The 57,671-nt window shown below is 48.5% G+C and carries 50 protein-coding genes (2 of these 50 cut by a window edge); 42 read left to right on the forward strand and 8 right to left on the reverse strand.

The window, feature by feature from the left end:
- Both WH37_RS03125 and WH37_RS03130 read left to right on the forward strand, forming a co-directional pair.
- Positions 1 to 1,072, forward strand: the final stretch of a protein-coding gene (locus WH37_RS03125) for a sensor histidine kinase (RefSeq protein ID WP_046229098.1). Its footprint begins 1,325 nt before the window's first position; the window shows 1,072 of its 2,397 coding nt (coding positions 1,326-2,397); its start codon lies off the left edge, out of view; it ends in the stop codon at positions 1,070 to 1,072.
- A complete protein-coding gene (locus WH37_RS03130; RefSeq protein WP_046229099.1) occupies positions 1,050 to 1,706 on the forward strand; it encodes a response regulator transcription factor in 657 nt (218 codons plus the stop codon). The genes WH37_RS03125 and WH37_RS03130 overlap by 23 nt, the downstream gene beginning before the upstream one ends.
- A gap of 290 nt (positions 1,707 to 1,996) precedes the next feature.
- On the opposite strand, the gene WH37_RS03135 is transcribed toward WH37_RS03130, so the two are convergent.
- On the reverse strand, positions 1,997 to 3,931 hold the full coding sequence (locus WH37_RS03135) for an ABC-F family ATP-binding cassette domain-containing protein (RefSeq protein WP_046229190.1): 1,935 nt from the start codon (positions 3,929 to 3,931) through the stop codon (positions 1,997 to 1,999).
- A gap of 146 nt (positions 3,932 to 4,077) precedes the next feature.
- Between WH37_RS03135 and WH37_RS03140 the strand changes: the two genes are divergently transcribed.
- From WH37_RS03140 to WH37_RS03175, 8 genes are all read left to right on the forward strand, one after another.
- A complete protein-coding gene (locus tag WH37_RS03140; protein WP_052736777.1) occupies positions 4,078 to 4,698 on the forward strand; it encodes a 5-formyltetrahydrofolate cyclo-ligase in 621 nt (206 codons plus the stop codon).
- Between the two features lie 25 nt (positions 4,699 to 4,723).
- A complete protein-coding gene (moaC, locus tag WH37_RS03145; RefSeq protein WP_046229100.1) occupies positions 4,724 to 5,218 on the forward strand; it encodes a cyclic pyranopterin monophosphate synthase MoaC in 495 nt (164 codons plus the stop codon).
- A gap of 65 nt (positions 5,219 to 5,283) precedes the next feature.
- Positions 5,284 to 5,778, forward strand: coding sequence for a MogA/MoaB family molybdenum cofactor biosynthesis protein (locus WH37_RS03150; RefSeq protein WP_046229101.1), 495 nt, complete (start codon positions 5,284 to 5,286; stop codon positions 5,776 to 5,778).
- A gap of 56 nt (positions 5,779 to 5,834) precedes the next feature.
- Entirely contained in the window at positions 5,835 to 6,851 is a 1,017-nt protein-coding gene (locus WH37_RS03155; RefSeq protein WP_046229192.1) for a molybdopterin-binding protein, read from the forward strand.
- Positions 6,852 to 6,892: 41 nt separating this feature from the next.
- A complete protein-coding gene (gene tatA / locus WH37_RS03160; protein WP_046229102.1) occupies positions 6,893 to 7,123 on the forward strand; it encodes a twin-arginine translocase TatA/TatE family subunit in 231 nt (76 codons plus the stop codon).
- A 37-nt stretch (positions 7,124 to 7,160) separates the two neighbouring features.
- Entirely contained in the window at positions 7,161 to 7,976 is an 816-nt protein-coding gene (tatC, locus tag WH37_RS03165) for a twin-arginine translocase subunit TatC (protein WP_082110635.1), read from the forward strand.
- 235 nt (positions 7,977 to 8,211) lie between these two features.
- Positions 8,212 to 9,369 (forward strand): YhgE/Pip domain-containing protein, encoded by a 1,158-nt coding sequence (locus WH37_RS03170; protein WP_046229103.1) that lies wholly within the window; start codon positions 8,212 to 8,214, stop codon positions 9,367 to 9,369.
- A 71-nt stretch (positions 9,370 to 9,440) separates the two neighbouring features.
- Positions 9,441 to 10,037 carry a TetR/AcrR family transcriptional regulator gene (locus WH37_RS03175; RefSeq protein ID WP_046229104.1) on the forward strand — a complete coding sequence of 199 codons (597 nt, stop codon included), beginning with the start codon at positions 9,441 to 9,443 and terminating at the stop codon, positions 10,035 to 10,037.
- Between the two features lie 141 nt (positions 10,038 to 10,178).
- Here the strand turns inward: WH37_RS03175 and WH37_RS03180 are convergent, their stop codons facing one another.
- On the reverse strand, positions 10,179 to 10,823 hold the full coding sequence (locus WH37_RS03180; RefSeq protein WP_046229105.1) for a GntR family transcriptional regulator: 645 nt from the start codon (positions 10,821 to 10,823) through the stop codon (positions 10,179 to 10,181).
- A 228-nt stretch (positions 10,824 to 11,051) separates the two neighbouring features.
- Here WH37_RS03180 and WH37_RS03185 point away from each other — a divergent pair, with 228 nt between their 5' ends.
- The 11 genes from WH37_RS03185 to groL all read left to right on the forward strand — a co-directional run bounded on the left by WH37_RS03185 (position 11,052) and on the right by groL (position 26,623).
- A complete protein-coding gene (locus WH37_RS03185; protein WP_046229106.1) occupies positions 11,052 to 12,284 on the forward strand; it encodes an MFS transporter in 1,233 nt (410 codons plus the stop codon).
- Positions 12,285 to 12,505: 221 nt separating this feature from the next.
- Positions 12,506 to 13,426 carry a carbohydrate ABC transporter permease gene (locus WH37_RS03190; protein WP_046229194.1) on the forward strand — a complete coding sequence of 307 codons (921 nt, stop codon included), beginning with the start codon at positions 12,506 to 12,508 and terminating at the stop codon, positions 13,424 to 13,426.
- 30 nt (positions 13,427 to 13,456) lie between these two features.
- Positions 13,457 to 14,296: a carbohydrate ABC transporter permease gene (locus WH37_RS03195; RefSeq protein WP_046229107.1), complete on the forward strand. Its 840-nt coding sequence runs from the start codon at positions 13,457 to 13,459 to the stop codon at positions 14,294 to 14,296.
- Between the two features lie 196 nt (positions 14,297 to 14,492).
- A complete protein-coding gene (locus tag WH37_RS03200; RefSeq protein WP_046229108.1) occupies positions 14,493 to 15,899 on the forward strand; it encodes an ABC transporter substrate-binding protein in 1,407 nt (468 codons plus the stop codon).
- Between the two features lie 208 nt (positions 15,900 to 16,107).
- Entirely contained in the window at positions 16,108 to 17,961 is a 1,854-nt protein-coding gene (locus WH37_RS03205; RefSeq protein WP_046229109.1) for a cache domain-containing sensor histidine kinase, read from the forward strand.
- Positions 17,954 to 19,600 (forward strand): response regulator transcription factor, encoded by a 1,647-nt coding sequence (locus WH37_RS03210; RefSeq protein WP_046229110.1) that lies wholly within the window; start codon positions 17,954 to 17,956, stop codon positions 19,598 to 19,600. The genes WH37_RS03205 and WH37_RS03210 overlap by 8 nt, the downstream gene beginning before the upstream one ends.
- 131 nt (positions 19,601 to 19,731) lie before the next feature.
- Positions 19,732 to 21,750, forward strand: coding sequence for a heparinase II/III family protein (locus tag WH37_RS03215; protein WP_052736778.1), 2,019 nt, complete (start codon positions 19,732 to 19,734; stop codon positions 21,748 to 21,750).
- A 52-nt stretch (positions 21,751 to 21,802) separates the two neighbouring features.
- Positions 21,803 to 22,957 carry a glycoside hydrolase family 88 protein gene (locus WH37_RS03220; RefSeq protein WP_046229111.1) on the forward strand — a complete coding sequence of 385 codons (1,155 nt, stop codon included), beginning with the start codon at positions 21,803 to 21,805 and terminating at the stop codon, positions 22,955 to 22,957.
- Positions 22,958 to 23,022: 65 nt separating this feature from the next.
- Entirely contained in the window at positions 23,023 to 24,213 is a 1,191-nt protein-coding gene (locus WH37_RS03225; protein ID WP_231594099.1) for a DUF2264 domain-containing protein, read from the forward strand.
- A 418-nt stretch (positions 24,214 to 24,631) separates the two neighbouring features.
- Positions 24,632 to 24,913: a co-chaperone GroES gene (gene groES / locus WH37_RS03230; protein ID WP_046229112.1), complete on the forward strand. Its 282-nt coding sequence runs from the start codon at positions 24,632 to 24,634 to the stop codon at positions 24,911 to 24,913.
- A gap of 75 nt (positions 24,914 to 24,988) precedes the next feature.
- Complete coding sequence (groL, locus tag WH37_RS03235; RefSeq protein WP_046229113.1) at positions 24,989 to 26,623, forward strand: chaperonin GroEL; 1,635 nt, start codon at positions 24,989 to 24,991, stop codon at positions 26,621 to 26,623.
- A 255-nt stretch (positions 26,624 to 26,878) separates the two neighbouring features.
- Here the strand turns inward: groL and WH37_RS03240 are convergent, their stop codons facing one another.
- Both WH37_RS03240 and WH37_RS37315 read right to left on the reverse strand, forming a co-directional pair.
- Entirely contained in the window at positions 26,879 to 27,856 is a 978-nt protein-coding gene (locus WH37_RS03240; protein ID WP_046229114.1) for a tRNA dihydrouridine synthase, read from the reverse strand.
- Between the two features lie 574 nt (positions 27,857 to 28,430).
- Entirely contained in the window at positions 28,431 to 28,511 is an 81-nt protein-coding gene (locus WH37_RS37315) for a putative holin-like toxin (RefSeq protein ID WP_414811807.1), read from the reverse strand.
- Positions 28,512 to 28,794: 283 nt separating this feature from the next.
- On the opposite strand from WH37_RS37315, the gene WH37_RS03245 reads away from it, so the two are divergent.
- The 12 genes from WH37_RS03245 (at position 28,795) to WH37_RS03300 (ending at position 41,848) form a co-directional block, all read left to right on the forward strand.
- Positions 28,795 to 30,186: an MATE family efflux transporter gene (locus WH37_RS03245; RefSeq protein WP_046229115.1), complete on the forward strand. Its 1,392-nt coding sequence runs from the start codon at positions 28,795 to 28,797 to the stop codon at positions 30,184 to 30,186.
- A 50-nt stretch (positions 30,187 to 30,236) separates the two neighbouring features.
- Positions 30,237 to 31,022, forward strand: coding sequence for a DeoR/GlpR family DNA-binding transcription regulator (locus WH37_RS03250; protein ID WP_046229116.1), 786 nt, complete (start codon positions 30,237 to 30,239; stop codon positions 31,020 to 31,022).
- Positions 31,023 to 31,314: 292 nt separating this feature from the next.
- On the forward strand, positions 31,315 to 32,292 hold the full coding sequence (locus WH37_RS03255; RefSeq protein WP_156182215.1) for a CehA/McbA family metallohydrolase: 978 nt from the start codon (positions 31,315 to 31,317) through the stop codon (positions 32,290 to 32,292).
- Between the two features lie 2 nt (positions 32,293 to 32,294).
- Positions 32,295 to 33,257, forward strand: a complete 963-nt coding sequence (locus WH37_RS03260; protein WP_046229118.1) for a CehA/McbA family metallohydrolase — start codon at positions 32,295 to 32,297, stop codon at positions 33,255 to 33,257.
- Between the two features lie 8 nt (positions 33,258 to 33,265).
- Complete coding sequence (gene phnW, locus WH37_RS03265) at positions 33,266 to 34,375, forward strand: 2-aminoethylphosphonate--pyruvate transaminase (RefSeq protein WP_046229119.1); 1,110 nt, start codon at positions 33,266 to 33,268, stop codon at positions 34,373 to 34,375.
- On the forward strand, positions 34,365 to 35,186 hold the full coding sequence (gene phnX / locus WH37_RS03270; protein WP_046229120.1) for a phosphonoacetaldehyde hydrolase: 822 nt from the start codon (positions 34,365 to 34,367) through the stop codon (positions 35,184 to 35,186). Before phnW ends, phnX begins: the two co-directional genes overlap by 11 nt.
- Positions 35,167 to 36,525 (forward strand): aspartate aminotransferase family protein, encoded by a 1,359-nt coding sequence (locus WH37_RS03275; protein WP_143088549.1) that lies wholly within the window; start codon positions 35,167 to 35,169, stop codon positions 36,523 to 36,525. Before phnX ends, WH37_RS03275 begins: the two co-directional genes overlap by 20 nt.
- Positions 36,526 to 36,673: 148 nt before the next feature.
- The gene (locus WH37_RS03280; protein WP_046229122.1) at positions 36,674 to 38,053 is read left to right on the forward strand and encodes an extracellular solute-binding protein; all 1,380 of its coding nucleotides are present in this window, start codon (positions 36,674 to 36,676) and stop codon (positions 38,051 to 38,053) included.
- A gap of 82 nt (positions 38,054 to 38,135) precedes the next feature.
- The gene (locus WH37_RS03285) at positions 38,136 to 39,074 is read left to right on the forward strand and encodes a carbohydrate ABC transporter permease (protein ID WP_052736779.1); all 939 of its coding nucleotides are present in this window, start codon (positions 38,136 to 38,138) and stop codon (positions 39,072 to 39,074) included.
- 9 nt (positions 39,075 to 39,083) lie between these two features.
- Positions 39,084 to 39,914, forward strand: coding sequence for a carbohydrate ABC transporter permease (locus WH37_RS03290; protein WP_046229123.1), 831 nt, complete (start codon positions 39,084 to 39,086; stop codon positions 39,912 to 39,914).
- Positions 39,911 to 41,026, forward strand: a complete 1,116-nt coding sequence (locus WH37_RS03295) for an ABC transporter ATP-binding protein (protein WP_046229124.1) — start codon at positions 39,911 to 39,913, stop codon at positions 41,024 to 41,026. The genes WH37_RS03290 and WH37_RS03295 overlap by 4 nt, the downstream gene beginning before the upstream one ends.
- A gap of 18 nt (positions 41,027 to 41,044) precedes the next feature.
- Positions 41,045 to 41,848 (forward strand): histidinol-phosphatase HisJ family protein, encoded by an 804-nt coding sequence (locus WH37_RS03300; RefSeq protein WP_046229125.1) that lies wholly within the window; start codon positions 41,045 to 41,047, stop codon positions 41,846 to 41,848.
- 92 nt (positions 41,849 to 41,940) lie between these two features.
- On the opposite strand, the gene WH37_RS03305 is transcribed toward WH37_RS03300, so the two are convergent.
- Both WH37_RS03305 and WH37_RS37320 read right to left on the reverse strand, forming a co-directional pair.
- Positions 41,941 to 42,993 carry a Gfo/Idh/MocA family protein gene (locus tag WH37_RS03305; protein WP_046229126.1) on the reverse strand — a complete coding sequence of 351 codons (1,053 nt, stop codon included), beginning with the start codon at positions 42,991 to 42,993 and terminating at the stop codon, positions 41,941 to 41,943.
- 296 nt (positions 42,994 to 43,289) lie between these two features.
- Positions 43,290 to 43,427: a putative holin-like toxin gene (locus WH37_RS37320; protein WP_414811805.1), complete on the reverse strand. Its 138-nt coding sequence runs from the start codon at positions 43,425 to 43,427 to the stop codon at positions 43,290 to 43,292.
- 74 nt (positions 43,428 to 43,501) lie between these two features.
- On the opposite strand from WH37_RS37320, the gene WH37_RS03310 reads away from it, so the two are divergent.
- Positions 43,502 to 43,729, forward strand: a complete 228-nt coding sequence (locus WH37_RS03310) for a hypothetical protein (RefSeq protein WP_177218008.1) — start codon at positions 43,502 to 43,504, stop codon at positions 43,727 to 43,729.
- An 89-nt stretch (positions 43,730 to 43,818) separates the two neighbouring features.
- Here the strand turns inward: WH37_RS03310 and WH37_RS03315 are convergent, their stop codons facing one another.
- Positions 43,819 to 44,136, reverse strand: a complete 318-nt coding sequence (locus WH37_RS03315; RefSeq protein ID WP_046229127.1) for a hypothetical protein — start codon at positions 44,134 to 44,136, stop codon at positions 43,819 to 43,821.
- Between the two features lie 342 nt (positions 44,137 to 44,478).
- Here WH37_RS03315 and WH37_RS03320 point away from each other — a divergent pair, with 342 nt between their 5' ends.
- From WH37_RS03320 to WH37_RS03340, 5 genes are all read left to right on the forward strand, one after another.
- Positions 44,479 to 46,083: a response regulator transcription factor gene (locus WH37_RS03320; RefSeq protein ID WP_046229128.1), complete on the forward strand. Its 1,605-nt coding sequence runs from the start codon at positions 44,479 to 44,481 to the stop codon at positions 46,081 to 46,083.
- 21 nt (positions 46,084 to 46,104) lie between these two features.
- Complete coding sequence (locus WH37_RS03325) at positions 46,105 to 47,832, forward strand: sensor histidine kinase (RefSeq protein WP_046229129.1); 1,728 nt, start codon at positions 46,105 to 46,107, stop codon at positions 47,830 to 47,832.
- A gap of 487 nt (positions 47,833 to 48,319) precedes the next feature.
- On the forward strand, positions 48,320 to 50,014 hold the full coding sequence (locus tag WH37_RS03330; protein ID WP_046229130.1) for an ABC transporter substrate-binding protein: 1,695 nt from the start codon (positions 48,320 to 48,322) through the stop codon (positions 50,012 to 50,014).
- Positions 50,015 to 50,064: 50 nt separating this feature from the next.
- Positions 50,065 to 51,012 carry an ABC transporter permease gene (locus tag WH37_RS03335; protein ID WP_046229199.1) on the forward strand — a complete coding sequence of 316 codons (948 nt, stop codon included), beginning with the start codon at positions 50,065 to 50,067 and terminating at the stop codon, positions 51,010 to 51,012.
- 19 nt (positions 51,013 to 51,031) lie between these two features.
- Positions 51,032 to 51,955 carry a carbohydrate ABC transporter permease gene (locus WH37_RS03340; RefSeq protein ID WP_046229131.1) on the forward strand — a complete coding sequence of 308 codons (924 nt, stop codon included), beginning with the start codon at positions 51,032 to 51,034 and terminating at the stop codon, positions 51,953 to 51,955.
- Between the two features lie 285 nt (positions 51,956 to 52,240).
- Here WH37_RS03340 and WH37_RS03345 read toward each other — a convergent pair whose 3' ends face one another.
- Positions 52,241 to 53,479: an MFS transporter gene (locus tag WH37_RS03345; protein ID WP_046229132.1), complete on the reverse strand. Its 1,239-nt coding sequence runs from the start codon at positions 53,477 to 53,479 to the stop codon at positions 52,241 to 52,243.
- Positions 53,480 to 53,718: 239 nt separating this feature from the next.
- Here WH37_RS03345 and WH37_RS03350 point away from each other — a divergent pair, with 239 nt between their 5' ends.
- The 3 genes from WH37_RS03350 to WH37_RS03360 form a co-directional block, all read left to right on the forward strand.
- Complete coding sequence (locus tag WH37_RS03350) at positions 53,719 to 55,146, forward strand: aldehyde dehydrogenase family protein (protein ID WP_046229200.1); 1,428 nt, start codon at positions 53,719 to 53,721, stop codon at positions 55,144 to 55,146.
- A gap of 112 nt (positions 55,147 to 55,258) precedes the next feature.
- Positions 55,259 to 56,377 carry a stalk domain-containing protein gene (locus WH37_RS03355; RefSeq protein WP_046229133.1) on the forward strand — a complete coding sequence of 373 codons (1,119 nt, stop codon included), beginning with the start codon at positions 55,259 to 55,261 and terminating at the stop codon, positions 56,375 to 56,377.
- 213 nt (positions 56,378 to 56,590) lie between these two features.
- Positions 56,591 to 57,671 carry the 5' portion of a homocysteine synthase gene (locus WH37_RS03360; protein ID WP_046229134.1) on the forward strand. Its footprint extends 215 nt past the window's final position, so the window shows 1,081 of its 1,296 coding nt (coding positions 1-1,081); it begins with the start codon at positions 56,591 to 56,593; its stop codon lies off the right edge, out of view.

Genomic DNA, 57,671 nt, shown 5'->3' on the forward strand with positions numbered 1-57,671 from the left:
AGAAATTGGGGCATTGCTTCCGGCTAGCCGAATTGATTTTCTCATTGTAGATCAGATTGAAGCAGTGGTTAACCCGGCAGGAGAGCAGGATGATGAGCAGAGTACAGCTATTTTTCTGCTGCAAGTGTCTGATTCGCTTCAAGTTGGGGAAGTCGTTGAGCTGCCTCATGGTCTGGGACTAATTATTGGCTGTCAGAAGTCAAAGCAGTACATCGTTTGGATTGGCTCCAAAACCAACCATACCCGCTTCAATTCAGATGAGCTTCGTTGGCTCAAGACGCTTGCGAATTATGCAAGTATCGTGTTTGAAAACTTATATCTGATTGAAAGCTTAATCGAGGATTTAGAATCTGAGGTTAAGAAAGAGCAGGCTACAACACCTTGGATTTTAAGATTGTTGTTTTGCCTCTCGGAAAATGAACGGCGGAAGCTTGCAGCCGATCTTCATGATTCTGCGCTTCAAGACCAATTATTGTGGTACCGAAGGCTGGAAGCACTCATGCTGGACCATCCGATTACGGAAAAGCTTGAAGTCGAGCTTGACGAAATCAAGGAAGGACTGCTTGATGTCATCCATCAAATTCGGGAAACCTGCAATGAGTTAAGACCGCCGCTGCTTAAGGAAATGGGTATTGTTGAAGCATTGGAATCGATCATTGAGCATACGCAAATGAGAAACAATTTTGCGGTCGATTTTCGGGCCAAGCCTTTTAACAACCTGCTTAACGAAGAGCAGATTACAGCGATTTACCGCATTGTCCAGGAGTTGCTTCGTAATGCTGATAAGCATGCGCGTGCCAATCTGGTTACACTAGAGTTGGAGCAGCGAACAAACATGGTTTATTTTCACTATAAGGATGATGGGGTCGGCATGGATGTCGATTACATGGAGGCTTCTTTCGAGCATATGGGTTTATCCGGTATTAAAGAAAGAGTCGCTAGCCTTGAAGGTGAAATAACATTCCGGTCGAAACGTGGAAAAGGTCTTGAGGTCATTATTATATTGCCGCAAAATATGACGACCGGCCGATCGGAAAGGGGTTTGCTGCGTGATTCGTATCTTATTAGTTGATGACCATCCATCTGTCGGAGAAGGCACCAAAACGATGATTGAACAAGACCCTGAAATGAAGGTGACGGTTGTATTATCGGCTATGGAAGCGCTGGATGCGATTAGCAATGAAGGATTTGACATTATTTTATGTGACTTGAACATGCCAGGCATAAGCGGTCTTGAGCTTGCAAAACGTTTGATTCAGCAGGATCCGGACCGCAAAGTGCTCATATATACTGGGTATGAAATTAGCACGCACTATAATTTATTGATAGAATGCGGCGTTTCCGGCTTTATCTCTAAGACGGTCTCGCGCGAACAGCTGCATAACGCCATTCGATGCGCTATGCGAGGGGAAGCGGTTATTCCGATTTCACTACTCAAGCAGCTGCGACGCAATGAAGTCAAAATTACGCGTGCTGAGAAAGTAATTGAAGAAGTATCGATTAAAGAACGCGATCAGGACATTTTGCAGCAGGTCGCGTACGGCAATAGCAACAAAGATATTGCCATTAAGCTGCACATGAGTCAGCGTACTGTAGAGTACCATTTAACCCGGATTTTTGAAAAGCTTAACGTTAGGTCCCGATCGGAAGCGATCGCTGAGGCTAAACGGCTCGGCATCATCCGGCTTGAGCAATTTGTCCCTTGAGTTTTACCGTCGCTGCCTATATATTCGATAGGCAAATGACATTTCTATATTGGGATAGCTGCCGCACTATTTGCGAGCTGCAGTCACTTGTATCCCCCCAGTAATACCCTAACATTGGTTTCCCTCTCAATGCTTGCGCTTTTATAGCGCAAGCATCTTTTTATATTTTTTAAATGACCAGATTCACCAGCACTTTTTAATATAAAAAAAGAACACTAACGAATTCGTCTAGCTTGTGAATCGTTAATGTTCTGCAATGTTATTTTATAAAGGAAGTGATGCAGCGGATACTATTCACTAAGCGTTTCCCACTGCTCGTAGGCTTCGCTTAAAGCGGTACGCTTCTGGTCGATTTGCGACTGGATTTCCTGGATGCGCATATAATCGTTGAAAATAGCAGGGTCAGTCAGCTGCAGCTCGAGATCCGCAATGGCCTGTTCCAGCTCGGCAATATCGGCTTCTACCTGCTCCAGCTTACGCTGACGACTGCGTTCCTCACGCTTTGCCTGCTTATCCAGCGCGTAATCGCTAACGTTGTCGGAAGACACAGCTGCTTTACTGCTTGAAGCAGCCCGCTTAGCCGCTTCCTCGAGCCGTGCTTCTTCGAGTTCATGCTTTTTCTCTATCATTTCGTCATAATTTCCTAGGAAATGTTCGGTGCCCGCAGGTGTCAGTTCGACAATGCGCTCAGCCATTTTATTAAGGAAATAACGGTCATGAGAAATAAAGAGCAGCGTACCCTCATAATCAAGCAGAGCGGATTCCAGCACTTCCTTGCTGTATAAATCCAAATGGTTGGTAGGCTCGTCCAAAATGAGCACATTGGCTTGAGCCAGCATGAGTTTGGCTAGCGACACACGAGCTTTCTCGCCGCCGCTGAGCGCCGAAATGCGTTTAAGCACATCTTCGCCGCTAAATAGAAAGCTGCCAAGAACAGTCCGAATACGGGATTCCTCCATATGGGGGTAGAGCCCCCAAACTTCTTCCAGTACGGTATTCGACTGATTAAGTCCAGTATGCTCTTGGTCATAATATCCCAGCTTGACGTTGGAGCCCCAGGCGACGCTGCCGCTTGACGGCTGGCGCTGTCCGACAATCGTTTTGAGCAATGTCGATTTGCCAATACCGTTAGGTCCAATAAGAGCCACCGTCTCGCCACGCTGCAAGCGGAAGGAGACATGCTGGAACAAAGGCTTGTTTTTCTCGTCAAACAGCACGGATAAATCCGATACCTGCAGAACATCTTTGCCGGTTTGGCGCTCAATTTGGAACGTGAAATTTGCTTTCTTTAAATCGCCCAGCGGTTTGTCAAGCACGTCCATTTTGTCCAGCGCTTTACGGCGGCTTTGAGCGCGTTTCGTAGTAGAGGCGCGGACAATATTACGCTGAATGAACTGCTCCATCTTGGCGATTTCGTCCTGCTGCTTCTCAAACTGCTTTAAATCGCTTTCGTATTCTGCGGCCTTCAGGTCAATATAGCGGCTGTAGTTGCCAGTATAACGTTTAGCGGAATGCCGTTCGATTTCGACAATCGTCTGCACAAGAGCATCGAGGAAATATCGGTCATGAGAAACGACAAGAATAGCGCCGGAATAGCTGCGTAAATAGCCCTCAAGCCAAGTGAGCGTCGGAATATCCAAATAGTTGGTCGGCTCATCGAGCATGAGTAAATCAGGAGCTTGAAGCAAAATACGGGCCAGTGCCAGTCTTGTTTTTTGACCGCCGCTCAATGTATGGATAGGTGTATCTGGCGGAAATGTGCCGAAGCCCATGCCGTGAAGAACGCTGTTGATGCGCGTATTGATTTCAAAGCCGCCTTGCTCGCGAAACCAGTCGGAGCGGCGAGAATAGCGATCGAGCACCTCTTCATATCGCTTCGGCTGTTCATGCAGCTCTGGATCAGCAATTTGCTGCTCCAGATCACGCAGCTCCTGCTCGGCCTCCAGCAAATGAGCGAATACGGCGCGCATTTCGGCTTCAATAGTGCGGTCGGATTGCAGGCCGCTGTTTTGAGCCAAATAGCCGAGCCGAGTTTCTTTGGCTTTGTGGATGGCGCCGGAGTCGAAAGACAGCTCTCCTGCAATGATTTTTAAGAGCGTGGATTTGCCGGCGCCATTGACGCCAACGAGTCCGATGCGCTCGCGTTCTAGCACCTGCATCGTAATATTTGATAATATGGGATCTACACCGTAGCTTTTACTTATATTAGAAACTTGAAGCAGCATGAAAAATACCTCCAACGAATAATTGCTTAGCTTTCGCTTGCTTGCTGTTTCATTATATATTACCACAAATGCAAGCCGCCATTGGCGAAAGTTGCATAACAATGGTAAACTGAACATAATTGAAATTGAGGTAATGGAAAGGCAGAATGGCGATTATGACGGACAATGAAAAATCGCAAATAAAGGCGGAAAAACAGCGTGTTCGAGCGGATGCTACTAAAGCCCGCGATCGCTTGTCCAAGCTGGATCGGACATCATGGTCTGGGCTTGCCTGCAGCGCGTTAAGCGCATGGCTGGAAGAGCATCAGGAGCAGCGCGAAATCATGTGTTATGTTCCGTTTCGCTCCGAGCTGGATTTGTGGCCGCTAATGGAATGGTCGTGGTCAACAGGACGTGAGGTAATCGTGCCTCGTTGTCACCCGCTCGACCGCTCGATGACGCTGTACCGGCTGCAATCGCCAGCGGATTTGATGGAGGGCGCATATGGGATCCGTGAGCCTGACCCGGCCAAATGCGAGGAGCTTCCGCAGGAGCATGTGCCAGGCATCATCATCGTCCCAGGCATTCGGTTTGACCGCAAAGGCGGACGAATGGGATATGGCGGAGGCTATTATGACCGATTTGCGGAGCGGGCAGGCGAGGCTGGGAAGCGCGTGATATGGATAGGCGCAGCTTTCGAGGCGCAGGTTGCAGAGCAGGTTCCGATGCAGGAGCATGATTTGAAGATGAACGGCATCGTGACGGAGTCCGGGATTCATTTTATATAAGAAGCAGTGAGGGGGAGATTGTGCTGTGGGGTTGACGCATTTTAACGAGCAGGGCAGAGCCAAAATGGTGGATGTAAGTGATAAGGACGTTACGTCTCGTAGCGCTACAGCACAGACGACCGTTACGATGCACAGCGAGACGCTGGCACGGATTAAAGCGGGGACGATAGGCAAAGGCGATGTGCTGGCTGTGTCGCAGGTTGCAGCCATTATGGCGGCAAAAAAAACATCGGATGTCATTCCAATGTGTCATCCGCTCCCTTTGACCGGCGTGGATGTGCGCTTTGACGACAATGGCGCAGATGAGCTATACATACAGGCAACCGTGAAAACAACGGGTAAAACAGGGGTCGAAATGGAGGCGCTGACGGCGGTTTCGATCGCTGCGCTTACCGTTTACGACATGTGCAAAGCAATCCAGAAGGATATGGTGATTGGCCCGACACATCTTGTTTCAAAGACCGGTGGCAAAAACGGCGATTACCAGTTTCAAGCGGAAGCAGACTCGAGAGAAAAATAAAGCACGGCGGCTGTTTCCAGCGATGGAATCACCCATGATCGGACAAGGGATGGGAGGAACGGTAAATGCAGTGGAAAGTGGCTATTTTGACAGCTAGTGATAAAGGCTCGCGCGGTGAACGTGAAGATACAAGCGCTCAAGTCATCAGGGAACTGGTAGAGGAGGAGCTTGGCGGCGTTATTGTCGATTATCGCATCGTTCCGGATGAGCAGGATGAAATTATGGCAGCCATCATTGAGATGACGGAATATTATCAGGCGGATTTATTGCTGACAACGGGGGGAACAGGACTTGCGATCCGTGATGTGACGCCTGATGCTACGTTGCGCGTGGTCGATCGGGTTATTCCAGGGCTTGCAGAAGCGATGAGATTTGGCGCCATTCAAAAGACGAGAAGCGCGATGCTGTCCAGAGGCGTATGCGGCATCCGTGGCAAGTCGCTGATTGTGAATTTGCCTGGCAGTCCGAAAGGCGTCCATGAAAGCTTAATGGCGATTATGGATCAGCTGCCTCAAGCGCTTGAGATTATTTCCGGTACACAGGGAGAGGACGTACTATGAGCAGCTCCGGGCAACATAAGCAGCAAGAGCAAGCAGTCACAGCGGCTGAGCCAAGCATGGAAAGCAAGACGGTGCTAAAGGAAATATCCGTCTATGATGCCATTGGCTTGCGGCTGGCTCATGACCTGACCCGCATTGTGCCGGGCGAGTTTAAAGGCCGAATTTTCAAAAAAGGCCATATTATAACCGAAGCCGATATTCCGAATCTGCTCGATATTGGCAAGGAGCATATTTACATTATGGAGCTTGCCGCTGGCGAGCTGCATGAGGATGATGCTGCGAACAGGATGGCAAAGGCGCTTTGCGGAGACGGCATCTGGCTAAGCGAGCCGCATGAAGGCAAAGTAAGCATGAAATCCGAGCTGCTGGGGCTCGTCGAGGTTGACGAAGCATTGGTGCATGCAATCAATTCGCTCGGCGAGATTGCGCTTGCGACGGTAAAGACGAATAGCGTAGTGAAGAAGGACGGGCAGCTCGCGGCTACTCGCGCCATTCCGCTCGTCGTGTCAGAGTCTAAGGTAGAGGAAGTGGAGCGTCTGGCAGCTGAGTATCGCTCGGCACATGAGGGCGCTGCTCCGCTTCGTGTAAAGCCGTTTCGCAAGCTGCGAGTCGGTCTGCTGACGACGGGCGGAGAAGTATATGGCGGGAGGATCGAGGATAAATTCGGTCCCGCTGTCCGCAGCAAGCTGGAAGCCTTCGGCTCAGAGGTAATCGAGCAGCGTTTTGCGCCTGACGACAAGCAAGTGATTGTTAATGAAATTAACTATTTGCTTAGGCAAGATTATGATATGATATTGGTGACAGGCGGAATGTCTGTTGATCCTGACGACCGCACACCGGGCGCAATTAAAGCGTCGGGTGCACACATCGTTAGCTATGGAACGCCGATGCTGCCTGGCTCCATGCTGTTAATGGGCTATTTGAACGAAGTGCCGATATTGGGCTTACCGGGATGCGTCATGCATGACCCGTTTACTTCATTCGATGTCCTGCTGGCACGCATACTCGCTGGGCATCAAATCGTGAAGGAAGATATTACGCAGCTCGGTTATGGCGGTTTGTACGGATGCTGAGTCTGGGTAGACATCCAAGTGTGAGAAGGAGGTAGACGATTATGCCATCTATTGGTGCAACGGGAATTATTTTGCTGGTGCTAGTGGCCCTGCTGTTATTTGGTCCTAACAAGCTGCCTGAATTGGGTAGAGCTTTCGGTCGGACGCTCAAGGAGTTTAAAGCGGGTGCAAGAGATGTAATGGATGATGAGCCAAAGGACAAAGAGGAGAAACGGATCGACGTTTCCAAATCAGACAATACTGAGTCGAATAACAAGCGGCTGCCGGATTAATCGGGCCCGCTTTTTTTCTGGAAGGAGATTGTGACAGATGGGAATCAGGCAAGACGAAGCTACCGAACAACCCTTTAATCGCGAACGGCTGCGTGAGGAAGGCCTGATGCCGCTGCTGGAGCATATCGGAGAGCTTCGCAAACGGATTTTTTATATGCTGCTTGTCATTTTGGTAGGCCTTATTGCCGGTTTGTTTGTGGCAAAGCCTGCTTATGATTTCATTATGAGCCTTGAGCCAGCGCGCTCTCTGCCGATGCACACGTTCTCCTTGTGGGACGGCGTCGGCGTCTATATGAAATTCGCGCTCGTCATTGCGCTTATTATTACGATTCCGTTTACGGCGTATCAGCTATGGGCATTCGTTAAACCAGCTTTGCATGTGAAGGAGCAGCGGGCAACGCTTAAATATATCCCATTCGCTTTATTGATGTTTTTGGTGGGACTGTCGTTTTCTTATTTTGTCGTCTTTCCACTCGCGTTTCATTTCACCAGAAATGTATCGGACAGTTTGGATTTGGTAGAGACGTTCGGAATTATTCAATATTTCACCTTTATGTTTAATATATTGATTCCGATTTCGCTATTATTTGAGCTGCCGCTGGTCATTATGTTTTTGACCGCAATCCGGATTTTGAATCCGATTCGTTTGCGCAAAATGCGCCGTATATCTTATTTTATTATGATTTTTATTGGGGTTGTAGTGACGCCGCCCGATTTTGTATCGGATGCGCTCGTTGCCATCCCGTTAATTGGATTATATGAAATGAGCGTTTTCCTATCTGCTGCAATATACCGCAAGCAGCTTGCTGCAGACAAACTGCGGGAAGAGGAAATGAACGAAGAAGCGTCATAGCTCCGTGCGTGACTAACGTTTTAAAAATCCCTGTATCGTTGCTTTCATGGCAGCGGGTACAGGGATTTTTCTGATTTAATAGGCTGAAGCCCAACTTTATAAGCTAGCTGGATATCATTATTTTCATGTTGACAATTTTCGAAGCAAAATATAATATTAAAACAGTTGTTTAAATCGATTGTTTAAAACATTTGTTTAAACCGAATAAATAGACATAGACAGGATGGGATTGGCGATGAAAAACACGATTCAAGCTTTTATGAAGCGCCCAACAACAATTGTTGGTATTGTTACGGCGCTTATGTTTCAAATTGTATTTTCAGTTATATGGATGACAGGTTATAATGGAGTGACCGATCGTATTGATAAATTGCATATTGCAGTAGTCAATGAGGATCAACAGTTCGGCACGCAAATCGCAGATTCTTTGGTCAGCCATTTGCCATTCCAAATGTCGCAGCCGTCCAGTCTTGAGGATGCGAAGCAGCAGCTTAACGCACGTGAGCTGCAAATGATTATTTATTTCCCTGCTGATTTTTCGCAAAAGGCGACGGCGGCAGATGGCAAAGCGGATATTGGGTATTTTATTAATGAATCCAACCCTGCTTTAATTAAGAGCATTATGAGCAATGTTGCCGCAGAGGTAACGAAAGAAGCCAATGCACAGGCGATAGAGCAAGGTGTAGCGGGTACGCTTGGCAAGGCAGGTGTTCCATTGGAGCAGGCAGCGATTGCTGGTCAAAGCTTAGCGGAACGTATTACTGCGAACATTGAATCGACTAACCCGGTCAAAGGCATGAGCAATCAAATGGTTCCAATGATGATGGTGCTTGCTTCTTATGTTGGCGCGATGATCATGGGGATGAACCTGGAGCAATCGTCGATGATGGTCAGTGCTGGGGCAAGCCGCTGGCAGCGTTTTGCAGCTCGCAGCATCATTACAGTTGGTGCGGCAATTGGCGTATCTCTTGTAGGCTCTTCTTTGCTCGCTGCATTTAATGGACAAATGGAGCAGGGCTTCTTGAAGCTATGGCTGTTCCAGCTCATGTTCGTGCTTGCTTTTATGTTTGTCTCCCAAATGTTCTTATATGTATTTGGCATGGCTGGCATGCTGTTCAATATTATTGCGCTGTCCGCGCAGCTCGTTTCATCGGGTGCGATTGTGCCGCGTGAGCTGCTCCCGGATTTTTATGTAAAGCTTGGAGAGGCGCTTCCTGCAACTTATGCGGTTGAAGGGTTGATGAATGTGCTGTTCGGTGGCACGGGCATTGGTAGCGAGGTTGTGGGGCTGGCCATTATTGCGATCATCGGTTTTGTGATCAGCATGACAGCGGTTGGCTTGAAGAAGCAGGCTGTGCCGAAGCCGGGGCAAATGGCAATGAAGTCGAATTAATTCGTTTCCGTACTTTCTGATCAGCCCCGAGTGATTGCGTCAAATAAAGTGGTTGCCGTTAGGAGGCTGAGATGAAAGCTGCGGATATCGATGTGAAAATGAGAATTTTGCTGGCAGCGAAAAAGCTGTTTGCCGCTCAAGGCTTTGACAGGACATCCGTCCGGCAAATTTGTGAGGAAGCGTGCGCGAATGTGGCGCTAATCTCTTATTATTTTGGCGGAAAAGATAATTTGTTTTTTGCACTGTTTGAAGCTTTTTTTCCTAGCAGGGGCATCGCTTCTATCGCTCAGGATATGGAACCGCTTGAAGGCATGAAGCTCGTTATTCGGGAGCTGCTCACCTTTCGTTATCAGGATGCTGAGCTATCTTATATTATTCAATGCGAGTTTGCGCTGCACACTCCGCGTATTGAAATGATTCAGGAGCGTGTCCTCCCGCTATGGCATCTAATATATCAATGGCTGCTGAAGGGGCGTGAGCAGGGAGTATTTGAATTTGGTTCCATTCATACGGCTTTTACGGCGGTTAGCTCAACCCTACTTTTTCCGAAAGGAAATATCCACATGCTGGTGTTTATGGGCAAGGACACGACCACGCTGGAGGAGCAGATTGCTGACACGACGGCCTTTATTTTAAAAGCGTTAAAACCGTCGAAGCAAGCCGAATAAGATCAACCCTAAACACGAGAAAACCAACTTCAACTCCGTTATGGCAAGCGGGGAGTGAGGTTGGTTTTCTTTTTCGCCTAAAAGGACGATTGAACACGACTGAACCTTAATAAAGCTGATGAGCAAATTCCGGATTGTTTCCTAAATATGGATGCTTACATTTTTTTTCATCATCAGTGAAGCGGCTTCCGCATCGCGGGCTTCCAGCGCATCAATGATCGCCTGATGCTCCTTGACACCTACCTGGGCAATCGAAGCAGGCTGTTTAATAAATAAATACTTATAGCGGCGAAGGTGCATTTGCAGCGAGGAGGTGAACGATTGAATATAGGCATTATCCGCCAGCTCCAAAATGACATTATGGAATTCCTCGTCATATTCGAGCGCTTCATAAGGCTTGTTCTCCTGAATGCATTTCGCAAACTGGGCGTTCAGCTCATTAAGGCGGGCAATATGCTCCGGCTGAATATGCGGCACCGCAAGCTCGGCCGCGAGCGCATGCAGCGCAACAAGCGGCGCATAAAGCTTAGGCATATCCTCTTCCTCAATCATCGTCACACGCGTTTCCTTGCTGGGCATCATTTGCACAAGTCCTTGTACTTCAAGCAATTGCAGCGCTTCGCGAATCGGCGTCCGGCTGACGCCAAGTGCATCTGCTAGCTCGGCATCAATCAGCTTCTCTCCAGGCTGAAGCGTGCCTTCTATAATCCATTTCTGGAGCTGGGCTAAAGCCCGGTCCTTCGCAGATATTCTTAGCGGCGAGGAATAATTAGTCGGTATGGGCATTACATCACCTTCTTCAAAAAAATTCGAGCGGCAGCTCTTAAACGGCGTTTTGGGCTACTTCCTATCATATATCGAAGCAGCAAGAGGGCGCAAATGGATTAAAATAAGCTCGGTTTAGACAAAAAGCAACCGTGAAAATATATCTTGCTATATCATACATAATCAGAATATAATATGCAATATATCGCATAACAAACGTCGATTTTTACTTCGAAAAAGGAGATCCTGATGTCAACCAATCAAGCTGCTATTCGGCCAGCCAATGTGGCGGCCACCACTTTTTTTCCGATTTTGTTTGCTGCAAGCTCCGTACATTTGCTCAATGATACGATTCAAGCGATTGTGCCTGCGCTGTATCCGGTGCTTAAAGATTCTTTTTCATTAACCTTTTCGCAAATTGGCTTTATTTCTTTAATCATTAATTTGACGGCAGCGATTTTACAGCCGCTTATTGGCATTTTTACCGATAAACGGCCGATTCCAAGGCTGCTGCCAATTGGCGTTCTTTTCACCCTTGCGGGTGTGCTGGTGCTGTCCTTCTCGGCGTATTATTGGATGATCCTCGCTGCGGTTATGCTGATTGGGGTAGGGTCAGCGATATTTCATCCGGAATCGGCGCGGGTTGCCTATTTGGCAGGCGGGGCGCGCAAAGGACTGGCGCAATCGATTTTTCAGTTTGGCGGAAATATTGGACAAGCACTTGCTCCAATTATGACGGCGATGTTGTTCGTGCATACGGGGCAAAAGGGGGTCGTCTGGTTTTCCCTGCTGCTCGTTATCGGATTCATGCTGCAAAGCTACGTCGCCAGTTGGTATACGAAGCACTTGAAGGCTGAGAAGGAGCGCAAGGGGACCGCGCAAAATCATCCGTTCGCAAGAAGCGGTCTCTCCAAGGGAAGAGTCGCGGTTGCGGTTACGATTATTATGATTTTGGTATTTTCTAAATACGTTTATATTTCAGCAATAACGAGCTATTATTCTTTTTACGCAATCGAAAAATTCGGGGTATCGACGAGCCAGGCGCAAATGATCCTGTTCGTCTTTCTGGTTGCAAACGTCATTGGCCTGCTGTTCGGCGGCATGCTTGCTGACAAATTCAGCCGTCGTGCGCTGATTTGGTTTTCGATTTTGGGCACGGCACCCTTTTCACTCGCTTTGCCGTATGCGAATTTAACGTTTTCCGTCATCTTGATCTTTTTTGCAGGGCTGATTTTGGCTTCAGCTTTCTCGATCATTATGGTGTATACGAACGAGCTGCTGCCAGGGAAGGTCGGGCTCGTATCAGGCATTTTCTTCGGCCTTGCTTTCGGGCTTGGCGGAGCGGGGTCGGCGATTCTCGGCAATCTTGCTGATGCGACAAGCATCGTATTCGTTATCCAGTGCTGCTCGTATTTGCCGCTGCTGGGGCTATTCACCGTATTTCTCCCATCTGACAAAAAGAGTGAGCCGCTGCAAGCGTAAGCGGAAAAATGAAAGAGCGATGATTGGCGCCGTAAGGTGCTGGTCATCGCTTTTTTGCTTGCCAACTGCTTAAGCTTGTCTGCGATAAAGTCAAAATAATGATATAGGTTGGCAAAATACCGTCACAGCGCGAGCGGCATTTTTTTTATGATAAAGGTATCCATAATAGATCGAGGTGAAAGCTCATGAATCCGCTACAAGAAACCACGGCGAAGCCAAAAATGTCAGACAAACAGAAGCTGACCGCGAAACGGTCAAGCGGCGCGATCCAGCGAAAAGAAACGCTCGCGGGTTTTCTGTTCGTAGGCCCGATGCTCATTGGAGTGACGGTGCTGACGCTGCTGCCGATACTCGCAACCTTCGCGCTATCGCTGGCGGACTGGAATTTTATCGCGGGCTTTGACGGCCTGAAATGGGTCGGCTTCGATAATTTTGAGCGGCTGGCGAAAGATGCGGCATTTCTGAAATCGCTGAAAAATAATGCTTACTTTCTGCTGACCGTTCCCGCCTATTTGGCAGTTTCCATGTTTCTCGCGATTATGATCGACAAGCATGTGTATTTGAAAAGCTACTTTAAGGTTGCGTATTTCATGCCGTATATTTCCAGTATTGTAGCGGTAGCTATCGTCTGGCAGGTACTTTTCCACCCGTCAGCGGGACCAGTTAACCAGCTGCTCTTGGCGCTTGGCATTGAAAATCCGCCGAAGTGGATTGCTGATCCCAAATATGCGCTTCCGTCGCTCATGATGATTACCGTCTGGACGGCTATCGGCTTTAATATGATCGTGTATATTGCAGGACTGCAATCGATTCCGCGGGATTTGTATGAGGCGGCCGATATTGATGGAGCAAACGCTTGGGTGAAATTCAAAAGCATTACGTTCCCACAGCTGTCGTCGACATCCTTCTTCCTGCTCGTAACGGGCATTATTTCGACGTTCAAGGTGTTTGATTTAATTGCGATTTTGACCAAGGGAGGGCCGCTTTCCTCGACCAGCATGATCGTCTGGTATTTATACGATACGGCGTTCGTCAATTTGAAAATCGGCTACGCCTCATCGATGGCGGTCGTCCTGTTCGCCTGTGTGCTGCTCATCACCCTGCTGCAATGGGCCTCGCAGAAGAAGTGGGTGAATTATTAATAGCATTTTTATAAGGGAGGCAAGAAGAGAATGAACCAAAAAACGATAAGTACGGTTCGTAAATCGATTTTTACGGTGCTAATGATGGGCATGAGCATTTTGTTTTTGCTGCCCTTCGTTTGGATGTTGTCCACTTCCTTCAAAATCGAGGCGGACGTGTTCACCTATCCGATCCAGTGGATACCGAAAACATGGCATGTCATCGAAAATTACAAGGAAGTGTGGAATGGACAATTTCCGTTCTATAAATACTATTGGAATTCCATTAAAATTACAGTAATCACGACGATACTTTCGTGCATCGTATCTGCGCTTGCTGCTTATGGCTTCTCCAAAATCCAGTTTGCAGCAGGAAAATATTTGTTTATTATCGTACTCGCCACCTATATGATCCCGCATCAGGCGATTTTGGTGCCGCAGTTTATTTTGTACCGCTCGATTGGTTTTTTCGACAGCCATTTGGGACTCATTATGCTCAGCAGCTTCAGCGTGCTCGGTACCTTCATGCTGCGCCAGTTTTTTATGGGCGTCCATAATGAATATATTGAATCGGCGAAAATCGACGGGGCGGGCCATGGCCGGATATTTATGCAAATTGCGTTTCCGCTCGTTCGTCCCGCCGTTGCGACGTATGCGATTTTGCGCTTCATTTGGACATGGAATGACTATCAGAATCCGCTGATCTTCCTGCGCACAGACAGCTTGTACACGATTCAATTGGCGATGCAAAAGTTTACGACCATTAACGGCGAGTTTTATTCGCTCATTATGGCGGCCGCCGTATCGTCCATCGTTCCGCTGCTGATCATTTTCGTCATTGGACAAAAAAGCGTTATCGAAGGCATTGCGCTGGGCGGGGTAAAGGGGTAGTCCGGTCAGTCGTAAGACGTGCACGCAGCGGCTCCTGCCCCAAGCAGGCTCCTCGGGGAAGTCAAAATAGTCGTAAATGTAGTCAATATTGTAGTATAGGAGCGGGCAGCCGCATTGCTACAATAACGATAGAAAGCGCATACAAACATATTTCAGACAGCTATCGTTATTTTTTATTTTCAAGAGGAGGGTTTGCATGTTTAGAAAAATGAAATGGTTATCGCTTATGCTGATGTCGATTATGATGGTGGCGGCGGGCTGCTCATCAGGCGGTAATGCAGAAAGCGGCGGGGCAGCGGCTTCGCCAGCAGCGAGCAGCAGCACGGAAAGCCCGGCGCAGGCGGCGGCTGATGAAGAGGTTGCGATTAAGCTGCATACGTTCGGCAACGAGGCGAGCTATAATTGGAAGCAGACGATTGCGGCATTTGAGGAAAAGTTTCCGAACATCAAGGTAGATGTCGTCGTATTGAGCGAGAAGGGCGATACGCAGGAGGCGATCCAGAAGCTGGATCTTGCCGCTTCCTCCAATGAACAAATGGATGTCATTATGTTCAGCGATCCAGCTGGCTATGCGCAGCGCGTTGGTCTTGGCATGGTTGCTCCGCTCGATGATTATATTGCCAAGGATGGCTTCAAGGTGAATGAAGAATACAAGGTGGATACGATGCTGGACGGCAAATATTATGCGCTGCCAGGCAAGTTTAATCCTTGGTATGTGCTGCTGAACAAGACGCAGCTGACCGCTGCCGGACTAGAGGTGCCAACTGAATGGACATGGGATGACTTTATGAGTTATGCGAAGACGCTAACGACAGGCGATGGCGTATCGAAGCATTACGGTACGTATTTCCATGGTCCGCAAAATGGCGGCTGGATGGAATTCTTGAAGCTGGCGCTGGCGAATCAGCCGGATAATACCGAGTTTTTGAAGGCGGATGGCACTTCCAATCTGGATAATCCGCTCATGCGCAAAACGCTGGAGCTCCGCGTGCAGATGGAGAAGCAGGATAAATCGGCATCGCCATACACCGATATGATTTCGCAGAAGCTGCATTACCGCAACCAGTTTTTCAATCAGGCAGTCAGCATGGTCATGATTGGCAGCTGGATGAACACGGAGCTTGGCGGAACCGAGCAATTCCCGCTTAACTTTGAGGTGGCGGTCGCTCCGATTCCGAAAAACGCAGCCGCAGACGAAGGCGGCTACACGATGGTGACGACGGATTATGTGTCGGTTGCGAATGCCTCCAAGCATAAGGATGCAGCGTACCAGTTTGTTCGTTGGTATACGACCGAGGGGCAGATCGCTCAAGGTAAAAATGTTCCGTCATGGAATGGCATTGACGATTCCCAGCTGGAAACGATTATTGATACGATTTTGAGCGGTACGGCAAATCCGGAGAAGGTTGACAAGCAGTCGCTGCTGTCGGTGCTGAAAAACGCGAAATCATCCAAAATTATTCCGCCTGTTACGTATCAAGCGGAAATTTATAAAGTCATCAATGAGGAGTACGAGAAGCTGATTTTTGATCAGCAGGACATTGATCAAACGATTGCCGCTTTGCAGGAGCGTGTGCAGCAGGTGATTGATTCGAACAAGTAGCTGGAGTGTGGCGGAAGAAAGTCTGCTGCGCAAAAGTTTTACTTTTTCACCACATGGATGAAAGGAAAAGGGAGAAGTGCAGAGCTATTGCTGCACTTCTTTTTGCCTGAAACCAGAAAAAATAAAGAGAGCAAAGAAAATAAAAGAAGAACGCAAAGGCAGCTCGTTTCAGTTACACTTGAAAGAACTACGAAAAAGGGGTGGAGTTATGTCTAGTCAATGGCTGTCGCTGCTGCGGCTGAGGTCGTTTCGCCATCGGTTGATGGTTGCGGCCATCGTCTGCTTGCTCCTCCCCGCTTTAATTACGCTCGCCGTCTACAATATGCTGACGAAGGATGCGATGAAGCAGGAGGCGGTCACGCAATCGCAGCAAAAGCTGGAGCTGGTGGATGGCTATGTATCCAATCTGTTTAATTATATGTTTTATATCGCCAATAACGTGCAGCTGGACTCCGAAATGAACCGGATTATGAAAGCGATTGCTTCAGGCAAAACCTACGAAGGCGCAAGCGCGGAATATGACCGCTACCTCGACCGCATGAAGATTATGAATAAAATTGAAAATATGACCGTCGTCGGTGATAAGGCCTATGTGACGATTTTGCTGAAGGACGGGACGAATTTCGCCAATTATTCGATTGATGAATACAATCCCGGCTTGTTTCGCGAGGAGCCTTGGTTCGCGCAATTAAGTGGGCTGTCCGGGCTGCAATCGTTTTGGCCGGGAGCTACGCCGACGGTGTTTGACAGTGATAAAGTCCGCAGCCCCTATCAGCTCTCCATTGCCCGGGCATTGCGCGGTGACAGTGTAAATCCCTACGGCTACGTCATTGTGACGATACTGGAAAACAAGGTGAGCGATATTTTTCGGAAAATCGAGCTGGAGCAGGAAACGATGCTGCTCAGCAGCGAGGACCAAATTTTATCCCACCCCGACGCAAAGCGTGTGGGCGAAATTTTTCCTTACGCAACGCTTGCGAGCGATCAGGCGGACCCGCATATTTTGCAAATTGAAAAAGAGGATTATTTAATGGCGTGGCATACAAATTCGCTTACGGGCTGGAAGCTGGTGTCGCTTACTCCGTATGACCGAGCTGTTTTTAAGCTGAATGTCATTTTCAAACGCGTCTTTATGTTCCAGCTCGTATCTTTCTGCTTATTTATGGTGCTGCTGCTTTATTTGCTGGGCAAATTTACAAGGCCGCTCGTTCGTCTGGGGCGGGTAGCAGAGACGGTGCAGCGCGGCAATTTGGAGGTGCGCTCGGGCATTCGGGGGGAGGATGAGATCGGCTATTTGGGTCAATCCTTCGATTTAATGCTCGATAAGGTGAAGGAGACGATTGGCGAAATAACGAAGACGCAGGTGCGAAAGCGCAAGGCTGAGCTTGCGATGCTCCAGGCGCAAATTAACCCGCATTTTCTGTTTAATGTGCTGAATTCGATACGGATGAAGGTGCTGCGCAAAGGAGATTCGGAAAGCGCGGAAATGATCAGCTCGCTGTCGAAGCTGCTGCGGATGACCATTAGCCAGGATAAAGGCGTCATCCCGCTTCATGAGGAGGTAGATCTCGCAATTGATTATGTGAGGCTGATGAATATGCGGCAAAAGGAGAAGGCGGAGCTCACGCTTGACCTGTCACCTCTGAGCTTAACTGCACTCGTCCCGCGCTTTTGCTTACAGCCGATTATTGAAAATGCGCTCATTCACGGTCTCAGCCAGCAGGCCGGCTTAATGATGATTAGTGCGAGCGAAGCAGAAGGCGGCTATCAAATAACGGTAAGCGATAGCGGTCAAGGCATTGAGAAGGGAAAGCTCGAACGGCTGCGACATAAGCTGGGCGCAGGCTCCTTAGAAAAGCTTGAGCAGGGAGCTGTAGGCGAGGAAGAGGGAGATGCAGGCGCCTTGCCAGGCAAGTTTTCGGGCATCGGACTTGTAAATGTCTATGAACGGATGGGCATAACCTACGGCGAACGCTTCCAGATGACGATAGACAGCGATATCGGGCAGGGCACAGTCATTACGCTGTACATTCCGAAGCAGGTGGTGGATTCTGATGGTTAAGGTGATGCTGGTTGATGATGATTATCCGGTGCTGGATCTGCTGGCTTTTGCCATTGAGTGGGAGGAGCTGGGCTTTCAGCTGCTAGGCATGCATGAGAACGGCGAGGTTGCGCTGGCAGCGGCGCTGGAGGAAATGCCAGATATTCTGATTACAGATATCGGGATGCCCCGTATGGACGGGCTGGAGCTGATACGCAGGCTGAAGGAGCGAAAACCGGAGCTGCGGGTAGCGGTGCTGTCCTGCCACGATGAGTTCCGTTATGCGCAGCAGGCGCTCAAGCTGCAAGTGCAGGATTATTTGCTCAAGGATACGCTAGATCCTTCGGATATTCGAAAGCTGCTGCTGCAATTTCAGGCGGAGCTGAATGAGACGAAAGATTTGCATATGGAGCAGCTCCGCAAGGAGCATATGGTCGATCGCAATAAGGCGCTGCTGAAGGAGCAGTTTATTAGGGCGACGCTTCATCAGCCGATGCTGGATCCAGTCAAATGGCAGCAGGAGCTGGGGGCATTCGGCCTGCCATTCGGAGCTGGCGAGCTTGTCATTCCCGTGCTCGGCATCATCGACGATTATCCGCGGGCACTGCAGCGTTTTCGCTCCGAAGAGGTGCTGCGTTTTGTAGTGGACAATGTCACCCGCGAGGTGATGGCAAGCAGGGAGATGAGCCGCCCCGCTGCCCATTTTGTGTACAGCCCGCAGAAGTCCTTCATCATGCAGGTATGCCCGCACGGGCTGAAAATAAACGGCTTCGACGAGGTGAGGCTGCTGCTCGCGGAAGTGCAGCGGACGCTCAAAAGCTCGCTTAAGCTGACGATGTCTTTTCTGATCGGCGATAGCGCAGGCGATCCTTTGCGCTTGCGGGAATCGCTGGCGGAGCTGCTTTCCGGAGCGGGGGCGCGCTTTTATCGCGCGCCTGGCTCTATTGTGAAGGCGTGCGCCGGGCAGGCGGCGCAGCTAAACAAGGCAGGCAGCGATAATCCGCTGCTGGAAGGGTTTGGCGAGGCGGCGGAGCTGCTGCGGGAGGCGCTGCTGGGCCATAAGCGCAAGGCGGCAGAGGAGCTGGTGCGCCAGTGGCTGTCGCTCGCGGAGCAGCGGAGGCTGCCGCCCGAGCAGGTGAAGGATTGGGTGTTTAAGCTGCTGCTGGATGTAAAGCTCAAGCTTCAATTGATGCAGCATACCCGCTCAGCCAGCTCGATTGACGTCAGCCATCATGAGGTGTGGGAGCTTGGCAGCCTTGCCGAGCTGCAAGCGTGGCTGATTGCCCACTGCTTGTCAGCGATAATCGCCTCCGAAAACGGCGTCAGCGGCAGCAAGCGAGCCGAGGTCATCGACGCTTGCGAATACGTTTCGCAGCATTTGGACAAAAAAATCAGCCTCGACGAGGTGGCCGACCAGCTGTTTATGAATCCCAGCTATTTCAGCCGCCTGTTCAAGAAGGAAATGGGCGAGACCTTTATCGAATATGTAATACGGATGAAAATGCATCGGGCCAAAGAGCTGCTTGATCAAACCGGCTCGCCCGTCGGCAAAATATGTGAAACGCTGGGCTATGATAACCAGAGCTATTTTATAAAGCTGTTTAAGTCGTGTACAGGTGTGACGCCTGTTGAATATCGGAGAGGGCAAAAGCGATTATAAGCGATGCCAAGGCGGTTAGAAGTCTGTTATTTAAAGTTGAGATGGAAGTTGGCTTAAAGATATCGGTAATGGGTAGGCAACGGAGCATTAAACTAAAATTGCAGCAAGCATGGTGGGGAGGAGCGGGACATATGGAGCGGCAACAGCAGCAGCAGCAACAGCAGCAACAGCAACAGCAACAGCAACAGCAGCAAACACCGCTGGAAAAGCGCTTTGCGGAGCGTTTCTCGGGACAGCTGTATTTGCCGGTAGAGCGCCGAAGAGGGCTGGCGCTGCTGGTGAATGGAGAGCCGCTGCCTGCGGGACAGCAAGGCGATGCATGGTATGGCAAGCTGCGCGAAGCTGAGGTGCAGCGTCCCTTAGTCGAGGAGATTCGCGCCGAGGCACAGCGCCAATTGGCGAGCGTTGAGCCGGAGCTGAGCGAAGCCTTGTTTCGGATGTACAAGGAGACGGGGGAGCGGCTGCCGTACGAGCGGGTTTATTTTCAAAAAAGGCGGCGTTTGAATTCTTTCGCACTTATGGCGTTGATTGAGCCGGAGGAGCCGCAATATATGGAAGCGCTGCAGGCTGCGCTTTGGTCGATCTGCGAGGAGCGGACGTGGTGCCTGCCCGCGCATCTCGGTGGGGCTGAGCAACAGACGCCCATTGATTTATTTGCTGCGGAGACGGGCTTCGCCTTGAGTGAAATAAGCGTGCTGCTAGGCTTGCGGCTGCCAGAGGAGCTGCACCTGCGTATTCGTGAAGAAGTGGAAAAGCGGCTGTTTCAGCCATTTTTGACCGAAGGGCCTTATTTTTGGGAGAGCGCGGAGCATAATTGGGCGGCGGTATGTGCCGGGTCGATTGGCGTGGCCGCGCTGCATTTAATGGACGATCGCGAACGGCTGGAAGCCGTGATTTCCCGTGTACTAGCTGCGATGGATTGTTATTTGGACGGCTATGGCGAGGACGGAGCATGTGCGGAAGGATATTCGTATTGGCAATATGGCTTTGGCTTTTATGTGTATTTTGCACAGCTGCTTAAAGCGGCAACTAAAGGAGCCATTGATTTATTTCGCAGCGCAAAAGTGCAGGAAATCGCAATGTTTCAGCAGAAATGCTTTACGGGTGGACGCAGCATTGTGAATTTTTCCGATGCACCTTCTGAAAGCGGTATCTTCATGGGGCTGAGCTGCTATTTGCATCAGGAGTTTCCGTCTGTGGCCCTGCCGCATGCCAGCTTGCGCGACGCTTATACGGGGGATCACTGCGCAAGGTGGGCGCCTGCGGTGCGGAATTTGTTTTGGTGGGTGGACGGAGCGGGACGAGGCTCAGGGTACGAGTCGGAGCAAGGGGCCCGGCAAGAGGGACTGCAAGGAGGAGGGGCAAGCACTGCGGGCCAGATTGTGAAGTATGATGCAGCAGCTCTATGGCCTACGGAGTCGCATTATTTGGCGAATGTGCAGTGGCTGCTGTCCCGTCATGCCGCTGCGGATGGCGCGACGTACAGCTTTGCCGCCAAAGGCGGACATAACGATGAGCCGCACAATCATAATGATGTCGGGCAGTTTGTGCTTCATGCGGACGGAGAAGCCTATTTGGCGGATTTGGGCAGCGGGGAGTATACGGCGGATTATTTTGGTCCGCAGCGGTATGCGATCTGGTGCAACGGCTCGCACGGACATTCCGTGCCGATCATTGGCGGCGCGCGCCAGCGGGGCGGCGCGGACGCGCGCGCTGTGGTTGTGCAGGCGGCGACCGGCGCGGAGCTTGACGTGCTGGAGCTGGACATACAGGCCGCGTACGGCGAGGAAGCGGGCCTTGCAGTGCTGGGGCGGCGCTTCGAGTGGAACAAGAAGGGCGCGCTGCCTGTGCTGACGATTCGGAACCGGTATCGGTTCCGGGAGGAAGTAGGAGGCGGGCGCGAGATTATCGAGCGCTACGTTGCAGGGCAGATGCCGGAGGCCGGGGAGGCTGACGGTGTCGTGGTATTGCAGGGACGCAAGAGGCTGACGATTGCGTTCGATGCGAAGCGGTGGAAGCCAGTGGTGACGCAGCGGAGCGATATCGATCATTTTGGGCGTGAGCGGCAATGGTACACGCTGGATTTTCATCATTTGGAAGCGGGAACTGCGACGGTGGAAACCGATTTTGTTTTTCGTTTTGAGCCATAGGGTGGAATAGCTGAAAATAAATTAAAGCGGCAAAGAAAAGGAGAGCGAAGCAATGGCAGTGCAGGAGAAGGCGCAGGAGCAGCATAATTGGGTGAATGAAGCTTGGGACAAGGTGAATCAGAAGATCGGGCGCACTAGCGGCCGAATCGGCTCGCGATTTCCACATGCAAGCGTGAACGGGGTTTATGTGCTGGAGCCGGCGCATTGGTGGACGGCGGGATTTTGGCCAGGGCTGCTATGGCTGCTCTATCAGGATGAGAATTCGCGTACGGAGCGCTACAAGGAGCTTGCCGAAGCCTGTGAGCTTAAGCTCGACGAAGTCATCATGGGCTATGACAGGCTTGACCATGATATCGGCTTCATGTGGACACTTACTAGTGTGGCACGCTATAAGCTGCTGGGGGCGGAAGATTCGCGGCGACGGGCGCTGCTTGCGGCGAACCTGCTAAGCGGCCGCTTCAATATTCAAGGCCGCTACATTCGGGCATGGAATCCTTGGCGGGAAGGCGAGCGCAATGACGGGCTGGCTATTATCGACTGCATGATGAATTTGCCGCTGCTCTACTGGGCTTCGTGCTCGACGGAGGACCCGCGCTACAAGCATTTGGCGATGGCGCATGCCGATACGGTGCTGGAGCATTTTATTCGACCCGATGGCTCGGTTTATCATATTGTAGAGTTTGATCCGCAAAGCGGCGAAGTAGCTGCGAAGCATGGCGGGCAAGGATTTGCAGCCGAATCGGCATGGTCGCGTGGCGCATCCTGGGCGATTTACGGCATGGCACTCAGCTACGCCCATAGCGGTGAGCAGCGGTATTTAGATGCGGCGAAGCGCACGGCCCATTTTTTCCTGGCGAATTTGCCTGAAGATTCCGTGCCGCATTGGGATTTCCGGATACCGGAAGGCGTGGAGCCATACCGCGATTCATCGGCGGGCGCTTGCGCGGCTTGCGGTTTGCTGGCGATTGCGGATGCGGTGCCAGAGGTGGAGCGTGACTTGTATCGCAGCGCGGGGGAGCGGATTTTAAAATCGCTGTATGAGAACTATGGCGCATGGGCGGACGACGCACAGGAGGAAGGGCTGGTTCTGCATGGCACGAGCCATTACCCGGAACGCAAAAATCTCGATGTCCCGCTCATCTACGGCGATTATTTCTTTACGGAGGGCTTGTCCAAGCTGCGCGGCTATAAGAGCTTCTGGTCGTAAGGCGAGTGTTAGGTTGAACGTTATCCAATTATCATAGATAGGGAAAAGAAAGGGGCGAACGGCAGTTGATTGGGGAAAAAGGTACAGATTCAGGCGAGAGAGTGCTGTTAGCGGAGGATCGAAAGTATTGGGTGAGCGAGCTATGCCGTATTGCCGAGCCTGTGCTGCGTCTGCTAGCGGCTCGTGAGTTGAAAAAAACGATGCCCGTGCAGTCTGCTGCGGGACAGGATCGCTCCGATGTGACCCATCTGGAGGCGCTGGGCCGCCTATTATGTGGAATAGCGCCCTGGCTTGCAGGCAGCGGCGGGGCAGACGAAGAGGAAGAGCGGCTTCGCCAGCAATATGCGGAGCTGTCTCGAGCCGCGATTGCCGCTGGCTGTGATCCGCAGTCGCCTGATTATATGAATTTCGCGGAAGGCTTTCAGCCGATCGTCGATACGGCTTTTCTGGCACAGGCCATTTTGCGTGCGCCAACGGAGCTTTGGGACAAGCTGGATACCGAGGTGCAGAAGCACGTTGTTCAGGCCTTCAAACTAACACGCTCGCGCAAGCCTTTCGCCATGAACTGGCTGCTTTTCTCTGCAATTATTGAAGCGGCCTTGTATCGCATGGGGGAAAGCGATTGGGACCCGATGCGCATTGATTATGCGCTCAAGCAGCATGAGCAGTGGTATGTCGGAGATGGGGCCTATGGCGATGGGCCATCGTTCCACTTCGACTATTACAACAGCTTTGTTATCCAGCCCATGCTCGTTGACATCATAGCGGCCGTTCAAGGCTGCTATGAAGATTGGGATGCGATGCAGGCGAGCATCAAAGAGAGAGCGAAGCGCTGGGCGGAGGTGCAGGAGCGGCTCATTTCGCCGGAAGGCACATTTCCGCCGCTGGGCCGCTCGCTAGCTTACCGCTGCGGCGCAATGCAAAGCTTGGCGCAAAGCGCACTGCTGGACGAGCTGCCGGTCAGCGTATCTCCGGCACAGGCGCGCTGCGCATTGACCGCGGTTATTCGGCGCAGCTTGTCTGTGCCCGGCACATTTACAGAGGACGGCTGGCTGACCATCGGCTTTTGCGGCAGCCAGCCAGATATTGGCGAGCATTATATTTCCACAGGCAGCCTGTATTTATGCGCGGCTGTGTTTCTCCCGCTAGGCCTTGCCGCTGAGCATCCCTTTTGGAGCGGCGAGCCTGAGGATTGGACAGCGCGCAAAGCGTGGTCAGGGGCCGCTTTTTCAATGGATCAGGCACTGAAAGGGTAGCAGTCATAATAGGCTGCGAGAGTATGAGCAAGAGTATCAGCTACCAGCAGCAAGAATAGGCGAAGAAGCGGGGCCATACAGTACAGATGCGCCTTCTCTAATTTTTGCTGCTTTTTCTGACCCGCAAATCTAAGAAATGATAAGTTCCAGCCCAGTCTCAAACTTCCACAGAAGGCCGTTTACCATGGAGCAAGCTCGGCAACAATGGATGAGGGGCTGCGCTCGCGCTGCATTAGTTGAAGCAGAAGGCTTCATAAAGCGGTCTTTTTGCCAATGGTATGTAAATTTCCTGCAAAAATCATCCCCAAGCACTTGAAATTAATAACGAAAAAAAGTATGATAAACATGATTGTTAGCACTTCATGCTCATGAGTGCTAACAAAAATAAGCGACAAATTTTTAAAGGAGGCTATTTTCAATGATCAGACCTTTGGGTGAACGTGTATTAGTAGAAGCGATCGCGAAAGAAGAAACGACTGCAAGCGGTATCGTTTTGCCAGATTCGGCTAAGGAAAAACCGCAAGAAGGTAAAGTGGTGGCTGTTGGCAGCGGCGCGCTGAAAGACGGAGTTCGCGTAGCGCTTGAAGTTAAAGAAGGCGATCGCGTCCTTTTCTCCAAATATGCGGGAACAGAAGTCAAATACGACGGCAAAGAGTATTTGATTATGAAAGAAAGCGACATTCACGCGATCTTTGAATAGGCTATCACATACAGCTTGACTGGACTTAAACGTTAAGCATACTTATATGAATATATTTTCGGGAGGTAAATGATAATGGCAAAGGATATTAAATTTAGCGAAGACGCTCGCCGCGCAATGCTGCGTGGTGTTGATGCACTTGCAAATGCTGTAAAAGTTACACTCGGACCTAAAGGCCGCAACGTCGTGCTGGAGAAAAAATTCGGCAGCCCGTTGATCACGAACGATGGTGTATCCATCGCGAAAGAAATCGAGCTGGAAGATGCATTCGAGAACATGGGTGCACAGCTTGTTAAAGAAGTAGCAACAAAAACAAATGATGTTGCCGGTGACGGTACAACAACAGCTACCGTTTTGGCTCAAGCGATGATTCGCGAAGGTCTGAAAAACGTAACAGCTGGCGCTAACCCAATGGTTATCCGCAAAGGTATTGAAAAAGCGGTTAAAGCTGCAGTTGAAGAGCTGCAAAACATCGCTAAACCAATCGAAGGCAAACAATCCATCGCTCAAGTTGCGGCTATTTCTTCCGCTGACGATGAAGTTGGCCAACTGATTGCAGAAGCTATGGAAAAAGTGGGCAACGACGGCGTTATTACCGTTGAAGAGTCGAAAGGCTTTGTAACGGAGCTTGAAGTGGTTGAAGGTATGCAATTCGACCGTGGATACATCTCTCACTACATGGTTACTGACACAGACAAAATGGAAGCTGTTCTGGATAACCCATATATCCTGATCACTGACAAAAAAATTACAAACATTCAGGAAATTCTTCCTGTGCTTGAGAAAGTCGTTCAATCCGGCAAACAGCTTCTGATCATTGCAGAAGATGTTGAAGGCGAAGCGAACGCAACTCTGGTTGTGAACAAACTGCGCGGCACATTCACTTGCGTAGCTGTTAAAGCACCAGGCTTCGGCGACCGTCGTAAAGCGATGCTGCAAGATATCGCGGCACTTACTGGTGGTCAAGTGATCACTGAGGAACTGGGCCTTGAGCTGAAATCGACTACGGTTGAGCAACTGGGTTCCGCTCGTCAAGTGCGCGTAACAAAAGAAAACACAATCGTGGTTGACGGCAGCGGCGACGCTTCTGACATCGCGGCTCGTGTAAGCCAAATCCGTACGCAGCTGGAAGAAACAACTTCCGACTTCGACCGTGAGAAACTGCAAGAGCGTCTGGCTAAATTGTCCGGCGGCGTAGCAGTAATCAAAGTCGGCGCTGCTACTGAAACAGAACTTAAAGAGCGCAAGCTTCGCATCGAAGATGCCTTGAACTCGACTCGCGCAGCGGTTGAAGAAGGTATCGTATCCGGTGGTGGTACAGCTCTAATTAATGTATATAAAGCAGTTGCTGCTGTTAATGCAGAAGGCGACGAGCAAACAGGCGTTAACATCGTTCTTCGTTCCCTTGAAGAGCCGCTTCGCACAATTGCTGCGAACGCTGGCCAAGAAGGTTCGGTTATCGTTGAGCGCTTGAAAAACGAACCAATCGGCATTGGTTACAACGCTGCTTCCGGCACATGGGTTAACATGTTCGAAGCGGGTATCGTTGACCCTGCTAAAGTTACACGCTCCGCATTGCAAAACGCAGCTTCCGTTGCAGCTATGTTCCTGACAACTGAAGCGGTTGTTGCTGACAAACCAGAACCAAAAGGCGCTGGCGGCGGCATGCCTGACATGGGCGGAATGGGTGGAATGGGCGGCATGATGTAATGAAATCATTATCGAAGTAATTCGATGATGAGCGACCGCGCTTAAGCGGTATATTTCATCGCCGATGGAGCAGAAAAGCGCTCCATGCGGTAATCAGGCTGTGAAGTCTGTAGCATCAAAAGTTTCCTTGAGCGGAAACACCGTTTGACCACATAATGCAAAAATAAGAGACCTTTCATGAGTTCATTGAACTTTTGAGAGGTCTCTCATTATTTTAGCAGCAAGTTTTTTTAATCATGCACAGGTGGACATAATTCAATCTAATTCTTGATCTAAAACCGTTTTTACTAAACGACGTACTTCATCTGTTGACGTGGTATCCATTAATTGGTTTCTTAGTTCGCCTGCGCCTCTAAATCCACGAACATAGATTTTGAAAAAGCGCAGAAGTGGTTTAAATGATCGTGGCAGAATTTCTTTCGAATATTTATCGTGAAGATCCAACTGTAAAAGAAGTAAATGGAGAAAATCCTGCGCGCTATGTTCTTTAGGTTCTTTTTCAAAAGCAAATGGATTGGTGAAAATGCCGCGGCCAATCATAACGCCATCGACGCCGTATTGTTCTACTAATTTTAATCCTGTTGCGCGGTCAGGAATATCTCCATTAATCGTTAACAACGTATTTGGAGCAATTTCATCGCGTAATTTTTTTATTTCAGGGATTAGTTCCCAGTGCGCAGCTACTTTACTCATCTCTTTTTTTGTACGAAGGTGAATGGAAAGATTCGCAATATCTTGTTTCAATATATGTCCTAACCAATCGCGCCACTCGTCAATATTAGAGTAACCCAATCTTGTTTTAACACTAACCGGCAATCCACCTGCTTTTGCTGCTTGAATAATTTCTGCTGCAACTTCAGGATGCTGTATTAATCCAGCACCTTTTCCATTGGAAGCGACGTTTTGAACGGGGCATCCCATGTTTAAATCGATACCACGAAAACCAAGTTTTTTCATATCCATACTCATCTGTTCAAAAAATGCAGGTTTATTGCCCCAAATATGAGCGACAATTGGTTGCTCATCTTCTGTGAACGTTAACCGACCACGTACACTGTCTTTTCCTATAGGGTGACAATAACTTTCTGTATTTGTGAATTCAGTGAAAAATACGTCGGGTTTTGCAGCTTCACTAATGACGTGACGAAATACAACATCTGTGACATCTTCCATTGGTGCTAATATGAAAAATGGCTTTGGCAGATTAAGCCAAAAATTTTGTTCGTTACTCATATTATCTCCTCTTGTTGCAATATATAAAAACGATATAAGCTATAGCAAAGTCCTTTATCCATCATACATAATATCATTTTTTTTCGTATGATGCACAGAATCGTTTGTGTGAGCGTGAACACATCATATTGACTTGGAAATATAGGACTGATTTTTAATGGGATTCGGATAGAAAACCTATGATAAGACCTAAAATACACAAAAACTCATCTAATATCATGGGCGGAATGATGTAATACAGGCAAAAGCCTGTAGCATCAAGGATTCCTCTGTGGAAGAACGCCGTTTGACCACATCGTTTTGTAAGTACACCTTAGAGTTCACTGGAATATTTCAGTAGACTCTAAGGTGTTTTTTATATAGTTTGAGGTAATCATACATGGTGGAATAAAAAGTAAAGTGGATAATTTACTTATCCACTCGACAGTGTTATATTATAAGCAACAGAAGCATATAATGCAGAAAGGAGCCGTGCGCTAACACGACTCCCCCTGCAACAGCTGCTTTTAAGGGCAGTAGGCTTTAATTAGGTGTTACGACCGAAATAGACCGCATTCCTTGACCAGGGGGCGGTCTATTTTCGTTTCTCGGACAGTAGCGCTACGATAAGCAAACCAAAAGTAAGCATGATCATGAGTGCTTCAAATACTGTCACAAGGCATCACCTCCCTTCTGGGAGACTAGCAACTCAGACTACTTTCTAAATCAAGGAGGTAGTCTTTTTTTTATGATTGGTCGGTTTTAACGATAAAAGTTAAAGTATTTGTAAAAGCTGTTTTCTCTTGCGATCTTGCATTGATTAATCGACAAACAATAGGTATGATAAGTGAGGCAACATAAAAGCAATTGAAACAACATGAAAGCTACGGTTTTTTAATCGAAACGAAGTGAAAAACATGCGTGGTATCGTACAATTTGAATGTGGATGAGGGATAGGCTTGGGGAAGCGTACGATTAGAAAGTCTGAGTTTACTCGCGAGATGAAAGGATTGGTCGTTCCATCTGTGCTGTCCATGCTTGTTGCTAATTCATTCTCGCTAGTTAACATGCTAATGGTGACCAGCTTGGGAGATGAAGCAGTCGCTATAACTGCCGCAGCGGGCAGAATCAGCTTTATTTTATCGATGATCCTTACCGCCGTCTATGGGATGACCTCTTATATGACCCAGTACTACGGAAAACAGCAGTATACGCTTTTGCGGGCGACATTCGGCTTTATGCTGCTGACGGGCATCGGCATTAGTCTTCTGGCATTTGCTGTTGTGTCGATTTGGAAGGAGCCGATTCTCTCTCTATTTATTAAGGACGCTGAACTAATGCCGCTTGGTATTCAATATGTGACGATAATGGCCTTTGTTTTTCTAATTAGTGCGATTAGAGATGCTTATGCACAAGCGCTTGGATCCATAGGGAAGGTTAAAATCACTTTGTATGTCGGTCTATGTGCGATGGCAGTCAATATTACACTGGACTATGGGCTGATCTACGGCAGGCTGGGCTTGCCCAAGCTTGGTGTTGCAGGAGCTGCATGGGGAACGTTAATCGCTTCTGGAGCGAGTCTGCTGGTTTTGTTAGTTTTTATTTATAGTAAATCGTATTATGTTAATATTCGAATCCGCGAGCTATTTAGCTTGCCTCTGCTGGTGCGCAAACAGGTATTGAAAACGATAACGCCGCTAGTGTTCCACGAAGGAATGTGGTCGATTGGCAATATGCTGTATGCCGTAGCTTTTGGAGCATTGGGCATCGCGGCATTGACTACATTTCAGCTGGGGAATACGCTGCAGGGATATTTTATGATGGGGATTCACGGATTTGCTTATGCAGCAAAGGTTATGATTGGACAAAAGCTGGGACAGGACAAGCCGGAGCAGGCGATGGATTATGCGCGCAGATTTACTCGCATTTCGGTCATTGCTGGTATAATCATTAGTGTTGTCATTATTATGATTTCGCCGTTTGCAGCCTTGATTTTTCCTCACCTAAGTGAGGAGGTTCATGCATCATTAGGGAATGTCCTGCTGCTGCAGGCTTTGGCAATGACCGCATTTTTCTTGAATAATGTGTGGATTGTCGGTATGTTTAGAGCAGGCGGAGATAATTTGTTTACGATGAGCATGATTTTAATTACAACATGGGCCATTGCATTGCCAGCGGTATTTGTTGGCGTGTACGTGCTCCATCTGCCGCTAGAGTGGGTTTATGCCTTATTTTTATGTGAAGAGGTTAGCAAAGCTTTGATTGGGTATAAACGTTATCGTTCCCAGAAATGGATGCGGAATTTAGCTGGGTCTAGCCCGGAAGCGCCATCAGCAGCGGCATCTATGTAGGGCACTCTGGGTGCGTGAGAATAGTAAAGAAGTAGAATGGAGGGTTTGTGATGTCTCTCGCAGGCGAAGAAAGAAAGCTAAGCATTATGAACTTGCTGAATGAGCATGGGAAGGTCATTGCAGGCGACCTGGCGCGCATGTTCGAGGTTACAACGGAAACGATTCGCAGAGATCTCGATGAGCTGGAGAAGGAAAATAAGCTTAAGAAGGTGTATGGAGGCGCAATCAAGCTGAAGGTAGAAATAGAACCTACATTGTTTGAAAGAGCCTGCATTAATCAAGAGGCGAAGGAGAAAATTGGTTATCTTGCTTTTACATTAATCGACGACCATGACGTTATCTTTATAGATGAAGGCACGACACCGCTGCAAATTATCCCTTTTTTATCGCAAAAGAAGGAGGTTACCGTATTAACGAGCTCAATATCCGCCATGATGGCCTTGATCGAGCTCAAAAAAAGAGAGCAATTCGATGGGCGGATTATTATGCTTGGCGGCGAAGTGGATGTGAAGCATTCCCGTGTAACGGGTGCTATTGCGGAAGCTAATATGTCGGATATTTTTGTGAATAAAGCATTTGCAACCGTGGATGCCTTATCGATCGAACATGGATTTACGAGCTATGACTACGAGAAGGCAACGTTGACTCGCAAATGGATTCAGCAGTCGGAAACGTCGATCATTTTGGCGGATTCATCGAAATGGAACAAGCGGTCTATGGTGAAAATATGCGATTTTGAAAATGTCGATATCGTTATTTCGGAGCTGGAGCCTCCGGCAGAATGGAAGACGCAGCTGGAAGAGACGAATACAAGATGGATGATGCCAACTGAATAGCAAAGCATGAATAAAGCATGATGAATAAAGCATGATGAGTAAAGCTTGATGACTAAATCAGATGATCGAATCAGTCGTAAAAGCCAGTAGAGAAGCACTCCTTCTCTGCTGGCTTTTTTTGATGTTGTTTGTTGTTGTGTCAAAATTGTAATCCCTATGTTAAATCTTTCGAAACGCATTGTATTGGTCATTTTTTAGCAGTAGAATGTTTAAAACAACATAAATAAAAATAAAAGCAATAAAAAGCAATTTGTTGTTAAGCGAACAAATAACTAGGGAAACAGGAGTGAGGATGATGAAAGACGCTGTGTACTTGGACAAAAGCAAGAAGAAGTATAAAGGAAATTTGCATACGCATACGACATGGTCAGATGGATCGCAGGAGGCGCCGGAAGTTGTGGCTGCTTTCAAGGCTAAAGGCTATGACTTCATCAGCATAACAGATCATGATGTTTACGCTCGAACGGCTGATTATGACACCGATTCCTTCATCGTGCTGCCAGGCATGGAAAGAGGCGGCTTGAATTTAGTGCCGGATGAAGACCCAGGCTACCACTTTGGCGTGCTAGACGATCCGACGATGCGATCGGAGAAAGAGAGATTTCATCATTTGCAATCATTCGAGGTTCCCATTCCTTGGGAGGGGCCACAATCTCCACAGAAGCTGATTGATGAAATGAAGGCGCATGGAAATCTTGTCATTTTCAATCACCCCGAATGGCATTTGACACGCTTTGAGGATATGGTGCAGTACGATGGATTTTTTGCGGTCGAAATTTATAATCACGCAACGGAATGGACGCCGAGCTCTTCTTATGGGGCCGCCTACTGGGATCATGCGCTTCAAAATGGCAAGCGCGTGTTTGGTATCGCTGCTGATGACTCGCACGAGCATGACCCAAACAGCAAAATTGCTGAGTATGGGGGCGGCTGGGTTTCTGTCGAGGCGGAGGAGCTTACGCAGCAAGGTATTATCGCGGCACTGAAGAACGGACAATTTTACTCCAGCTCGGGTCCTGAAATTTTTGATTATCGTGTGGAGGATGGGTTTGTTCATGTGGAGTGCTCGCCCTGCCAGTATATTATGTTTAAAGCATTTCCGCTGCGCGGACCATTTCTCGTGGAACGCGAGACGGGCGAGCTGATGACCTCTGGAAGTATGAAGATTAAGCAGGGCATGGCATATATTCGGGTGGAGTGTGTGGATGAGAATGGCAGAATAGCGTGGTCTAATCCGATCTTTGTGGCAGATTTGGCGGAGGGGGAATAGCCATGAGAGATGCTGTTATTTTAGAGGCTGGGCGTCAAAAGTATAAAGGCAACATTCATGCGCACTCCGTTCGCAGTGATGGCGAATATACGGTAGAGCAGATGATAGAGGCTTATCGCTCCAAAGGCTATCATTTTATGTGCTTAAGCGACCATGAGATTTATTTTCACAGCGATGCGTATGACACTGAGGATTTTATTATGCTGGACGGCTATGAAATGGCATGTGAGATGGAACGTGAAACGACCGGTCAACAGTATCACCTGCATGGGCTTTTGGATCGCTCGCTGCAGGCGGAGAAGCCCTTTCAGCACGATGAGGAGCATGCGAAGCCGGATTATGAGAGCTTGGATACGATTCAGCAATTGATTGATGAGATGAGAAGCAAAGGCAATCTCGTCATTATGAATCATCCAGAATGGTCTAAAAATCGAGAAGAGGATTTGCTTAAGCTTGAGGGCTATGCAGCGATTGAAATCTATAACCACCAATCCGAAATTCAAGAGGCGGTAGGTTACGGCATATGCTACTGGGACTATGTCCTAAAGCGAGGCAAGCAAGTAAATGCCATTGCCGCAGACGATGCCCACGGTGGTCCGACCGATATGGCGGTATCCGAATTTTATGGCGGCTGGATTGTTGTAGAGGCCGAGCAACTAGAGCAGCAGGCGATTATTGATGCGATGAAAGCAGGCCAATATTATAGCTCCAATGGCCCGACGATTTATGATCTTCGTATTGAGAACGATAGGCTTAAGGTGAGCTGCTCTCCTGTGCAAAGCATTCGTTTTATTACCTTTCCGCACAATGGCTTGGCTGAAATGGACCCCACTGGTGAATATATCACGGAAGCTGAATATGTCATTCGGAATGACGAGCAATATGTGCGAGTGGAATGCGTAGATGCATTGGGCAAAATAGCGTGGAGCAATCCGATCTATCCCAAATCCGAGTTGCAAGTATAGGAGGAGCTATGAGCAATCCATATTTATTATTGACACCGGGTCCCTTATCAACAACCGCAACGGTCAAAGAGGCGATGCAAAAGGATTGGTGTACGTGGGATCATGAATATAAAGCCATTGTCGAACAAATTCGTCAGCAACTGTTAGAGGTTGGCTGCACATCTAAGGAGCACTATACGCCCCTGTTCATGCAGGGCAGCGGCACCTTCGGTGTTGAAGCGACGCTTGGCTCTGTCATCCCGAGTGACGGCAAGTTGCTCATTTTGCAAAACGGCGCTTATGGGAAGCGTATCGAGGACATAGCAAAGGTGCTCCATATTCCACATCTATCCCTTGTATTTGAAGCTAATGCGCAGGTAGATCCTCTAGTCGTTGAAAGGAAGCTTGCTGAGGATTCATCGATTACACATGTCGCTATGGTCCATTGTGAGACGACGACAGGCATTTTGAATCCGCTTGAGGCGGTAATGGAGGTCATTAAGCGAAATAATCGAATCGCAATCATCGATGCGATGAGCAGCTTTGGCGGCATTCCGATTGCTGTGGAGGAGCTGCAAATCGACTTTATCATTAGCAGCGCGAATAAATGCATCCAAGGTGTTCCAGGCTTCAGCTTTATCCTTTGCAAAAGGGATGAGCTTATGAAATGCAAAGGGAGAGCGCGCTCGTTATCGCTTGATTTGTACGACCAGTGGGAGACGATGGAGAAGGACTCCGGCAAATGGCGCTTTACTTCGCCAACGCATGTTGTGCACGCCTTTGCGCAGGCGCTAAAGGAGCTGGCTGAAGAAGGCGGCGTGGAAGCACGTCATGCGCGATATTGTACCAACCAGCAAATCGTCGTGGAAGGGCTGACGCAAGCTGGCTTTACGGCTTACTTGCCGAGAGAGCTGCAGTCCCCGATTATTACAACCTTTTTGTATCCAACGCATATTCCTTTTGAATTTGAGCATTTTTATAACTTTTTGAAGCTGGCTGGCCTGGTCATTTACCCTGGCAAATTAACAGATGCCCATGTATTTCGAATCGGGAATATCGGGGACGTGCATGCAAACGATATGGAGCGGTTAAGCGAGCAAATATTACGTTATGTTGGAGAGATCAAATATGAGAATTGAAGGCGTTATTTTAGATTGGGCAGGGACGACCATTGATTATGGCTGCTTTGCGCCGGTACAGGTGTTTATTGATGTTTTTGAGGAAATAGGCATTCCAGTAACGATGGAAGAGGTCCGCGCTCCTATGGGACAGCTGAAGCGGGATCATATTCAATCGCTGCTGCAAATGCCAAGAATAGAAGCTGCTTTTCAAGCAAAATTTGGCCGCAGCTATACGGAGACGGATATGAATGAGCTGCATGATCGGTTTGAGCCCCGACTGCTGGCTATTCTCTCGCAATACGGAAAGCCAAATCCATATGTTGTAGAGACCGTACGGCAGTTGAGACAGCAAGGCTTAAAAATCGGAGCGACTACAGGTTATACTTCCACCATGCTTTCCATCGTGGCGAAAGCGGCTAAGGAATACGGCTACGAACCTGATCATTGGGTAACGCCTGATCTTGTTATGGACAAAGGCAGACCTTATCCTTATATGATTTATGAGAACATGAAGCAGCTTGGCCTGCGCCATCATGCGCAAGTTGTTAAGGTTGGAGATACGATTTCTGATATTCAAGAAGCGAATAGTGCTGGAGTGTGGGCGATTGGCATTGTGAAAGGCAGCTCCATGCTTGGCCTTACGGAGGCTGAGGCGCAGCAGCTGTCGCCAGAGGAAGAACGCCATATCATCGCTGCTGTAAGCAAAAGCTATATGGAAGCAGGAGCCCATGCTGTTATTGAGGACATGTCCCAGCTGCCTGCGATGATTGAGCAAATCAATGAACGATTGATGAATGGGGAGCTGCCTTATGCCAAACCGCATCAATAGCCGCATAGAAGGAGATATCAATGGAACGGATGCCCGTCAAGCTTGGCAGGATGAGCATCTAAGCGAAGTGACGCTTGCTGTACTCGAACAGGACAGCAAGCTTTTTCTTCATCAGTCTATGTCTACGCCATGCTTAAATGCCATCGTAAATGCAGAGGGCATTTACATTGAGGATCAGGATGGACGCAAAGTGATCGATTTTCATGGAAACAGCGTTCATCAGGTAGGCTACAAAAATGAGTATGTGATGAATGCCATCATTAAGCAGATGCACCAGCTGCCTTTTCTGCCGCGTCGATATACGAGCCAGATTGCTATTAAGCTGGCACAGAAGCTGGCCCAGCTTGCGCCGGGAGATTTGAACAAGGTGCTGTTTACGCCAGGCGGCACCAGTGCGATTGGAATTGCGCTGAAGCTTGCGCGCAGGGCAACCGGCAAGCACAAAACGATTTCCACCTGGGATTCCTTTCATGGCGCAAGCTTGGATGCAATATCGATTGGCGGCGAAGCCGTATTCAGAAGCGGGATTGGGCCGCTAATGCCCGGAACGGAGCATATGATGCCCTATAACAGCTATCGTTCGATCTTTGGTGAAGGAGAAGCTGCCGCCGCCAAAAATCTGGACTACTTATGCTATATGCTGGAACGAGAAGATGACGTGTGCGCGGTCATTCTTGAGCCGATTCGCAGCACGGATGTACAGATTCCTACCGTTGCCTATATGCAGCGGCTTCGTCAAATCTGCGACGATTATGGCGTGCTGCTCATACTGGATGAAATACCGACGGCATTAGGACGTACGGGCAAAATGTTCGTTCACGAGCATTATGATATTGTTCCGGATATCGTCGTTATTGGCAAAGGTTTAGGTGGCGGGATTTTTCCGATGGCAGGCATTATTGCGAGAGAGCATTTAGATATTGCGGGCGATATTTCACTCGGTCATTATACGCATGAGAAAAGCGCTGTAGGCTGTGCGGCAGCTTTGGCTACAATCGAATACATCGAACAGGAAAATCTGCTTGCGCATGCGCAAAGCATGGAGCAATGGCTGATGTTTCATCTTCAGGAGCTGCAGAGGAAGTATGCCGTAATAGGCGATGTTCGGGTTAAAGGCATGCTGGCGGCAATAGAGCTCGTATCTGATCGTGAGACGAAAGAGAAGGAAGTGGCAGGCGCTGAAAAGGTTCTCTATGAATGCTTGTCCCGCGGACTAAGCTTCAAGGTGTCTGGCGGAAATGTCATTACGCTTGTTCCGCCATTAATTACAACCGTTAAACAAATGGAAGAAGCCATCGCGATTTTGGATCAGGCGCTTGAGCAAGTGTTCACAAAATAAAACAGATCAATCGCCACAAAAACAACATCATTGCAATTAAAAAAATAAAAAAACAATTTATTAATGTGTAATTGACACAGTTTTTACAATTCTCCTTTATAGTTTAGTTAAGCCAGTGATAACTGGACAACGAGGAGGGTTTAAAAGCATGAAGAGGCTTGCACTTGGATTAGTTAGTGTAATTGCTAGTATTGCATTGTTAGCTGGATGTGGTACAGGCTCAAATTCTGGAGCCGCAACAAATGACGGCACAGAGACTTCTAGCAATGGGGAGAAAATGAAAGAGGTCGTGATCTCCGTTCGCGAGAACACATGGGGAGCACGGAAGGACAATTTTGTAGAAGCAGAAAAGCGTTTGAACGAACAATTGAAGTCGGAAAATGTGCAGGTGAAAATAGATTGGTGGCCAGGCGTTGGCGATGATGAGCTGATTTTGCAGGCGCAAGCGAATAAAGTAGCAGATGTATTTATTAACTCCAGCGTGGATATTGGCTGGCAGCTGAACGCAGGACTCATCCGTGATGTGGACTGGGTAGGAACATCAGATGTGTTCAAAAATATGCCAGAATCCTATAACAACATTATGAAATACGAAGACCACTATTATGGCGTCATTCAAGATATGGATGCTTCTCCCGTATTCATTAGCCGCAAAGCGCTGGAAGGCTTGGGCTGGACAGCAACGCAAATTGATGAGCTGAAGGCTCGCGTTGATGCTGGAACCTTCACATTCGGTGAGCTTGTGGAACTTGCAGATGCGGCTGTTAAGCAAAAGCTGGTTAAAGTTGGCTTTGGAGTTGAGGATACCCGATTTGAAGGCTGGAATTATACATTTGGCAACTTCAATTATAGTGCGGAACAGAACAAGATGGTACTGTCGAAAAATACGCAGAAGGTTTATGAGTTTTGGCATGACGCGAAGCAGCGCGGTGTAGTTACAGAGGGAATTGCTGAGATTGATACGGACAAGGCTGCCGAGCTGTTCATTAAAGGCGAATTGTTTGCTGAATTTGCCCGTACTGAATTTTATCAAGTTATGCGTACACAGCTTGGCATGGAAGAGGACTTGGCTGGCTATGAAGCATGGTTTAAGGAAAATGCGATCTGGATTCCGGTTCCGTCGGTTGAGCAGGGAGGAAAACCTGTATCCTACAGCAATCCTGCGATGATCTATGTAGGGCCTACTGTGGATGATGAGAAGATGCCTTATGTTCAAAGGTTGATTGAGCATGTGCTGGATGCGGACCTGCAGGTTAACCATACGCTTAAGAGCGGCAAGCTGCCTGTAACAGCGGCAGCGCAGGAGGATGCTCGCTTCCAAGAAATGAGCTTCTACAAAGATCATGCTTATTTAATCGAGTTTACGAAAACTCGCCCAGCCCAAATGGATTATGCGGTCTATATGAAATCTTTTACGCTGGGAATTGATGCGATTTTGACGAAAGGCCAAACAGCAGCAGAGGCCTTTGAGCTATTCCAAAAGGATGTAAAGCAAAACGTGCCAGCGGACAGTCTCATTGTAGAATAACGATGATACAAAAGAAGGTGCTCTGATTACAAGAGCACCTTTCCATATATTTTGCTTATAGGAAGCAGGTGCAGATCTCATTATGGAGATCCCAGTAACTTCAGCCAAGACAGCTTACAAGAAGCCTTTTGCCAAGAAAGTGTACCCGTATTTGTTCATTATGCCCTTTGCTCTTCTGGTGCTGGTCTTTTTTATTCTTCCGGCTCTAGCGACCATTATTATGTCCTTCACGGATTTGAATGCATCGATGAAAATCAACTTTGTTGGTTTCGATAATTTCAAGCGAATATTTTCCGATTACAGCATGCCTCAAATTTTATGGAACACCGTTATATTTGCCGTTATTACGCTCGTGTTCTCTTTGTTTTTTGGTTTGTTTATATCGATCGCAACCCAGTACTTCTTAAAGGGCAAATTGACAGCAGTCATTTATCGTGTCCTCTGGTTAATTCCGAGCATCATTCCTGCAGTTGTATATGTAACGTTCTGGAAATATTTATTTGATCCCACGGAGGGTGGGCTAGTCAATAAAGTTCTGCTCTTATTCCAGCCAGACAGCGATCCCATCTCATGGTTTACGAAAATCGCTATGGCTGTTGTGATCATTGCTACGATTGTATCTACAACTTCAGGAGGCATGATTCTATTATCTGCTGCAATTAGCTCCATACCTGAAGATTTGTATAAGGCTGCGAAAGTAGATGGAGCAAGTGAAAAATCGGTCATCACTAAAATCATCCTTCCTTCCTTAAAATGGCCGTTAATGTATATTACGATATCCGATCTTATCGGCTTTGTGTCCTCCTATTTCTTCATCCTGCTGCTGACAAATGGCGGACCTATGCGAGACACGACGACGTTATCTCTATATGCGTACCAGCAGGCCTTTAATTTAAAATATTATGGCTATGGCGCCGCTCTTTCGCTTATGGTTGTGCTGATCTCGCTTATTTTGACATTATGGCTGCTGAGGCTGTTTGATTTCGATGAAATGATAAAGCCATCACGGATTGAAGATTAGGAGGCAAATATGTCGACAACGATACTAAAAAAGCTGCTCGTGCACACGTATTTGCTGCTGTTCACCCTGCCTATTATCGGCATGATTGTATGGTATTTTCTTGCAGCTACCTTTAATGGCACGACGGGCCAATTTTCGCTTGAGAACTTCAATTTTGTTAAGGAGCCTATCGAGTATGCGGGCGTTCATCTGCCGGCGATTTGGCCTATTGTTCTAAATACATTAGTCTATTCGTTTCTTATTGTATTGATTGAAATCGGCATTGCTGTGCCTGCCGCATATGCCTTCTCTCGGCTCGATTTCAAAGGAAAGCTGGCCGCAATGAAATTTCTGTTCCTTATGCGCTCCTTTCCAGGCATTACGCTCATTATCGCTACATTTTTTATATTGGTTCAAATGAATCTAGTGAATACGTACTTAGGCGTTATCCTCGTTGCTATAACGGGCTCCTTGCCAGGCAGAGTGTATATTATGAAAGGTTTCTTCGATGAGGTGCCGTGGGATTTGGAATGGGCGGCGATGGTAGATGGATGCTCGAGATTTCGAGCGCTCATGAAGGTGCTCGTTCCCTATGTATTGCCGGGCATCGGGGCAATTGCCGTTTTCTCCTTCTTAGGCGCCTACGGTGAATGGTTTCTGTTCAAGCTGTTTATATTCGATGACAACATGCTGACGCTCGCCGGCTATCTGTCCCGGCTGGTAACGAAGGAAAATGTCATTATGAACTATGGATTGATTACAGCGATTGGTTTGTTTTATACGATTCCGCTAATCGTGTTCTATATCTTTACCCAGAAAATATTCCTGAAGGTTAATTTGGGAGGAGCAAAGCAGGTATGATTTCTCTTGTAAATATTGTGAAAAACTATGATGGCAAGCAAAACGGAGGCCGTGCAGTTGACGGATTGAATCTCGAAATTGCAAAGGGTGAATTTGTTGCGCTGCTAGGCCCTTCAGGCTGCGGAAAAACGACTACACTAATGATGCTGGCGGGGCTGCTGAAGCCAACCTCTGGCGAAATTTATTTTAAGGATAAGCTTGTTAATCATGTGGAGCCGAAGGATCGAAATATCGGAATGGTGTTTCAGTCCTATGCGCTGTATCCTCATTTGACGGTTCGTGACAACATTGCGTTTCCGCTTCGCGAGCGAAAAATGGCTAAGAAGGACGCATACGAGCGTGCTTTGCAGACGAGTAAAATATTGCAAATCGATCATCTGCTCGATCGCAAGCCGTCACAGCTGTCAGGCGGTCAGCAGCAGCGTGTCGCCATGGCGCGCGCGTTGTCCAAGGACCCGGAAATTTTACTGCTGGATGAGCCGATGTCCAATTTGGATGCGCGATTAAAATTGGATGTACGGGATGAAATTCGGAAAATCCAACGCAAATTAGGAGTAACGACTATTATAGTCACGCATGACCAAGAGGAAGCTTTGGCCATCTCTGATCGGGTAGCGATTCTTAACGGCGGAAAAATTCAGCAATACGCGCCTCCCAGTGAGCTGTTCAATCATCCGTATAACCTGTTCGTTGCAAGCTTTTTAGGCAATCCGCCTATGAACTTGATTGATGGAATAGTGGAGCAAAGAGAGGACCGGCAGTGGGTAAAGACGAAGCTGTTCGAGCTGGAAATTCCTCAGCCGCGCAGGCTGGAGGCGCAGCATATAGGGAAAACGGTCAAGCTGGGCATACGCCCTCATGATCTGTTCATTTCAGAGCAGCCAGGCGAAGCATCGATTAGGCTGGAAATTGATCTTATTGAGCATCTAGGCAGTGGGCAACTAGTTAAAATGACGGATCGGGCTGGACAGTCCGATATGATGATTCGTCTGCTGACCGATAACGAGAAGCGGTTAAAGGAGCGCGAGACGGTCGCAATCGGCATAAGGCCGGATAAAATCCATCTGTTCGATATGACAGATGAAGGGCGCAATCTTCTGCAGTTTCAATAGGATGAGAAGGAGTAAAGGATGACAATACCTAATCTTTTAATCGATCAGCACGTGCATTCCTCCTATTCGCCTGATTCGAGCTCAACGCTGGAGGAGCTCGTGCGATATGCGCTTGCGCTGGGGAAGCCGGCTGTCGTTACGACAGACCATTTAGAGTATGATTGCAAATATTTCAAACAGAATGTTCTCATTGATTGGAAGAGCTACAAGAAAGAAGCGGAAGAGCTGTCGCGGCGTTATAAGATCGACATTCGCAAAGGCATTGAGGTCGGCTATCGAAGCGATTATAAAGATATCATAAACGAATATTTGACTCAGCAAGAGTTTGACGTCATTTTGCTGTCCGCGCATAACGACGGCAGCCTAGACTTTTCCGAAAAGGCCTATCATGATCAACCTATTCAGCAAAGGCTTAAGCATTATTTTAGGCAAGTAAGAGAGTCTGTCGACCAGATGGACAATTTCGATATCGTTGCCCATTTGGATTATGTGACGAGATATACGACCTATCCGGTTGAGGAAGAAGATATCGCAGCTTGCAAGCCTATTTTGTACGATATTTTAAAGCTAATCCTCGAAAAGCAAAAGGTGCTGGAGCTGAATACAACCGGACTCTATCGACAAGGCTGGATTCATCCGCATCCGTATATTCTCGACATGTATGTGGATTTAGGCGGCAGAGCGGTATCCATTGGCTCAGATGCCCATCAGGTGGGGCATATCGAGCAAGGCTTTGCAGAAGCGATAGAGCTGCTGCATAGCAAGGGCATTCGAGAGGTTGTGCAATTTAAGGGAAGAGTGCCATATTCGGTGTCTATCTAGTCCTGACAACCACTGTCCATGTTAATGGCAGTGGTTGTTGTTAGGATGAACAGAAGAAAATGGTGGATTGCCTTGCATTTTCCTCAAGCTGACTACATCACGTTTACCGCATTGCCGGTTGCAATCGATTCATCTATAGCAAGGGATAGACGAACATCTAGTAAAGCCTCGGATAGCGAATAAAAGCTTTCCCCACTTGCTGCATATACCGTCATGCGAGTCAAAATTTCGGCAATAGCAATTTCCTCATCGGATAGCTGGGCAGGATGGTACGGATTGCGATAAAGGCATTCTGATCCTGCCCGCAATTCCCGAAGAGAAAGTGGAGCGAGGCTTCCTTCCAAGCCGTCTTGTATTCTTTTAATCGTTATGTCTTCATAGTTATTGGCACCTAAGCTTCGGGTCACCTCATTATCCCGGATTTCTCCCTTCGAGCCTCGTATTAGAATGCGATTGTGTCGTATTGGCGAAAAATATTGAGAACGTGCGAAGTCAAGAACGGCACTCTTTCCGTCCCGGAAAGTTAAAATGGAAATATCCTGAATTTCGGTCTCCAGCCGATCTTGCGCGGCTCGTCCTCGATGGGGCACTTCTTGGATCGGAAGCTCAAAACGTCGCGAAACAATTTGGCAATTGGAATCTGTAACAGAAAGCCACTGTCTAATTAAACTGATTCCATGATAGCCATGTCCCGCCGATACCTGAACGTGGCGCACTTCTCCTAGACTCCCGGATTGAATCAGGGCTGTTCTGGCTTGATGATGCGGCTGCAAAAGGTATTGCTCGGCGATTTGGATACGAGCGCCTGATTGGATGAGCGAGGAAACCAGCTGATAGCCTTCATCATTGAATGCCGGAGGCGTTTCGGCCAGTAGAGGAATGTCCAATAACGCCGCTTCCTTCAGAACGTGGGGCATGGAGGCTTTCGAGACGGCCGCAACAAGAAATTCGCAATGTTTTGCCAGCTCCTGCGGTGTTGAATAAAGGGTCACGCCCCATTGATCAGCAGCATGCTGATATTTAGCCGAATCTCTAACCACGATACCGATTATTTTAAATAAATGCGGCAATTGCTTTGCAATTCGCAAATAGGCTTCCGCTCTCCAGCCAAATCCGATGATGCCGAAAGGTACAGGTTTTAGCATAATTTCTCTCCTTTAGAATAGGCCATAAATTCAATAAACGGACAAGGTGGGAATGCCCGCAGTTGTCCATTGCTTTTTGAATTGTATTCTTCCGATAGCTATAAGATCAAGTGTCACTAGTGGACGTTCGTTTACTTATCCAAGTTACAGTGTTATATTACAAGCAACGGAAACATATAATGCAGAAAGGAGCCGTGCGCTAACACGACTCCCTTGCAACAGCTGCTTTTAAGGGCAGTAGGCTTTAATCAGGCGTTACGACCGAAATAGACCGCATTCCTTGACCTGGGGACGGTCTATTTTCGTTTTTCGGACAGTAGCGCTACGATAAGCAAACCAAAAGTAAGCATAATCATGATTGCTTCAAATACTGTCACAAGGCATAAAACAATACCTATAAGTTTAATAAGAATAGTAATATTTAAATATAACACAGTGTGTAATTAGAAATCAACTAGAAAAGCTTGTTTTTTTATCCTTTTTAGATTATAGTTAGGGAGGAAAATAAATGATGAATTTGAAAGTGGAGGTGAAAACAATGACAACAAACATGATGATGATGATGTGTATGGAAGAAATGATGTGCAAAATGAAATGCATGAAAATGATGATGGATTCCATGGACAGCAAAGAAATGATGGACAGCGACATGATGATGTCCAAGATGCAAGAGTGCGACGAAATGATGACGGGTATGATGGCTATGATGCGCGACAAAAAGGAAATGATGGCCTAAGCCTCACAGGTCCAGTCCTTATATAAGTTAGCGGCATAGCAGACAACTGCTTGCCTTTTTTATTTTTAGCTCAAATATTCGTCTAATCGCTAGGCTTGCTTGATTTGTTTTGCTAGATTAACTCTTCTAAGCTTCAGGCTCCACAGCTGTTCCTCTATATTTAAATCCCCTTTAAATGCGCTATTGCGCAGCTGCTCATAAATGACCAGCATTTGTCGAAGTACCTCATCATACTGACGCCACAACTGCTCTTTAACCACTTCTTCCGAAGGATAGCTCGGTACATTCATTTCCTTCAAAGCAGCTACAAGCTCAGCTTGCCATTCCTGATCCCCGATTTGTATGGCATAATTGATTAAATCCAAATGGTCATTGATCCAAATTTGAGTGTGCGCTTCTACTGTCATGTCCGTTATCTCCCCGCTTTAGTTATATACCAAGTATTATACTCGGTTTGATTGGTTAATCAACCTTTTTTCAAAAATAATTTATGGAGCAGGAACCATCAACAGCTCCGCACAGCCGCCACGACAACTCCGGCTAAACTCCTTTAATCCGCTAAGTAAATGCTAAACTTTTTTGGGGTCAAAAAGCGCAATCCTCGCTCTTATAATTAATTGTAAGCGATTACGATTAATCCATACGAACCAACCGCCTGCAATTTTCCAGTTATTTTATACTTTGAGGAAGGAATACCAAGCGAAGCTTGCGAAATATAGAGGTTCATTAGAAAAGGGGGAGGAAGCCGAATGTACAAGGTGCTGCTTGTGGATGATGAAATATTTGTCCGCAGGGGACTGATGAATTTAATGGATTGGAAAGCATTAGGCTACGAAATATGCGGTGAGGCAGAAAATGGAGCGGAAGCGCTGAAGCAGATCGAGCGGCTTAAGCCGGATGTGGTTATGGCGGATATTCGGATGCCGATGCTCGATGGTCTGGAATTGATTCGGGCAGTGGCGGAAAAGCAGCAGGAAAGCCCGGCCTTCATTATCGTAAGCGGCTTTCACGATTTTCATTACGCCCAGCAGGCGCTGCGTTACGGGGTCCATGACTATATATTGAAGCCGATCGATGAGGGCGAGCTTGCGGCAACACTGAAGAAGCTGACCGGAACGCTCGCTCTCAAGCGTATTGCAAGCCTGACGGGCGACAAGCTGGCTGCTGACTCTATTTTTGAAACGTTGGTGAAAGGGAGCTTTAAGGAAGAGGACATTCGAGCATTATGCTCGGCCCTTGAGCTTGAGGAGGCTGGCATGTACGTTTATGTGCTGGCGGAGCTGCATCTAGGTGCGGCTGAGGAACGGGCTGCTGGAGCCAAAGGCGTGACAGCAAAGGAAGTTGCAACCGCTTGCCAGGCGGCTGTTCGCCATGTCCAATCGCTGGGCAAGGAGCGGGAACCGCAAGGCGTTCTCACCTATGAGCAGCAGAAGGGGCTGTATGGCTGCCTGCTGCATATGAACAGCTTGCTATCGGGCGATTCCGATGAGCATTATATTTTTCGCCGCTTGCACAGCACCTTGGAAGAGCAGTTGAGGCTTCCGGTCACTTTGTATGTGGGAGATAAAGTCGAGCGGCTGCAGCATATCAAAGAGTCTTACCGTGCGGCGAATGAAGCGTTAGCCTATAAATTTGCCGAAGCGGACCAAGCTATTGTGCATGCGAGCCGTGTACAGGGAACGCCGCTGTATTATTTTGATATGGAGGCAGGGCTGTACAGCAGACTGATTGAGAAGGTGGAGGAAAATAAACCGGAGCAATATGCCGCTGACATCGACCTGCTGTTTCAGGCGTTTCGCGAGAAACGTTTTGCTCCCGATGCTGTATCGAATGCGATGGTGCGGTTCGTCATCGGCATCATAAATATTATTCGCAAAATGAACGGGGATGAAAAGCGGCTGGCGCAGCTTCCCGCCATGATGAATTGGCAGCAGCAGGGCACACGCTTGTCCGATTTGAAGCAGCTGTTTCTCGCTTTTACGAACGAGGCATCTGCCTACATCGCTTTGCTTCGCAGCGAGCAATCCAAAGGCGGAATTGAGAAGGTCAAAAAATACATTGAAGCCAACTATAACGAAAATATTAGCCTGAAGGGGCTGGCTGGCAAGTTTTATATAAACTCTGTCTATTTGGGGCAGCTGTTCCGCAAAACCTATGGCGTCTATTTCAATGAATATTTGCTGAGCATTCGGGTCAGGGAAGCGAAGAAGCTGCTGCGGCAAACCGATATGCGCATGTATGAGGTGGCGGAGAAGGTAGGCTTCCAGAACGCGGACTATTTTGTGACCCAGTTTGAGAAGCTGGAGAAGGTCACTCCAACCGACTATCGCAACGGCCTGTTTGGCAAATCATAAACGGATGGAGGCGGCAGGTGGATGCACCTATTAAATCATTTGAAATTGCGGGATAAGCTGCTCCTTATGTACATATGCTCCGTGTTTATTCCGATCGTACTGACGAACGTCATCTTTTACAATGTGACCACAAACAACATCAAAAACCAGAAGACGCGCGATGCGGACATGGTTTTGGAGCAATTGCAGCGGGAGGTGCGATCCGTCATTGATGAGGCGGCGGGCATCTCCTATTTATATTATATCGATCCGCTGCTGAACGAGCATTTGGACCACACGTACACGTCAAAGCTGGAATATGTGGAAGCGTTTACGGATGTGAAAAGCGTATTTATGAAGTCGGCGCAAGCCTACTCTACGATTAGCTCGACAGTCATTTATACGGATAATCCGACGGTGCTTGCCTCCGGGCAGATTTTGCCGCTTGATGATACGGCTGTCGAAGCCGACTGGTATGCCCAGTTCAATCAGACGAGCGCTTCTTATCCCGTTCTCATTCATAGCGGAGATACGATCAGTCTTATTCAGCGTTTGAATAATGTCGGAGACGGGAGATACAACAGCCTGATCAAAAGCGATTTGAATATGGCGACCTTCAGGCAGCTGTTTGCCGGAATAGGTTTTGAAGGGAGCATGTATTTCGTCAACGCTAATGGGACGATTCATTATACGAATGAGGCGGGGGTGGACTGGGAGGCTGGGACGCTGCGGCTGGAGCAGATGACGATGCCTGAAAAATCAATTGCTTTCGATAAGCCGTATACGAACAACAATTATTTAAACGGCTGGCGGCTGTATGGCGTCATGGACGAGAAGGTGATTTTGCAGGAGGTACGCAAGTCAGGCACCTTCATTTTATTTTTGGCTTGCATAAACATTGTCGTCCCGTCGTTGATTATTGCCGCCATTTCACGATCCATCCATGTCAGGCTGGTTCGTATTTTAAGACATATGAAAAAGGTGAAAAACCAGCATTTCGAGACGATTCCTTTCGAGGAATCACGCGATGAGATCGGGCAATTGACGGGCGAATTCAACCGAATGACGATGCGGATTGATAATTTAATTAACGACGTCTATATGGCGGATATTCAGAAAAAGGATTTGGAAATCCGCCAGCGACAAGCGCAGCTCCATGCCCTTCACAGCCAGATCAACCCGCATTTCCTCTTTAATGCGCTGGAGACGATCCGCATGCGCAGCTTAATGAAGGGGGAAACGGAGACGGCACGGACGATCCATTCGATGGCCAAAATATTCCGCAAGTCGATTACATGGAAGCGGAGCTGGGTGTCGGTTCGCGAGGAGCTGGAGCTGATTGAATGTTTTCTGGACATTCAGAAATACCGTTTCGGCGACAAGCTGCAATATCAATTGACGGTCGAGGATGCGGTATACGAGCATACGATTCCTAAAATGACCTTTCTTCCCTTTGTCGAAAATGCCAGCATTCATGGCATTGAGAGCTCGCCGGGCATCGGTTTGATTGCGCTGCATATTGGTTATGAGGATGGCCGAATTTTGTTCCGTCTGACGGACAATGGGATCGGTATGCCAGAGGACAAGCTGGGCGAGTTGATGCAATATTTGCAGGAGGACGGGGCGATGGGCGACAACGTAGGCATGAAAAATGTTTATACCCGGCTCAAGCTATGCTATAAAGACGCCTTCGATTTCACCCTCCGCAGTGAGTCTGGCTCAGGCACCACCATAGAGCTCCGCCTCCCGGTAATGGAGAAGGGAGCGTAGCAAGCTGAGCACACGTAGTAGGCTGAGCAGCGGTAATGCATAATGCGAAAAGTGTCTGAGGAAGCCAAGCAGAAGGCTTCCCAACTAAGAGGAGAGTTATTGCTAACAGATAGCAATAACTCTCTGATCTTTAGCTAGAGAGGGGCGGAATAGGGAGGCCCCGCCCTCGGTTCCCTCCCACTAAGGGAGGTGAACAAGGGGTGAAGCGGATGTGAAAGGTTTGGGTGGAGAAGCGATAGCGTTCGCTTTTGCGCCTGAAATTTAACCGCTTGAGCGGTCCAATTGAAAAATTTCAGGCGGAATGGCGATCGGAGCCCAAACCTTTCGCGCAGCGCAGCCCCAATGTTCACCCGATCCTGCTCTTCACCCGACCTATAGTTTTCACAGTATAAGCTAAAGTTTATAGGGTAACGCAGCCCCCGCTCGCGATTTACAATGAAAGTGCTTACAAAAAATGAACCAATAGAGTGAAAGGGGTCATACCAACATGGTCAAAAACAAGCTTTGGACAATGGGACTGGCAGCGATGCTGTCCGTTGCAATGATCGGATGCAGCAGCAACAGCGGTAATTCAGGCAATGCTGGCAATACGTCAAGCAGTCCGGCATCCTCCTCGGAAGCAGCGGGCGAGCAGGAGCCCGTCACCTTCACGTATTACGGTTTTGCCGCTAACAAAGATACGCTTGCAAGTGAGACGGTCATCGGCAAGGAGCTGCAAAAGCAGACCGGCGTTGATTTCAAAATGGAGTTTATCGTCGGTGACGGAAAAACGAAATCCGGCGTTATGATCGCCAGCGGCGACTATCCCGATGTCATCGTGCCAGATGGCGAAATTGATAAGCTGATGGATGCTGGCGCCTTCATTCCGCTGGATGATTTAATCGAGAAATACGGGCCGAATATTAAGCGCGTATATGGGCCTTATATGGATAAATTCAAGCAGGCCGACGGCAAAATCTATCATCTTCCTTTTTCCGCGAACCAAGGCTATATTGGCGATCCGGGCATTAGCCAAGGCGCATTTTGGATGCAGCGTTCTGTCTTGAAGGAATTCGGCTATCCGAAAATTAAGACGCTGGATGAATATTTTGACCTGATCAAGCAGTATCAGGAGAAGTATCCGCAGATTGATGGCAAGGATACGGTGGGCTTCGTTATTTTCGCGGGCGTATCTGACAACTTCTTTACGCTGACGAACCCTTCGATGCATCTGGCAGGTTATCCAAACGACGGCGGCGTGCTCGTTGATATGAATACGCATGATGCTAAAACCTATCAAGCAAGCGAATACGAGAAACGCTGGATTCAGAAGCTGAATGAGGTGAATGCCGAGGGGCTGTTTGATCCGGAATCTTTCACCGCGAACAAGGATCAATATTTGGCGAAGCTGACCTCCGGCCGTGTGCTCGGTTATTTCAACTACGGCTGGCAGGTTGGAGATGCAACGAACAATTTGAAAACAGCGGGCATTGACGAGAAACGCTACACCCCGCTGCCAATCGTATTCGATCAAAATACGAAGGATCAATATGTGGATCCACCTGCCTTCGTCAACAACCGCGGCATCGGCATTTCGGTTAATGCGAAGGACCCAGTACGCATTATCCAATACTTTGACAATATGCTCACGGAAGAAAATCAGATTCTCGTGCAATGGGGCATCAAAGACCAAAATTACAGCGTTGATGCAAACGGGCGTTTTATTATGAACGAGCAGCAAATCAGCGAGCGTAATGACACGGAGTTCACACGCAAATTCGGTTGGTCCTATTTCCAATACAACTGGCCGCGTTACGGCAATAACTCGCTGCTGGCGGATGGCAATTCCTATGCGGTAGGCAATCAACCGGAGGTCGCTTATGCGGGCTATACGGAAGGGGATAAGGCGATTTTGGATGCGTACGGCGTGAAGACGTTTGCTGAAATGTTTGCTTTGCCGGACGAGCGGCCATGGTACCCCGCTTGGAGCATTAACAAAGGCCAAGGCACGCCGGAGCAGATTTTTGAACAGAAGAGCAGCGATATCGCGAAAAAATATTTGCCTAAGCTCGTGCTCGCTGATCCGGCGCAATTCGATTCCATCTGGAGCGAATATACGGCTGAATTCGGCAAGCTGGATTCCGCAAGCTATGAGTCATTCATAACGAAAATCGTCAAGGAGCGCGTAGCAGGCAATTGGTAGACGGTTAGAGAGAGGAGAATTTTCAGGTGGAGAATCAGACGCAGCCCGCTATTTCAACCGCCCAAGGGCGAGCGCTTAGGCGCTCGCGCCTGCCCTTTTTTTTCAAAAAGCTGCTGCAGCAAAAGGTTCTGGTCGCGATGTCCGTCCCCTTTTTGCTATGGCTGGTCTTATTTAAATATGTGCCGCTGTGGGGCTGGACGATCGCTTTCCAGAAATTCCGCCCAGCGAAGGGATTGTTTGACCAGGAATGGGTAGGCTGGAAAAACTTTGCGTTTTTATTTCAGGACGATACGTTTTATCAGGTGCTGCGCAATACAATCGTCATGAGTACGATTAATTTGGTTTTCGGTTTTGTGACGGCGATTACACTGGCGATATTGCTAAATGAGCTGCGCCATATTTTGTTCAAGCGGGTCGTGCAGACGATCAGTTATTTGCCTCATTTTATATCGTGGGTCGTTGCGGCCAGCATTGTATCCTCGGCGTTGTCGCCGGAGGGCATTATTAATATTTTGCTCGTCAAATTGCATATCATCGAACAGCCTATACTATGGCTCGGAAAGGGCGAGTATTTCTGGGGCATTATCGGATCGGCGGAAGTGTGGAAAAATGTCGGGTGGAACACGATTATTTATCTCGCGGCCATTACAACGATTGATCCCGCGCAATATGAAGCGGCTGAAATTGATGGAGCAAACCGCTTCCAGCGCATTGGCTATATTACGCTGCCAGGCCTGAAGTCGGTCATCGTCATTTTGCTCATTATGAATTTAGGCCATATTTTGGAGTCGGGATTCGAGCCGCAATATTTGCTAGGCAATGGGATGACGGTCGAATACTCGGACAACCTTGATATATTCGTATTGAAATACGGGATGGATATGAGCAACTATTCGCTGGCTACCGCCGCGGGCATATTCAAAACCGCCGTCAGCTTTATCTTCCTCTTGTCTGCTAACGGAATTGCGAAACGGCTTGGCGAGAGCAGACTATTTTAAAAAGCAGGGAGGAATCGCTATGAGGGAAGGGCGTTTGGCGCGGAGTAAATTTTATAATTGGCCGGATAAGCTGTTCGATCTTTGCAATATTTTGTTTATGATCGGCTTAGTGATCGTTACGCTGTATCCATTTATCAATATGTTCGCTTTGTCGTTTAACAATGCGAATGATTCGATTCGCGGGGGCGTGTATTTATGGCCGAGGCTGTGGACGCTGGACAACTATAAATACATTTTTAATGAGGCTTCCATTTATTACGCCACGACGATTTCGGCGCTGCGGACGATCATAGGCACTTTAGTATCGGTGTTCTGCACCGCCATGCTAGCCTACACGGTCAGCCGCCAAAACTTTGTGCTGCGCAAATTCGTCACGGTCGCTTTTATCTTCACCATGTATTTCAGCGGCGGCCTCATCCCTGGCTATCTCTTGATTAAGGAGCTGCACCTGATCAATTCCTTCTGGGTGTACATTATTCCCGGCATAATCGGCGTATTTAATATGATCGTCATTCGTTCGTTTATTGAAGGCTTGCCGGACGGGATACTGGAATCGGCGAAAATCGATGGCGCTGGCGAGTTCACGACGTTCATGCGCGTCGTGCTGCCCCTTACTGTACCGGCGCTTGCGACAGTATCGCTGTTTGTGGCGGTAGGACAGTGGAACTCCTGGTTCGACGTTTTTTTGTACAATTCCTCGCGAATTGAGCTGAGTACGCTGCAGTATGAGCTGATGAAAATATTACAGACGTCGAATACGGCGGCAACCTCATCGACCGCAGCAGACCAGTTCGCTTCCGGCCAGAGCGGGGTAACGTCCGTAACGCCTACATCCATCAGGGCTACGATGACGATTATAGCGAGCGTACCGATCATTATGGTATATCCGTTTTTGCAAAAATATTTTGTGAAGGGCATGACGGTCGGCGGCGTGAAGGGTTAGTCGCGCGAGCAGGGACGTGATCGTCTACACGTTAGCAGGCTAATAAGCAAATAGAATAATAGAATCAGTTATGCAAAAAAAGCCGTGTCTCGTTTTGTGCCTGAAAGCACCAGACGGAAACGGCTTTTCGTTTAGGAAGAGAAGAAAAATTAAGCTTGGGGAGCAGCGGCAGCCCTAGTCTGGCTTTTTGCGAAAAATTTCTCTGTCGAATCGAGTAAAATTCCACTAAAATAAAAGCACGAGCACAGATGCTGCTGTATTCCCTGCATTCCGCCGCCCGGAGAGCTAAATCAGCTCTTTGCGTACGGATAAATAACGGTAGAGGATGACTCCGGTTATCGCGCACAGGAGCAGGCATAAGCCGATGAAGCCGTAGCCTGCTTGCAGTCCGCGCAGCAAACCAATTTGCGTATCCGCTCCATAGGTGTTTTTAACGAATTGGGCAATAGCGCCGATCAAATAGTTGAAAATAACGCTGCCAATGCCCATCAGCGTAACGGTGAACGTAATGGCAGATTCGCTGCCACGCGGGTAGCGCTTGGCGATGAAGGCCATAACGGTCGGATAAATCGGAGCAATGCCGATTCCGGCAGCAGCGAATAGAAACGCCAGCGATTCGCCGCCCCAAACCGCGATAAACGTACAGATCGACGATACGCCGGCGAAGATCAGCAGCGACAAGTTGAAGCCGATTTTGTCTGTAAGCGGGCCAAGCAGCAGCCGTGCGCCGGCGAAGCAGAGGAAGAAGGCGGACAGCATGCCGGATGCGGAAACATTTTTCCAAGCGTAAGCCTTCTCCAAAAAGTTAACCAGCCAGCCGCCAACCGCAAGCTCAGCGACGACGCCGAAGGTGAGAATAAGCGCCAGCAGCCACAGCGCCGGATCACGCATCAGCTCCCGGAAGCCGGTGCGGGGACCATCCGCTGCATCATCGCCGGGAAATTTGCTGAGCAGCGTCGGAATCATCGGAATAAGGCACAGCGACAGCATAATGAGATACATGCCGCGCCAATCCAGAACATGGCCGTAGACGCTCACTGTAATGAGGCCTGAGGCAATCATCGGGGCAACGGTCGAGCTGAGTCCATAGAAAAAATGGGATAAATTCATCATCGTTCCGACATTTCGGACAAAGATGCGTGCCCCGATGACCGCGAGCGCAATTTCCAGCATGCCGTTGCCGATATACATCAGGAAATACGATGCTCCGAAGAAGGTATAGCTTTTGGAGAAAAAGATCAATACGCCCGATATGACCATCGAGCCGAAAGCAACCAGCGTTACAAGCTTGACGCCAAACTTGCGCGTCAGAAAAGCTGTGAATGAGCAAGCAAGCATATAGCCGAGCGCGTTTAGCGACAGCAAGGAGCCAAGCTGCTGCTCATCGAGGGCGAAATCGTATTGGATCCGGGGAATCGCGGGTCCTTTTACATTTTCAGAAATACCGAACACGATAAAGCCGATGAAAATAGCTGCGAGCTGCAGCGCGTAGTTTTTGTTAATAGTGCGAAGTCGGTTAAACATTTGCAATAGCCACCTTATTGGAAGTGAATTTGGTACCTGCTCATTGTATAGACTCGCCCGCTTGTTTTCAATATAAGCTTTTTCATCGGCCATTATGAAAGTATAAGGATATGAATATAAAGGAAGCTTGAATGGGGACGCGAGGAAGGATTTCGCTTCAATGGCCCGAAATAGGGTTATAAATAGTTACATAGGGCTAGGGAATTGGTATGGCTTGGGGAGAGAAAGGACGGGCTGCAATGAAACAAAAATTATATATAAATGGTCAAGAAGCAGCTGCACAGCAGTATGGTTCGTTGCGCTCGCCTTATTCAGGCGAGGTGATTGCAGAGGTAGCGAGCGCAGGGATCGAGCAGGTCGATCAAGCGATTGAGGCTGCGCTCGAAGCGGGAGTCGTTATGCGAAAGCTGCCCGCGTATCGGCGAGCGGAGATTTTGGCCAAGGTAGCGTCGCTGTTACAGGAACGCAAGGAAGAGGCGGCGCGGATCGTAGCTATGGAAGCGGCGAAGCCGATCAAGACGGCTCGCGCCGAGGTGGACCGCACCGTGCAAACGTACCAATTCGCTGCGGAAGAAGCGAAGCGGATTCATGGCGAGATGCTTCCGCTTGATGCTGCCCCAGGTGGCGAAGGACGGCTTGCCTATACGCTGCGTGAGCCGCTCGGTGTCATTGGCGCGATTACGCCGTTTAATTTCCCGCTGAACTTAGTTGCACATAAAGTGGGTCCGGCGCTTGCGGCAGGCAACACCGTCGTGTTAAAGCCCGCTCCGCAGACGCCGCTGTCCGCTTATTTCATTGCCAAGCTGTTCGAGGAGGCTGGCCTGCCGCCGGGAGCGCTCAATGTCATTAGTGGAGACGGCAAGCTGCTTGGCGAGAAGCTGGTGCAGGATGCGCGCGTGAAGATGATTACTTTCACAGGCAGCCCGGAGGTCGGCGTAGGCATTCGCAATCAGGCGGGACTGAAGCGGGTGACGCTGGAGCTGGGCTCGAATTCCGCTGTCATTATTGACAAGGACAGCGATGTCGATGCTGTGGCTGCACGGTGCGTAACCGGAGCCTATTCGTATCAGGGGCAAATTTGCATTTCGCTGCAGCGGATTTTTGTCGTGGATGAGCTGTATGAGGCTTTCGTTCATAGATTTGTGGCTTTGGCAGCAGCGCTGCGGGCGGGCGACCCGCTGAGCGAGCATACGGATGTATCCTCGCTTATTTCGGAAGCTGCGACGAAGCGGGCGATGGATTGGGTGGAGGAAGCGGTCCAGTTAGGTGCTGAGCTAGCCATTGGCGGTCGAGTCGACGAGCAAGGCGTTATGCAGCCGACCGTGCTGCTTCATGTGCCAGCGGAAGCGAAGGTTTCCTGCAAGGAAGTGTTTGCTCCAATCGTGCTGATCAATAAAATTAGCAGCATCGAGGAAGGCATTCAGCAGGTGAACGCCTCCGATTACGGCCTGCAAGCAGGCATTTTCACGCAAAATATTGGCAAAGCGCTTGATGCAGCGGATGCGCTGCATGTGGGCGGCGTTCTGATCAACGATATCCCCACGTTCCGGGTCGATCAAATGCCATATGGCGGTGTGAAGCTCAGCGGCACAGGACGCGAGGGCATTAAATATGCGGTGGAAGAAATGCTGGAGATGAAGCTGGTTATTGTGAATCGGAACAAGTAGCGGGGCGATGCGTCGTTCCCCTTCCAAGCCCTATTTTTTTAATCCAGTTTGTAACTTATTCGATAGTATGTGCGTCTAAAATGATAATGAATGGATATGGAGAGGAAGATGAATGATGAATATGAATCCTTTTAAAACTATGACTTACAAACGCACACTTGCTTCGATATTGGCAGCAAGTCTTATAGCAGGCGCATCGCCTGCCGCATTTGGTTTTCCTGCAATAGAGAAGGCAGCAGCTGCAACAGCAGTGCAAACCTATCGCGTCGTCCCTCAAGCGTTTATCATTGACGATTACAAATATTCCATCCCAACGATTAACATTTACGGCAGCACCTATATCGGCATTCGCTCGCTCAATGAGAAGCTGGGTCTAGATATTACATGGAATGTGAATAGCCGCACGATTACACTCGATGGAAGAGGCCGCAAGCTAACCGCGAATCCGGAGGATGGCAGCTATGTGATTAATGGTCAGCGGACGTATGGCGATCCGGCACTTATTTATAAAGGCTCGGCTTATGTGCCGCTGCGGTTTTTGCTGGAGCGGATGGGCTATGGCATTTCCTATGAGAAAGGCAGCAAGACGGTAGTCATTAACACGATTGAGGAAAATGAGCTTACGGTTGCGCTGGGCTCGATTCAGGAAAATAACGATAAGCAAACGCTGCTCGTCAATTATCCGGTCATCGAAGACCTCAAGGACAAAACAGTTGCGGGGAAAATTAATACGTTTTTGAAGCAGGAAGCGGAGTCCTATGCGGCAGCGGGTCAGAAGGACCTTACTAAAGCAACGGCCACAAATGCATCGTACATCAAGAAAAATCCGGGTACAACGTTTCCCAAGGTGACCTTCGAGGGCGTTTTTAACGTGACCTATAATGAACAGGGACGCCTCAGCCTGTATGTGGATTATTACTCCTACCTGGGCGGGGCGCATGGGATGACCTTCCGCGTGCCTTATACATTTGATCTTAATAACGGCGAGCTGCTGACGCTGAAGGAAGCTGCCGATTACAATTCGAAATATTTATCCATTATTAATGCTTCGATTAACAAGCAAATTAAAGAACGCAAGCTGACGCTGCTCGCACCGTTCGATGGCATCAAATCGAATCGTTCCTTCTACTTAAAACATGAGGGAATCGTCATCGCCTTTGAGCAGTACGAATATACTTCTTATGCCGAAGGCATGCCGGAGTTTGTGACGCCTTTTGAGGCGTTTGAGTAAGAGAGAACGTTGATTGCTTAACCTGTATTCCGCCAGTTCTGTCAAGGGCTGGCGGAATATTTTTTTGTATGAAAGCTTGCCTCCCTACTGTATAATTTTGCATAGATCTGCTATAATCGTTTTTAATTCCTACTTTAATGGTAGGATTAGTGATGACGCAGGGTGTTATATTCGTAAGCTTGGAAAAACTAACGTTCTGGGAGGTTTTTTATAATGGCTAAGCAAGAAAGACAATATTCACCTGAAACTTTAGCGGTACACGCAGGTCAGCAAATTGATCCAGCTACACAATCGCGTGCGGTACCGATTTATCAGACGACTTCCTATGGCTTTAAAGATACAGATCATGCAGCAAGATTGTTTGGTCTTGAGGAATTTGGCAATATCTATACACGCATTATGAATCCAACGACGGATGTGTTCGAGAAGCGGATCACTGAGCTTGAAGGTGGAGTTGGCGCACTTGGCGTGGCATCCGGTTCAGCAGCGATCACTTACTCGATTCTGAACATTGCATCCGCAGGCGATGAAATTGTTTCCTCGGCCAGCCTGTACGGCGGTACGTACAACTTGTTCGCCCATACGCTGCCGAAGCTCGGCATTAAAGTGCATTTCGTCGATTCCTCCGATCCGGAAAATTTCCGCAAAGCGATCAATAGCAATACGAAGGCGCTATTTGCGGAAACGATCGGCAATCCGCGCGGCGATGTACTCGATATTGAAGCGGTTGCTGCGGTGGCCCATGAGAATGGCATTCCGCTCATCGTGGACAATACGTTCCCAAGCCCGTATTTGCTTCGTCCCATTGAGCATGGAGCAGATATCGTTGTTCACTCGGCAACGAAGTTTATTGGCGGTCATGGAACATCCATTGGTGGCGTTATTGTAGACGGAGGCAAATTTGACTGGGCACAAAATGATAAATTCCCAGGTCTGACTGAGCCGGACCCAAGCTACCATGGTCTTGTATATACGCAAGCTGTCGGTGCGATTGCTTATATTATTAAAGCGCGCGTGCAGCTGCTTCGCGACATGGGGGCTTCGCTGTCGCCATTCAACTCGTTCCTGCTGCTGCAAGGACTTGAAACGCTGCATTTGCGTATGGAACGCCATAGCTCCAATGCGCTTGCAGTTGCTAATTATTTGGAGCAGCACGATTCGGTGGAGTGGGTAAGCTATCCAGGGCTCGCAAGCCATGCGTCGAATGCGCTGGCGCAAAAATATTTGCCGAAAGGCCAAGGCGCCATTATCAGCTTCGGCATTAAAGGCGGCGTGGAAGCAGGCAAAAAGCTGA

This window comes from Paenibacillus algorifonticola, from assembly GCF_000971975.1.
Lineage (GTDB): Bacteria > Bacillota > Bacilli > Paenibacillales > Paenibacillaceae > Pristimantibacillus > Pristimantibacillus algorifonticola.

What these genes read in the sequence shown, in the direction of transcription:
- WH37_RS03175 (WP_046229104.1), top strand. Translation starts at nt 9,441, where the DNA reads ATGAAAGCTGCGGATATCGATGTGAAAATGAGAATTTTGCTGGCAGCG.
- WH37_RS03135 (WP_046229190.1), bottom strand. Translation starts at nt 3,931, where the DNA reads ATGCTGCTTCAAGTTTCTAATATAAGTAAAAGCTACGGTGTAGATCCC.
- WH37_RS03255 (WP_156182215.1), top strand. Translation starts at nt 31,315, where the DNA reads ATGATGAAAGACGCTGTGTACTTGGACAAAAGCAAGAAGAAGTATAAA.
- WH37_RS03290 (WP_046229123.1), top strand. Translation starts at nt 39,084, where the DNA reads ATGTCGACAACGATACTAAAAAAGCTGCTCGTGCACACGTATTTGCTG.
- WH37_RS03140 (WP_052736777.1), top strand. Translation starts at nt 4,078, where the DNA reads ATGGCGATTATGACGGACAATGAAAAATCGCAAATAAAGGCGGAAAAA.
- WH37_RS03215 (WP_052736778.1), top strand. Translation starts at nt 19,732, where the DNA reads ATGGAGCGGCAACAGCAGCAGCAGCAACAGCAGCAACAGCAACAGCAA.
- WH37_RS03180 (WP_046229105.1), bottom strand. Translation starts at nt 10,823, where the DNA reads ATGCCCATACCGACTAATTATTCCTCGCCGCTAAGAATATCTGCGAAG.
- WH37_RS03155 (WP_046229192.1), top strand. Translation starts at nt 5,835, where the DNA reads ATGGAAAGCAAGACGGTGCTAAAGGAAATATCCGTCTATGATGCCATT.
- WH37_RS03330 (WP_046229130.1), top strand. Translation starts at nt 48,320, where the DNA reads ATGGTCAAAAACAAGCTTTGGACAATGGGACTGGCAGCGATGCTGTCC.
- WH37_RS03295 (WP_046229124.1), top strand. Translation starts at nt 39,911, where the DNA reads ATGATTTCTCTTGTAAATATTGTGAAAAACTATGATGGCAAGCAAAAC.
- WH37_RS03325 (WP_046229129.1), top strand. Translation starts at nt 46,105, where the DNA reads ATGCACCTATTAAATCATTTGAAATTGCGGGATAAGCTGCTCCTTATG.
- WH37_RS03150 (WP_046229101.1), top strand. Translation starts at nt 5,284, where the DNA reads ATGCAGTGGAAAGTGGCTATTTTGACAGCTAGTGATAAAGGCTCGCGC.
- phnW (WP_046229119.1), top strand. Translation starts at nt 33,266, where the DNA reads ATGAGCAATCCATATTTATTATTGACACCGGGTCCCTTATCAACAACC.
- WH37_RS03315 (WP_046229127.1), bottom strand. Translation starts at nt 44,136, where the DNA reads ATGACAGTAGAAGCGCACACTCAAATTTGGATCAATGACCATTTGGAT.
- WH37_RS03320 (WP_046229128.1), top strand. Translation starts at nt 44,479, where the DNA reads ATGTACAAGGTGCTGCTTGTGGATGATGAAATATTTGTCCGCAGGGGA.
- WH37_RS03280 (WP_046229122.1), top strand. Translation starts at nt 36,674, where the DNA reads ATGAAGAGGCTTGCACTTGGATTAGTTAGTGTAATTGCTAGTATTGCA.
- WH37_RS03260 (WP_046229118.1), top strand. Translation starts at nt 32,295, where the DNA reads ATGAGAGATGCTGTTATTTTAGAGGCTGGGCGTCAAAAGTATAAAGGC.
- WH37_RS03190 (WP_046229194.1), top strand. Translation starts at nt 12,506, where the DNA reads ATGTCAGACAAACAGAAGCTGACCGCGAAACGGTCAAGCGGCGCGATC.
- phnX (WP_046229120.1), top strand. Translation starts at nt 34,365, where the DNA reads ATGAGAATTGAAGGCGTTATTTTAGATTGGGCAGGGACGACCATTGAT.
- WH37_RS03210 (WP_046229110.1), top strand. Translation starts at nt 17,954, where the DNA reads ATGGTTAAGGTGATGCTGGTTGATGATGATTATCCGGTGCTGGATCTG.
- WH37_RS03305 (WP_046229126.1), bottom strand. Translation starts at nt 42,993, where the DNA reads ATGCTAAAACCTGTACCTTTCGGCATCATCGGATTTGGCTGGAGAGCG.
- WH37_RS03205 (WP_046229109.1), top strand. Translation starts at nt 16,108, where the DNA reads ATGTCTAGTCAATGGCTGTCGCTGCTGCGGCTGAGGTCGTTTCGCCAT.
- WH37_RS03275 (WP_143088549.1), top strand. Translation starts at nt 35,167, where the DNA reads ATGCCAAACCGCATCAATAGCCGCATAGAAGGAGATATCAATGGAACG.
- WH37_RS03200 (WP_046229108.1), top strand. Translation starts at nt 14,493, where the DNA reads ATGTTTAGAAAAATGAAATGGTTATCGCTTATGCTGATGTCGATTATG.
- WH37_RS03195 (WP_046229107.1), top strand. Translation starts at nt 13,457, where the DNA reads ATGAACCAAAAAACGATAAGTACGGTTCGTAAATCGATTTTTACGGTG.
- tatA (WP_046229102.1), top strand. Translation starts at nt 6,893, where the DNA reads ATGCCATCTATTGGTGCAACGGGAATTATTTTGCTGGTGCTAGTGGCC.
- groL (WP_046229113.1), top strand. Translation starts at nt 24,989, where the DNA reads ATGGCAAAGGATATTAAATTTAGCGAAGACGCTCGCCGCGCAATGCTG.
- WH37_RS03340 (WP_046229131.1), top strand. Translation starts at nt 51,032, where the DNA reads ATGAGGGAAGGGCGTTTGGCGCGGAGTAAATTTTATAATTGGCCGGAT.
- WH37_RS03250 (WP_046229116.1), top strand. Translation starts at nt 30,237, where the DNA reads ATGTCTCTCGCAGGCGAAGAAAGAAAGCTAAGCATTATGAACTTGCTG.
- WH37_RS03285 (WP_052736779.1), top strand. Translation starts at nt 38,136, where the DNA reads ATGGAGATCCCAGTAACTTCAGCCAAGACAGCTTACAAGAAGCCTTTT.
- WH37_RS03170 (WP_046229103.1), top strand. Translation starts at nt 8,212, where the DNA reads ATGAAAAACACGATTCAAGCTTTTATGAAGCGCCCAACAACAATTGTT.
- WH37_RS03240 (WP_046229114.1), bottom strand. Translation starts at nt 27,856, where the DNA reads ATGAGTAACGAACAAAATTTTTGGCTTAATCTGCCAAAGCCATTTTTC.
- WH37_RS03350 (WP_046229200.1), top strand. Translation starts at nt 53,719, where the DNA reads ATGAAACAAAAATTATATATAAATGGTCAAGAAGCAGCTGCACAGCAG.
- WH37_RS03355 (WP_046229133.1), top strand. Translation starts at nt 55,259, where the DNA reads ATGATGAATATGAATCCTTTTAAAACTATGACTTACAAACGCACACTT.
- tatC (WP_082110635.1), top strand. Translation starts at nt 7,161, where the DNA reads ATGGGAATCAGGCAAGACGAAGCTACCGAACAACCCTTTAATCGCGAA.
- groES (WP_046229112.1), top strand. Translation starts at nt 24,632, where the DNA reads ATGATCAGACCTTTGGGTGAACGTGTATTAGTAGAAGCGATCGCGAAA.
- WH37_RS03345 (WP_046229132.1), bottom strand. Translation starts at nt 53,479, where the DNA reads ATGTTTAACCGACTTCGCACTATTAACAAAAACTACGCGCTGCAGCTC.
- WH37_RS03220 (WP_046229111.1), top strand. Translation starts at nt 21,803, where the DNA reads ATGGCAGTGCAGGAGAAGGCGCAGGAGCAGCATAATTGGGTGAATGAA.
- WH37_RS03185 (WP_046229106.1), top strand. Translation starts at nt 11,052, where the DNA reads ATGTCAACCAATCAAGCTGCTATTCGGCCAGCCAATGTGGCGGCCACC.
- WH37_RS03300 (WP_046229125.1), top strand. Translation starts at nt 41,045, where the DNA reads ATGACAATACCTAATCTTTTAATCGATCAGCACGTGCATTCCTCCTAT.
- WH37_RS03310 (WP_177218008.1), top strand. Translation starts at nt 43,502, where the DNA reads ATGATGAATTTGAAAGTGGAGGTGAAAACAATGACAACAAACATGATG.